Genomic DNA, 57671 nt, shown 5'->3' on the forward strand with positions numbered 1-57671 from the left:
CAAAGCGAAAATCGTATACAATACGCAATACACAAAGGTCTTGCTGATTATCACCCTAGCGATCCGGCCAAAGGATAATCCCTCGGAGGCGAAACGAACGATGGTACCCGAATCCCGCTCTTCCCCGCTTATCATACCGATCACCATCAACAAGGTCTGGAACATAATGACGATCAATACCGCCGGGATCAAATAGGTTCCATATCCTTCCGTAAAATTATACAACGCCGTCCCGACCACTGATATGGGTTGCGCCGAAACGATCTTGGAAGCGTCTTGCTGGGGCAAGAACACCAACATCTCCGGACGATACCGATCGTTCAACGCCAACATGGCACCGCTGGAAGCCTCCTGCATCGCCATATAATATAGGAAAGCGCTTGTCGTCTGGTACATGATAAACAGGGACTCATTCCCTCGTGCCACCCGGGTCTCGAAATCAGAGGGAAGATACAAGATTCCTACGGCATCCCCCTCCTTCATCCACTCCTGCGCCTCAGCGTAATCCAAACCATCGGCGATTACCGAGACTTGCGGAGTAGCGTTCAGCAAACGGATGTACTCCCGGCTCAAGTCGGTCTTTGAGTCATCGACGACTACCACCGGGGCGTTACGCACCAGATCCGGGGCATACATATAATTATACAGCAGGCCATAGAGAAATATACCTCCTACCAAGACGAGCAAGATAGCGTAGCTCGTGGAGATCGTCTTAAACTCGTCCTTGACCAAGGAAGCGATATCCGCCAAGGTTCCTTTCATATTATCGGATGTTCTCATATTTATGACTTAAAATAGCGGTTTTCAAATGTGGCAACAGCACCAATGCCAATAACATAAACGCAAACAACGAACTTACGTTTACCCATGTATAAGGGAATCCGTAATCGCCATACAATAAGTTCTGGTTGATCTCCACGAAATGCCGTACCGGAAATAGGTACGAGGCGTAATGTACGGGAGCGTACATGGAATCGACCGGGAAAGTAACGCCGCATAAAGTAGCCCCCAGCGAACCGACCATCGACACCACGCTAATCACGATCGCTATAGCGGGAAACAACGAGAACAGGAATACCGCCAACGCTTGCGTAGCGACCACGAATAAGATCGCCGTCAAGTTCAATGGCCAGAAACCGCAAGCGAAAGGAATATGCATGACCCCGAACATGATATAGTTAGCGAAGACGCTCATGATACAAAAGATAATCGTATAAGGGAGCAGTTTGCCCACCACCGCCACGAACATGTTCATCCGTGCCGCCTCCAGCCACTCATCGCCTGTCCGGAACTTGATCTCGCTACCGATAGCGTACACCGTAACCAGCAAAATGATCACTTGGAAAAAGACAAAGAAAAAAGGATTGCTCAGATAAACGGAATAATCCAGATCCGGGTTGAACAGCGGGTGGCTACTGGATCGTACCGGTAATAGGAAGGTGGTTATCTGATTCTCCCCCAGCCCCATCGCCGTAGCTTGCACAACCACCGGGGCGAGGGAAAGCGTACGCAGCAGGGTCTCGAAGGCACCACGTACCTCACCGCCCACGCTCAACAAGGCATAGTGGTAATAATACGATAAAGTAGCGTCACGCCCCGCCGTGGCATCCGCCTCAAACTGACTGGGGATCACTAAATAACCGTAGATTTCTTTTGCTTGGGTAGCATGGCGAGCGGTCTCTTGGTCCGTATAATGCCGGGTTACCCGGAAAGTCGGTACCGCCTCTACCTGCCGGATGACCTCCCGAGACATGGAGGTGTTGTCTTGGTCCACTACCGCTATCGGTATGTTCTCCATCTGCCCGCTTCCGAAAATCGTAGACATGAAGAATATACAGAACAAAGGCAACACGATACACACCCCGAAATATAATCTCCGGGAAACCATGCGATCCAGTTCCCGACGTAAAACCATATAAAAAGGACTCTTCTTTAGCATAGCGACAATAAATTATTTAGTTGTAGAGACGGGGCGTGCCCCGTCTCCCACCGTCCGACAGTAACTTTAAATACTATTTCGAGGGGATGAGACGGAGCACGCTCCGTCTCTACAACTGGATAGTATCAAGGGAGTTGATAGAGTACGGACATACCGGGACGCAATCCCTCCACCTTCTCCACCGGTAAGGCATGTATCTCGAAGGTCCGCAAGTCATAGCTACCTGTCTGCTTGGTAGATTTCCAAGTAGCGAAACTGCCCAACGGACTGATATAATTGATCTTGAACTCAATATCCTTCTTATCGATCGCCGGTACATCGGCGACAAACGTTCCTCCCATCTTAAATAAAGGCAAACGATCCTCACGTACGTTCAATACCACATGCACGTCATCTAATACGACTAAGTTCATGATTGGCATCCCGGCCCCAACCAACTCTCCCCGTTTCGGGAAAATAGCTGAGATTTGTCCGGATTCCGGAGCCGTCAACCGAGCGTCCTGTAAGAGAGCCGCCACCTCCTCCACGGTTCCTTGCGCCGCCGTCACCAACGAGCGGGCGCTCTCCTTATCTTGTATCTGCGCCCCGTCTACCGCCATTTGATATTGGCTATAAGCGGCACGTTCGGCGGCCTCAGCCGCTTTATACATGGCCTCCACCTCATCTTTACGCTGTGAGGTTACCACGCTATCTTTATACAAGGCATTGACCCGATCATAGGTAATCTTCGCCAATTGTAAATCCGATTTGGATTTATTCCACAATTGTTGCAAGGAAGCGATGATTTGCTTTCGTGTACCCTCATCCACTTTCTGGTGCTGATACTTCGCTATGTTCTCCATGGCGTTCACCTGTTGATATTTAGCCAATGCCTCCGGACTATTGATGACTACCAAGGTATCGCCTTGGCGTACATTCTGTCCCTCTTTTACCAGAAAGGTATCGATACGCCCCGGTAACTTACCGGAGATACGTATTTCCGTTGCCTCGATCTGCCCTTGCAAGATCACCGGCTTCTTTTTCAACAAGATCATCCCGATCAACGAGACAACTATAACAATCGCCAAGACTGCGACGAAGGCCACACTCAAATATCTCTTAGTTTTATCCATAACTCCTAAATTTTCAATTTTCAATTCTCAATTTTCAATTCCCCAAAAGCTCCTCGGTCTTTCCCTCCATCTTGTATTGGTGGAACTGCTCCGGCGTACCGCAGACAGACAGCAGATTAATCAAGGCTACATCATACTGATAATAAGCCAAAAGAAAAGCGGTCTTCACCTTCGCCAGCATAACCTCAGCATCGACTACCTCCGTAGAAGTAGCCATTCCCTCTTGGAAAGATTTCTTCCGCACCCGGACCAGTTCCCGGCTCATCTCGATCGTCGTATCCAAAGCTTTTACATTGTCCAAGGCATTTTGTAGCTGGCTGTAGAATTTATCGATACCGACCTCCAGATCCGTAATCGCCTTCTCCTTACCCAAACGAAGCGACTGACTAGCGATCTTTGCCTGCCGGATGGTTTTCTCCCGGTTCAAGCCATCAAAAATATTCCACGTAAAACCAACTCCTACCATCGTACGAGGCAACAAATATTTATCCAGTCCATCAGCGTACAAAGTCTGTTTGCCGAATAAAGCGATATTCGGGACATAAGCGGACCGGCCGATCTTTAGTTGATTATCGGCTACAACCTGCTGCAATTTCAATTGATTGACTATATAATTATTCATCGGAACCAGATCCTTGAAGTATTGGGCCGGAGGAAGCGCCTCATTAATAAATAAAGGAGTCGTGGTACGTACGTCGCTCCCCTCCTCCATATTAATCAAGCTTTTAAACGCCTGTTGGGCGACCGCTAAATCCTTACGGGCCGATTCCAGTTCTCGTTTCGCCTCGTCCATACTCACCTGAGCGAACAGACGCTCGGCCCGATTGATCATCCCGTTTTGCTCTAATTTAAGGGCTTGGTCATAATGGGTTTTCAAAGAATTGTACACTTCTGTTTTTACGTCCACCACGCTTTGTCCCAAACGAAGCCCGAAATAAGCCTCGATCAATAAGGATTGTTGGTTAGCATCCACTTGGCTCCTATTCACCTCCGCTATAGAGACCATCGTCTTTCCGATCTTGTTCGCATAGATACGTTTTCCTCCCGTGAAAACAGGCCACGTCACCGTAGCGTCTATAGAAGTGATGTTTTGGGAGATCAGCGGAAGCGAGAAAGTACCTTGCCCGATCTTATCCAATACCGACATGATCAACTCATTATCCGGGATATAATTATGGACAAACTCCTTCGCCGGTTCCGTATATTTACTCAGCGACTGCCGTACCTCTATCGGATTCGACATATGTACGAAAGCACCCGCGGCGTTCACCGACGGATACCAAAAAGCGTTTAGCTTTTGATGCTCATTCCGAGCCCATTCCACTTCTTTCCCGGCTATTTTCAAGCTTTTATTTTCCTTATGAAGCAGGTCGAGAGATTGTTCCAAGCTTAAATCCACATCGTTCCCTTGGCTCCATGAAGCGCATGGAAGAAGATACAGCAAAAGAATACTGTAAGATACTATATTACTCACCATAAACTCATTTAGTAATTGACGTTCAGTTGGAGTAATAACAGCGAAAAAGGGAGGATTGTTTTTACTTCTTTTTCAAGTTGGGAAGGAACCAAGTAACCAGTCCTAAAAGAGGCATGAAGCCACATACGTTGTAGACAGCCTCTATTCCATAATGATCCGCCATATTTCCTAATACGGCCGAGGCTATACCCGCCACACCGAAAGCAAATCCAAAGAAAAGTCCCGAGATAAGACCTAATTTATAAGGAAGCAACTCTTGCGCATACAACAAAATAGCCGGGAACGCCGATGATAAGACCAAACCCACGCAAAAACTAAGCACGATCGTCCAAGCGAATCCCACATGCGGCATCAACAAGCTAAATGGGGCTGCCCCTAGAATCGATCCCCAAATCACATATTTCCGTCCTATCTTATCACCGATAGGACCACCCGCCAAGGTTCCCATGGCCGTAGCGATCAGGAAGACGAACAAACAGATCTGCGAAGTCTGTACACTCACCCCGAATTTATGGATCAAGTAAAAGGTATAGTAGCTATTCAAACTAGCCATATAGATATATTTAGAGAAAATCAAGGTCAGCAATATCGAGATCGAAAAGACTGTTTTTCCCAAAGAAAGAGGCATCTCCACATGCGTCTCACCCGACTTCTTCTGCCATTTCACCCGACTCAAATACGCCTTATACCAACGGCAGATAGGAATCATCACCAAAATAGCGACGAATGCCAGTATAGAAAACAAAGCGATATGAGTCCGTCCATAAGGCGCCACCAATAAAGCAACCAGTAGCGGACCTAACGATCCGCCCAAATTACCACCCACTTGAAAAAGCGATTGTGCCAATCCCCTACGCCCTCCCGACGCTAGCGAGGTAATCCGGGACGCTTCCGGATGCAAAACCGAAGACCCGATACCTATCAAGAATACGGAGATCAAGACCCAATGGAGCGTAGAGGAAAAAGCGAGATTCAACAAGCCGACCAACGTAAAACTCATACCAATAGGTAACGACCAAGCCACGGGACGCTTATCAAAAACCAAACCGGTTATAGGCTGGAAAACAGAAGCGGATAATTGATAAACAAGCGTAATCAACCCGATTTGGGCGAAGCTCAACGCTAAATCATCCTTGAAAAGTGGATAAACCGCCGAGATAACGGATTGCAACGAATCATTCAAACAATGCGTAACGCTTAACGCCACCAATACCCGGAATGCTGTTTTATTTACCGGCTGCTGTTTAGGAACCTGCTCCATGACTGTCCATATTTCTATTTAACCTCATGCTCATTAACATTTTAAAAACCACACAAAAAGTTAGCTAATTTCTAGAAAAACAAACCCTAAGAGCCTATTTTAACCATAGTTAATACAACTATTCTTTCGGTTCTTTTCATTTCTTTATGTTAATCGGCTTAATCTTAATACCTATGAGCCTTGTTTTCTCAGTGATACTTCAGAGCTGTATCCCGGAATGAGCATATATCTTATAACTCACTCCCAAAACAAACGCCAAAATCCCTTATCTGCCATCATTCCGACCCGAAGTTAAAGATCGAGATCATAAACGGGAACAGCCTCTGAAGTTTTTTATATTTATTCCTCTTCTTCTCCCTCGTTCGCCGAATGTAAGATAAAAGTAGTAGCGCCAATCGTTACGATCGAACCTTCCCCGATACGTACTTGTTCTTTTTTACCGACCAATACATTTTTCACAAAAGTCCCGGTCAAGCTAGGAAAGTCACGCACCATATAAACGAACTTGCCATTAGTGTCTTTCTTTACATTAATCACACAATGCTTACGCCCCATACTTGGATCGCTCGTGATAATAGGGACATCTACACCTTCCGTATCCTTATTACGGCGACCAATCACATTATCTCCCATCACTAATGGTAGATCTTGCTTAAAAGCAAAACCATTCTCGATAATGGTAATATAACCACAAGAGAAATCCGGTTCCTTCACCTCTTTTTCCTCACCGGTAGCCGTCTTCACCACCTTTCGGCCCAATTTAATCTTAAATTGCGCTCCACACTGCGGACAGACGAAGGCTAATACCTTCCCTTCCGGATATTTGGTCTCATCAAAAGACAACTGATTATCACATTTTGGACAGAATACTCTTTTCATACACTTAAATACAGGATCTAGTATTACAAACGGAGCGCAAATTTACGAAAAAACCTTCAGCTACACTCCTAAAATCTCATGGTTATGATTTTTTGAAACAAAAAAGGCCATCCGTCACGGACAGCCAATCTCAATTGTTAACCTTAAATCTAATACCATGAAAAACACAGTGCAAATATAGAGGTTTTATGTTATGTAGCATAATATTTTATTTGCAAATCTCATTTACTTAACCAGATTTAACAAAACTATGCTTTAAAACATATCCGTAAACAATATATATCCCCTTAGAACTTAGGTTCATTCTCTTTAATCTCCTTCAAAGGCAAGGTAAACCAAAAAGTGGAACCTACTCCCAATGTAGATTCTACCCCGATTCGTCCCCCTAGTTTCTCGATAATATTTTTGCAAATCGCCAATCCTAATCCGGTACCTTGTTTGCAAGCGTTCAACTTAACAAAGCGATCGAATATAGTTCTACAATCTTCCTCCGAGATTCCCATTCCCGTATCCGAGACCGAAACTCGTATTTCATCTTTCGATACCTTATAGGCTAATTTGATCTCACCTTCCGAAGTAAACTTAATCGCATTTGTCAAGAAATTAGAAATAACCTGCACGACTCGTTTCGGATCTGAGAAAACAGTCACGGGTTGTGAGCCCCGATCGAAAACAAATCGAACGTTTTTCGGAATCTTCAAGGCATGTACCGCATAGGTTTCCTCACAGATCTCCTTAAAATCGAAATTTCTCTTCGTAATGTCAAAGGTTCCCGCCTCAATCTTTGAGAAATCAAGGATATCCTCAATCAATTGCAGAAGCAATTCACTATTCTTGTCAATGATATCCACATAAAACTCTCGTTCCTCCTCCTCTATCTCCTTGGTCTCTGCCAGTATATTCGCGAAACCAACAATAGCATTTAAAGGCGTGCGGATCTCATGACTCATATTCGCCAAGAACATAGACTTAAGCCGATTCGCCTCTTTAGCCTTAACTAACTCATATTCTTTCCGTTGACGCTCTCGTTCCGCCCAGCGCAATTTATCTTGCATGGCGATCTCATCCGTTATGTCCATCAAGTAATAAAGGATTTTCGCAGGTCTTCCCGCCTCATCATATTTATAAGGGTACGCATACGCTCTCACCCAAACATATTGCCCCTCAAAAAGCTGTCGGTATTGAATACTATATTCACCGATCTCACCCATAACAATCTTTTCAAAGCCTTGTACAAGTACCCTTTCCCGATCTTCCGGATGTACGATCTCACAAAAATCTTTTTTCGTTGTCAAGTTACTTGCTCTCAATCTGGATTTATTACCTAAAACACGTAAATCCAGATCGATATGCATCTTATCGGTTTTAACATCATATTCCCACAGCAAGGAATCACTGCAACGCATAACCGTTTTCAACTTCGTGAACAGTTCCTCTACTTTCTCCGACTTTTGATATTCTTCCGTCTCATCCGTAAACATTAGTACATATCCACAGATCTCTCCAGCCTCTCCTTTCAACGGCACACATTTAATAGACAGACGTAAATTTGTACCTTCCTTTTTTGGGTCTATGTTATAGTACTCATTCGTTTGTATATTATCAAATTCATAATTACAATCGAACACAACCATTTCTCCCTGTTTCAGACGAGCGATCTTGTCCTCTGGAAAATTAGGATTCTCGAAAAGATTTATTCCCATAATATCCTTCCGGCTTATAGCGAACAAATTCTCGTCCGTCCTATTGAGATCCACTAGCTGCCCCCTCTCGTCATAAACTTCAATTCCAACAGGTAATTTCTGGAATAGGGCATTAAAGCTCATTTCCTCTAGCATTTTATTACATTGTCCCATCGTCATATTAAATTATAACCACTAATTCCCAACTTTAAATCAATCAAGCAATCTCCTCTATTATTTATACAACAAATGAACTATAATAACGATTGCAGCAGAAGTTTAAAGTTATAGAAATAATATGAAAATCAAACATAATTATGTTGAAAATATATGTTTTCGATATTGAGAAAGAGTCATTCCCGTCCGTTGACGAAAAAAGCGATTCAATGTCGATTGAGACGGAAAATTAGTCAATATAGCGATCTCCTGTATATTTAATCGAGAGTCACGTAGCAACGACTTTACCTCTAACACTATATAGATAGATAAAAACTCCTTGGCTGAAATGCCACACCTTTCATTCATGATCGCACTTAAATAAGTTGTCGTTATATTCAATTTATCCGCATAAAATCCGACATTCTTGTGATTCTTGAAATTCTCTGCCACGAGACTACAGAAATCATAGATCAATTGCTCTTTTCTCAAACTAGTCCTGAAAGGGATTTTCTTACGCACTTTCACATAATAGTCGTAAACATCCATGTAAAAAATCCCCAAGTAACATATAATCCGCTCCCTCAGAAGCCCATTACCCCGATACCGCTCAAGCTCATTCTCTATCAATTTGCAAAATGATTGAAAACGCTCAATACCATTATTATCCTCTATATTATAGTAAAAATGATCCTTCACGAAAAAATGAAATCCCGGATCAAAATGACGTAAGGAACTTAATACATCCCCATGTAGTACATGTGGTATGATGATAAACTTCGCCGAGAAGTCCTCACTCACGTTCCGCATTGAGCATAACTGTCTCGGAAATAAGAAAATCAATTCATTCTTATTCCATACATGCTTATTATCAAGCAAATGAATGATCGCACTACCTCTATTACATACTGCTATTATCCCGTAATCCAAAAAAGAAGGTTCTGAAGTCAATGGACTATCTTCAATCTGTTCCGTAATAATAAAGTCTTTTTCTAATCCGCCTAAAAAACGATCACATGTATTATACCTATTCTCTTGCATATACTCTTATAAATTAAGGGAATACGAAATCTTACCTCCAACAACAATCAACAGAATAATATTATATTTTGTTCTGTCCGTTAAGGTCCCAAGTATATTCGTTTGATATTTTTCTTTCCTTACCCCCTCTTCTATTAGCCATCAAACCTTATATATCAATTGGTGCTAACAGCTAACCAAGGAAATCATAAAAAAACACAAGACAAAATTATATAATAAAAAATTGACTATTAAATGCATAACTAAACTAAAAGCGTACAAAAACACATCAATTGTATACAAAATCGAAACAGACAAAGAATAACCGAAAAAGATCATAAAAATACAGTTAGCTTCATTGACAAAGTAAGTTAACTGAAATACCAAAGCAAGTTAACTTACTTTGCCGATGAAATTAGCTTACTTTGAAAGTATGGATGTTACCCTCGGAAAGGGGCGCTTAAGCAGTGTTCTCAAAAATTCGTGTATTCATGCCTCTATACAAAAAAAGGCTATCCGTCACGGACAGCCAATCTCAATTGTTAACCTTAAATCTAATACCATGAAAAACACAGTACAAATATAGGTGGTTTTATGTTATGTAGCATACTGAATTATTTGCAAAATTCATTCGCTTAACTCGATTTAACGAAATCATGCCCTAAAACATAGTTATTAACAAGAAAACTATTCGTTCAGATCTAATAGCTTCCCAAGAAATCGTCGAGGGAACGAGTATCATCATCTGGCATCAATTCTTTTTTCAAACGAAATTTGCGTTTATAGATAGCATCCTTCGTCACATTCAAGACTGACATCAGCTCCGCCGAAGTTAGCCGCAATTTGATCAAGCAACAAAAACGAATGGCATCCTCCGTCAAATCCGGATAAGCGACACGTAAACGACTTATAAAATCATCATAAAGAGTATTTACGATCTCGATCAAGTTTCTCCAATCTGAATCCGGCAATATCGTTTCCGATTTAGAAAGTATCTTCAGCTTCTTGAACGTATCCAACTGTTCCAGCAAACACTTCGCCAAACGCTCCTTTTCCTTGATCAAGGATTCCACGTCACGATGCGCTTTCCACTGAGCCGCATGCTGGTATTCCTTCAAACATTTCTCCTTCGCTTCCAATTGCTCCTTGATGTGCGACATCTCACGACTATAACGTTGTATCAAGATTTCATTTTTATCCACAAGACTCGCTATTTCTCTCAGTTCTTTCTCCTTTTTTGTCTTATAAAGGTGATAACGCAAAAAAGATAACAGAAGCAGGGTAAAAGCGACGATGATTAAAATGATCAGATAATAAATATCTACATAGAAATGCTCCGGCTCCTTTAGAACCGAGCTTATGGCAGTAGATGTGTGCAGCGCAAACTTCATATAAATAGTATTTATTATCTTAATACTTCTTTCTTAGAATTCCCTCTCTCCAAATCGCTTCCAAAAAGCCTGTCCCATATCCGATCAATTGGACAAAAGCCGCTATGATAGATAACAACGCAACGATTCCGTTCTTATTTCTCACTAAAGCGTCAAAAAAGATCAGCGAAATATAAAATAACAATAGCCCCCATACCTTTGGAACGAAAAAAGCGGAAATACATACCCCCAGCAGACCTACCACAAATAAGGCCGGCAGGCAATGTACCCATTTCAATGATTCCGGGTACTTCTGGTACAAGATAATCCTAGCGTACCCCGAATGCCATACTTGCCGGAAAAACTGGACGAAATTTGTTCTTCGCTTATGATAGACCCAAGCGCCCGGAAAATAACGGCATTTATAGCCTGCCGCAAAAATCCGGATACTAAAATCTATATCCTCTCCATAACGCATATCAGAGAAACCACCCAAGGCTTCATACACCTCTTTCCGCATTCCCATATTAAAACTCCGGGGATAGAATGCATCTAAATGCCTCCGGCTTCCTCGGATCCCTCCTGTCGTAAAAAAAGAAGTCATCGAGTAATTGACCGCTTTCTGTATAGCGGAAAAAGAAGAATGCGCCCTGTCAGCACCACCAAAGGCATCCACCTTATAACGCATTAAGGACTCGTGTACTTGTTCCAGATAGCTGGCCGGAACGATACAATCCGAATCCAAGACAATCACGATCTCTCCTTCCGCATAACGTACCCCTTGATTGCGAGCCAAGCCTGGACCTGAATTCTCTATATAGAAATAGCGAATCCTCAAGCGGTTATTATAGGCATTGACTATGGGCTCACAAGGTATAGAAGAACCGTCGTCCACTACGATAACCTCAAAATGTACATATGTCTGCCGGGTAAGGCTGTTTAATAAATCGTCTATCTCCTCCGGACGATTGTAGACAGGAATAATAATTGAAAATACTTCCATTAAGCTAGATTTAATCTGCCGACAAAAGTAAAGAGTTAAAAAGCGTGTGTCAAAAAAGGGCACTGGACAAATAGAGGACATAGCTGGACATCGAATACCCCCTATTTTTTACCCCATAATAGAAAAACTGGACAAAATCCATAAGATACGCTCAGTTTATCCATACGGAAAAGTCTATTTATCAACAGCTTACAAAATACAATACTATCCGCTACTATTTGGACAAAGACTGGACGCACACAATATTATTTCATTCGCACATCTGCCCCCCACATTAATTTTTCCCGAAGCGTCTGATAAAAAGTATGGTTATAGCGCTTGATGACTTTCGTCGTATAATCGGCCTTGCTCATCTTTAATTCGATACCTGCCGGGAATATTTCCGAACGTCCATCCAAAGAGATCAGAAAATATTTATTCCGGCTCTCTACCCGAAGCGTTATTATATCTGAATCCGGAATCACCAACGGACGCACGTTCAAGGAATGCGGAGCGACCGGACTCAAGACAATGCTATTACTTTGCGGGACGATAATCGGCCCATTTACGCTCATCGAATAGGCCGTGGAACCGGTAGGTGTAGCCACTACCAAACCATCCGCCTGATAAGAAGTCAGATATTCCCCATTCAAGAATGTATGAATCGTAATCATCGAGGAACTATCACGCTTCAGCACGGCGATCTCATTCAAGGCGTAATTATATCCGCGAAACGCACGGTCTTCCGTATATAAACGCAAGAGGGTTCGTTCCTCTACCTTATAGTAATTCTTAAAAATCTCATCCAGCGTATCCTCAACCTCATTACTGCTGACATCCGCAAGGAAGCCTAGCCGTCCGGTATTAATACCTAAAATAGGAATATCCTGTTTATTTACCCGGGCCGCCGTACGAAGGAACGTACCATCTCCTCCCACGCTAAGCGCTATATCCAGATCAAACTCATCACCCACTAATAGCCCGCTCACCACTGGCTCAAAACCAAAAGCATCGGTAAGGAATGTATAAAAAGGGCTGTCCACATAAATATCAGCCTCTTGTTCACGAAGCTTCTCAAACAAGCGTTTAATCAGATTCTGTCTCTCGATCTGATATTCACTTCCAAATATTCCAACTTTCATTCTACGCTCCTTACTTTACATATTCATATAATGTAATAACTCATTCATCCGCTGCTGCAACATATCATCCACCATCCCCTTCTCCATAAAATGATAAAGCACCGTATAATTGAAACGCTCGAAACTACGGATCACGGGAGAGGCATCTTCCAAATCAATCTTAAGGGTTATAAGCAGACGGCCCGTATCTTTATCTTGATGGGATAACAAATTAAGGACATGGGCATTATTCGCCTCTACCAAACGGGCGATATCCGTTAATGAATAATCCTGTGGCATCATTTCCAATACGATCACGCTTCCAGCCGCCTCCGCATTACATAGCTCGGATAAAGCATCTACCAAACGATCCCGGGTAATCGCCCCCAAATAAGTTCCGTCCACGGAAACCACAGGCAACAGGCTCAATCCATATCGGGTTATCATTGCCAACGCTTCATGTAAATGTCCATTTTCCGAAATCGCCGGAGCGAATAAAACCGGCTCACCGATCGTAGCCGAAGGATCCGGCAGCGCCAATAAGTCTTTTTCCGACACTAAACACTGGTATGCGTTATCACTCAATAACGGAAGATGCTTGAGTTTAAAATCCTCCATTAACGCCAACGCATATTCCGCTGTGTCAAAACTTTTTAACACCGGAATTTCCTTTGTTATGAAATCTTTCACCAACATTATTCTGTTAATTCCCTAAATCCTGCTAAATTTGCCGATACTTTTGTGCAAATGTAATGAAAGAAAAAAGATATACGATATACAATGACAAATTTAAGTGTAAACATTAACAAGGTTGCTACTATTCGTAACGCGAGAGGTGGCAATATGCCAAACGTGCTGAAAGTAGCGCAAGACTGTGAATTATTCGGGGCACAAGGAATTACGGTTCATCCCCGTCCGGATGAACGACACATACGCTATAGCGATGTTTATGGACTAAAACCTCTTATCCGGACAGAATTTAACATAGAAGGTTATCCTTGTGATAAATTCATCGACTTGGTATTGAAGGTAAAACCGACCCAAGTCACACTGGTTCCGGACGCTCCGGATGCCATCACGTCGAACTCAGGTTGGAACGTAAAGGACAATTTCGATTACTTAAGCGAATTGGTAGACACCTTTACCTCACAAGGAATCCGTACATCCATCTTCGTCGGAACAGACTTGGCGAATATCGAACTAGCGGCGAAAACAGGTACAGACCGTATTGAGCTATATACGGAACCTTATGCGACCTTTTATCCGGAAGATCGTGACAAAGCGATCGCTCCTTTTGTAGAGGCCGCTCAATTAGCTAAAAACTTAGGATTAGGCGTAAATGCCGGACACGACTTGAGCTTAGAAAATCTGGCTTTCTTCAACAAGAATATCCCTTGGCTGGAGGAGGTTTCTATCGGCCATGCCTTGATTTGTGATGCGCTCTATTATGGTTTGCAAGAGACGATCGCTTTATACAAGGCATGCTTGAATAATTGAGAATGGAGAAGAATTGAATATTGAAAATTATAACCTATAATTCAAAACGATGAGTATTTTACTTTCACTACAGGCCGTAGGCTCTCAAACGGCAGATCAAATGCCGGATTTAACGGCTGTAACCCTTCCTACGGAAGCGGAAATCAATGTGATAGACCTTGCCTTTAAGGGAGGTTGGATTATGGTGGTATTGTTACTGCTCTCTCTGATGGCTATTTATATTTTTGTTCAACGTCTGATCATCATTCGCCGTGCGGGAAAAGAAGACGAGACGTTCATGAATCGTATCAAAGACTATATTCACGAGGGAAAAGTGGACTCGGCTCTCAATTTATGCAGGAGCACCAACACGCCTTCCGCCCGTATGATCGAGAAAGGTATTACCCGTTTGGGCCGTCCGATGAACGATGTACTCGTAGCGATCGAGAATGTCGGAAATTTGGAGATCGCTAAACTGGAAAAAGGTTTCCCCTTGATCGCGACGACCGCCGCCGGAGCTCCCATGCTTGGTTTCCTTGGGACGGTAACCGGTATGGTACGTGCTTTCTTCGATATGGCAAACGCAGGCACCAATGTTGATGTCTCCCTATTATCCGGCGGTATCTATGAGGCCTTGGTAACAACCGTTGGCGGTCTGGTAGTTGGTATCATTACATTGTTCGCATACAACTATCTGGTATCTCAAGTAGATAACGTCGTGAACAAGATGGAGGCTCGTACGATGGAATTCATGGATTTATTAAATGAACCGGCTAATTAATTGATAATGGAGAATTGAAAATTGAAGATGAGCCAACTCTCCTCTATTTAATTTTCAATTCTCCATTTTCAATTTTCAATTATAAAAAATTATGGCTCTAAAAAGAAGAACAAAGGTAAACGAAGCGTTCAGCATGGCCTCTATGACCGACGTCATATTCCTCTTGCTGATCTTCTTCATGGTTACCTCTACCGTAGTAATCCCGAACGCCATCAAGGTTACCTTGCCGCAAGCGCAAAAGCAAACAGCGGCGAAACCTCTTACGAGGGTAACGATAGACGCGAACTTGAATTACTACGTGGCATTTGGAAAGCAAAAAGAGGTACAGGTCTCATTTGATGAGATCACTCCTTTCTTGCAAGATAGTTACGCAAAGGAACCGGAGATGTTCGTCGCCTTATATGCCGACGAGACCGTGCCTTACAAAGAGATTGTAAAGATACTGAATATAGCGAACGAGAATAAATTCAAGATGGTGCTTGCCACCCGTCCGCAGAAATAACAGATATGAGACTGAATAAGGATGACATATACAGTTTAATCGGTACCGTTGCTTTTCACGGTGTCATTCTACTGATACTTTGGTTTACCGTATTGAAAACCGAGGTACCGGATGAAGACGGGGGTGTACTCGTTAATTTCGGGAATGTAGATGCCGCCGCCGGAATGTTCGAGCCCAAGTATACCGGGCAAGAACCGCCTCAGGAAACGACCACTCCCCCTCCTCCCGTACCGGAGCCGCAAGTGGAAACGCCCAAGCAGGAACTCATCACTCAAGATATCGAGGAAAGCGTAGCCCTTGAGGACGCTAAAAAGAAGAATGAGGAAGAGAAACGCAAGAAACAAGAGGCTGAGAAGAAACGGAAAGAAGAGGAGGAGAAAGAACGTATCCGCCGGGAAGAAGCCGAGAAGAAACGTCTGGCCGAGGAACGCCGCAAGAAGGAACAAGCCATTAGCAACAAGGTGGCCGGAGCTTTTGGTATGGGAAACGCCGAGGGTAACAGCCAAGGCGACGCTGAAAGCGGAACCGGTAACCAAGGAAGTCCGTTCGGTAACTCTGATCACGGGGCGAATGAAGGCGTAGGCGGTTACGGATCATTTAATTTGAACGGCCGTTCCATTGGTGCCGGAGGTCTCCCCCGTCCCGCTTATACGATCCAAGAGGAGGGGCGTATTGTTATCAATATAACCGTAGATCCGAAAGGCAACGTTATATTTGCCGAGGTAGGCCGGGGAACTAATATCGACAACGCCTCCATGCGTAAAAGCGCTTTGGACGCGGCTCGAAAGGCGAAGTTCAACAGTATCAGCGGCGCTAATAACCAGAGTGGTACTATTACTTACGTGTACAAATTTAAATAATTGAATCTTATGAAGAAAGCGATCGTATTCTTAGCGAATGGCTTCGAGGAAATGGAAGCCACGGGAACCGTAGACATTTTGCGTCGCGGAGGTATAGACACGAAAACAGTCTCCATCACCGACGACCGTAAAGTGATTGGTGCTCACAATATGGAATATACGGCTGACGCCACATTTACCGAAATCGATCTTTCGGATGCTGATGCCTTGATCTTACCCGGAGGCATGCCCGGAGCATCCAACTTAAACAATTCGGAACCGGTGAAAGAAGCCTTATTACAACAATACCGTGAAGGACGTATCGTAGCGGCTATCTGCGCAGCTCCGATGGTATTAGGCGGTCTAGGTTTGTTAAAAGGTCGCAAAGCCACTTGTTATCCCGGGTTCGAACCGAAATTGATTGGTGCCACCGTAACAGGCGAGGCTGTCGAGGTAGATGGAAATGTAGTAACCGGTAGAGGACCGGGCTTGGTATTCAATTTTGGCCTAGCTTTAGTATCTGTACTAAAAGGTGATGCGGTTGCGGAGGAAGTTGCGGCCGGATTACTATTATAAGATTTAGATCATCAATCGAAACCCAATAGAATAGGGAACGTAATCCATTGAGTTATGTTTCCTATTCCATTGAGTTTTATCACCTATCCTATTGACTTACGAGATATCCCCCAAAGAGCTCACTGCCCTATTCTATTTTGATCGTTTCAACCGCTTGTCGCTTCGTCCCATCCATGGATACCGCACGATAACGAACCGTGGAGAAATCAATGGAACGTAAATCTATATTCCGAATAACGCTATTGTACATCGTACGGTAATAAATCACATGGTTTCGCATATCCGTAACCGAAGTCCATTGAGTAGCGCTCGGTATATCGCAAGGTACTTGCCCTAATGGGAATTCGATCCCTACGGGAATATCAAAATTATTCAATATCTGGAAACACTGGAAGACCGTTTCCAATGCGGTTTCTTGTTGTGGGGCCGAAGCTTGGTAAAAAGCCGCACGAACGAAACGTGACGGTGGAGTTACGTCGCCCGGAATCCCAAGGAAACCGCTTCCCGCACCCAATGAAGACAACTCGATATTTCCTAATTGTTGATTGGGGGCCGTACCCGGGAAAAGATTAACATAATTATTCAGGTTCGTCAGATGCCACTCGAAACTGGGAGAATTAGTCAGAACTCCTAACGTATTCTCATAGAAGTGTAGCTCACCCTTAATAATCTCAAGAACCAGTTGACGCCCCGACGGCTCGGCAAACCGCCAATGAACGGTAGACGCACGGGGATCTATATTGATAACATGCACTTTCTTAACAGCCTCTTTCACCTCCTCTACATTTGAACATTCCCCCAACAGCCAAGACACTAATTGCAGATCAGAGATACTTTTATCCCGAACTGCGGCATTATATTTCTCATATTCACCGTACTTTGGAAAATAAAACAATCCAGCCGATAACCCAACCTCATTGAGTCCTTCAGCGATAAATTCCTTTTGCTCCACTGCCAAGCCCACATATCCATAACGTGCCGTGAAAGTCATTCCATCAACCCCATTCGGAGTATACGATCGTTCGGTGTATCCTCTTGGAACCACGACATACTGGCTGTTCAAATTACTTCCACCCCATTCTATCGTACGTGCTACAATAGTCGTACTGTCCTTGCTTTTTAAGGTAATACCGGTGCAAGCCTCTGCAGCGGAAGGATTAATAAGCAAGCCGGCAATCGCAAATAAAATAAAGAAATATCTCATAAACATCATTTTTGATAAAAACAAGCGACAGGAGAAGGTTGTTTTCAAGATTTCAAGACTTTTTCGTATGTTTGCGGTCATTTTATCAAAAAGTATAATATGAATAATAATCTAAAAGGTTTCGCTTATGGAATAGCGACTTCTGTTACATTCGGTTTAATCCCTTTGTTTACATTGCCTCTTATGGAGAAGGGTATGAGGTTTGATTCGATATTGTTCTATCGTTTCTTATTCGCGGCCATCGCCTTATCGGGTATGCTTCTAGCAAAAAAGGAATCTTTCAGAACAGAGATGCGAAACCTACCGATATTGATTTTATTGGGTGCTTTTTATACAGGCTCGGCAATGTTCCTGTTTTGGGGCTATAATTTTATGGCGGCGGGAATCGCCACGACTCTACATTTCACCTATCCGATATTCGTAACCCTATTCATGCTGTTTGTATTCAAAGAAAAAACATCATGGATTACGCTCTTGGCGATCGGGCTCGCTATTTGTGGAGTAGCCCGTCTATCCATTGATGGAGGAGAGATGCGATTAAACGGGCTAGGCGTAATCATCGTATTACTTTCCGCCGTCGCTTATGCCCTCTATATCGTCACCGTCAATAAATCGAGGGTACATGATATGCCGGGACGAAAACTTACGTTCTATGTATTTATCGTCAGTACCTCTTTATTTTTCATAAAAGCACAGGCAGGAACAGGAATCCAACCCATTCCAGACCTGCCCTCTTTTATTAACCTCGTCTTATTAGCCTTCTTGCCAACCGTAGTATCTAACATTACATTGGTACAAGCCGTACACCATATCGGTTCCACCCTAACTTCCGTACTGGGAGCAACAGAACCCGTGACAGCCGTCTGCGTAGGTGTTTTAGTCTTTGGAGAGCCTTTCACCCCTCACCTCGCTTTAGGAATCTTACTGATTATCGTAGCGGTTACATTGATTATCCTGTCCAAATACATACAGAAAAGTCTCCATGAGGCCAAGCGATTGTTCAAAGCACGGCACATCTTAAGAACCAAATAATAATACAATCGAAAGCAATACGGCATAGATAAATACATTCCGTGCCGTATGCCCTAAAGTTCTATTAAGCTCACGGCCTTGATAGTGTTTCATCTCCAGCCATGTGGCGGCAAACAGCACGCTAAAAGCCGCGAATAAACAAACAAGCCAAGGTGAGGCATCCATCAATAAAGGCAGCGTGATCAAGACAGCCAATATACCGTTCAGCAAATAAGCTAACAACCCGAACGTACGCCCGAATAGCACAATCGTAGTCCGTTTACGAGCCGCCTTATCTTGCTCATAATCCCGGTAATTATTCACGATCAAAATATTAGCGGACAACAGCCCCAATGACAACGAAAGCAAGAATGACAATAAGGAAAACGATAAAGCTTGTACATAATACGTAAAACAAACCGGAATAATCCCATAAAACAATACGACACACACATCCCCCAGCCCGTTATAAGCCAAAGGAAACGGCCCTGCTGAATAAGCCAAGACACAAATCGCGATAGCAATTCCTACACCGATGAGCTCCCAGCCGGCAAAGAACAACAAGAAACAGCCACATAGACAAAAAAGCCCCAACGTGATAAAAGTCCCCCATAGCATTGCCTTAGGAGTTATCCAACCGGAAGCCACCGCTCGCTCCGGGCCTAACCGGTCCTCCTTATCCGCCCCCTTCTTAAAATCAAAATAATCATTGGCAAAATTACTGGCTATCTGGGCGAGTAAAGCCACCAAAACACAAAGGATCGCCGGAGCCAATTTAAATACTCCATCCCTGTAAGCCAGCGCACACCCAACTAATACCGGACTAAATGATGCCGGCAACGTTTTCGGACGTGCCGCCTCTAACCAAGCTTGAATTCTCGATCTGTTATTCTCCATTCTATTGTTTTATTCTTAAAATAACTACAAAAATAAAAAACAAATAACATATACTGTTGTTATTATCTAAAGAAATACTTGTATATTTGCGCCATGAAGAATTTTCTATTCATATTAGGTCTGTTGATTAGCTTCATGCTGTTTGCTCCCGAAGAAGGAACAAAGAGTATGGATGAGGTTATGTCTGCGACTAAAGAGGCCGTTATGAAAGAAAAAAACACGGCGGATGCCCAACGTCGTTTCGAAGTATTAAGTAACGAGCTGAAAAGCAGCAACTGCTTAACTCCCCGCAGGATTTCACAAACGACAAACAACACTATCGAAATACGGATATGGAAAAATATGGAGAAATCCCTTCAAGACATGCGTTTGAGAGGAGTAAATCAACTTCATAGAGTATCTCAACATATATCCACTTATCAGATCATAAATTTATCCACACTTCTGTGTCGTATGGGAGAGCATGTCTTTGCCCTACGAAAACTCATTATTTAGTTTTTAATTGTTTCATATTTGTATCTTTCGGTAAGTCATTGATATGTCTTATCGGCAGGAATATTGCATTTATTAAATCAATATTTCCGGGGAGTTATTGCCCATTTACATTATTATAAACAATTAAAAATTACAATTATGACAACTAATAAATCAGGTAAAATACGTATATATCTTTATGTTCTTCTAACAATCGCAGGTTGTGTATTCGCATGCAGTTCTATCATCCCTAACGACTATATTAAATTAGTAGTAGTTATGGGCACTCTATGTGTTGGTCTATATGGCATAATGAAAGGACTGAGTAGTACCGGGACGTCATCGGAAGAGGAAGTCTTGGAAAAAGAATAATAAAATACAACAATTATCGAATCCTAAAAAAATAAGAAGATCATGAGAATAAATAAAGATTTGGCTGATGCAATCATGATGGTTTCATTTATCGTATTGGTATTAGTCGGAACTACAACATTTGACAATGAGGTTACTAAAAACGTAACCATGGGATCCCTCGGTGTGATTACGGTAGCGATGTTAGTTCTTCGCGTCATAGGATCACGCCAAAAGGAAGAGGAAGAAGCCTTTTAGTAGTTAGTCCATTGGTTTCCTGTTGTTGTCCCGGGGTGACCCGGGATTATCTGAGATACGTTTTTCTACCTACATTATAATAACTTGCTGTTTGACTTGGGTATAGCGTTTTTACGCTTGACAACAGGAAACCGGACTTATATACCTTACACTTTTCGACTGAACTTTTTCTCTTTGACAAGACTAACTGCGGCAGCGGCGAAAAACAAGAAAACACCTCCCGTTAACAAAGCGAACACGGCATGCCCATGATAAACATTACGTACAATCCATCCATGAATGATTCCATTCGTGATCTGAGGTATCGTTATAAAGAAATTAAATATACCCATATAAGTACCCATCTTATCAGCGGGAAGACTATCGGAAAGAATAGCATAAGGCATCGCCAATATACTTGCCCACGCTATACCGATGCCAATCATCGAAAAGACCATCATTCCTGTGTTATTCAACAAATAGAGAGAAACCAACCCTGCCCCTCCTAGGCATAAACAGAGGGCATGAGTCATTTTCCGACCTAAATGACGGGCAATCGGGATCAATAATAAAGCGAATAACATCGCCACAAAATTATAGATACTGAATAACTCACCTACCTTATCGCCAGCCATCGCATATTCGGCGGAAGCAGGATCTGTTGCCCCATATACATGTTCAGCGATAGCAGGCGTAGAATAAACCCACATGGAATACAAGGCAAACCAAGCGAAAAACTGGCATAAACCTAACTGTAACATTATTTTAGGCATATGATAGATATCATGCATGATCTCCATAAAACCATTGCTATCCCGCCTTTTTTCAATGACCTCACCACCGGAAAGCCGAAACTCAGCCATCTCTTCTGGGGAATATTCCTTTGTCTTAAAAATTGTCCATAATACGCTCGCTAATAAAATCGCCGCACCGGCATAAAAGGCAAATTTAACATTATCGGCAACCTCACCAGCAACCGCCGTATTAGATAAACCAAACACCTTATTCATAATACTCGGCAACAAGGAACCAACGACAGCACCGATGCCGATCAAGAAAGTCTGGATCGAGAAGCCAGTCGTATGCTGCTCATCGGGTAGCATATCCCCTACCAAGGCACGGAAAGGCTCCATCGTTACATTGATGGAAGCATCCATGATCATCAACATACCCGCACCAATCAATACGGGAGATAAAATAGCCGTCTCTGTACCGGGTGACAAGAACAATCCCGCATTCGGCATCAATATCAAGGCAATCGTCGTAAAGATAGCTCCTACCAGAAAAAACGGACGCCGACGTCCTAAACGGCACCAAGTTTGGTCGGAATAATGACCAATGATAGGTTGTATGATCATACCTGTCAGCGGAGCCGCTAACCAAAATAAGGATAGTTGCTCTACATCCGCTCCATAGGTTTGAAGTATTCTACTTGAATTTGCGTTCTGAAGGGCGAAACCGAATTGAATGCCCAAGAAACCGAAAGTTAGATTCCAAATTTGCCAAAAACTCAAAAATGGTTTTGTTTTCATGAGAATTATGTTTTTTAAGGTATTTATTTGTTTGGTGACAAACATACGGAATTATTCCGAAACAGGACGTCGTCCCTATTCAAATTCATGCAAAGAAGTAAAGCAAACGTTTTCGGAAGCCACTTTTTTAACGGGTAGACTGTCTCACCACCAGATTTGTCTTGATAATCTTGCTCACGATACGATCCCCGTCACGCACGCCATTCAAACGTTCTATCAGCAAACGCATAGCGATAGCTCCCAACTCATAACCATGTTGATCCACGGAGGTCAGCAGGGGATCGCTAACTTCCGCTAAGCTATTATTCGTAAACCCACAAATCGAAACCTCATCGGGTATCCTCAACCCCTTGGCCTTGACAACATTCAGCACCCCTATAGCAGTCTCATCATTTACGGCGAAGAACGCATCCGGACGATTGGGTAACGACAATAATTCCGGGGTCAACCGAAGCGCCTCGGTATAATTATCACAAATCTTGATTAACTCTTTATCTACCGGTAATCCATTTTTACGCAAAGCATCCTCATATCCCATCCTACGATTATTAGAGATCGCTAAATGAGAAGGAGATCCGAAAAAGGCGATTCGCCGGCAACCGCTACGAATCAAGTATTCAACAGCGGAGCAAACCCCGGCATAATCATCAACGACCACCCGGTCTGTCAAGATCCCCGTGCATATACGATCGAAAAACACCATGGGTATATCGCTATCGATTAGTTCTTGAAAATGATTGTAGATCGTCGTCGTTTTAGCGACAGAAGCCAAGACACCGCAAACACGTGCTTCCAATAAAGCTTGCGCACCTTTTACTTCTTTCTCATAATTCTCATTACTTTGACAAATAATAACACGATACCCTCCCTTTTCCGCCTCATCTTCTATACCGGATAAAACAGAAGAAAAGAAATAATGTACGATCTGCGGTAAAATAACACCGATTGTTTTCGTATTATTTGTCCGTAAACTCAAGGCTAAGGCATTGGGCTTATATTTATGTTCACGAGCGTAAGCATTCACTATATTCTTGGTTTCTTGGCTGATATCCGGATGATCAGCCAAGGACCGAGAGACTGTTGACGGGGAAATATGCAAGGCTTTCGCTATATCCTTTATCGTGATTTGACGCTTTTTCATGGTTCTCTTTTTTATAAAATCAAAGATATGTATTTAGGTCATACAATGCAAACGTTTGCGAGAACGTTTGCGTAAATTTATAGGGGTATCGACAAACATTTTAACAACATGAGAGGTTTGATAAACATACATTTGCATTCATATACTATGGCTAAAATTCAATAAATATAATAGAGTATTAATCTTAAACTGTCTAATGCATGAAACAAAAAATGTATTCTTGCGACGCAAGAGTAATCTTATCTATCTTGATAGGATTGTTTCTCTCCTGCAATGTTTTCGCACAAGACGTCACGATCAAAGGCAACGTGAAAGATGCGAAAGGTGAACCCATCATTGGGGCTAGTATCCTTGAAAAAGGAACTACGAATGGAACTGTTACCGATTTCGACGGTAACTTTATGCTCTCGGCGCCTAAAGGAAGTACGATCGGTATTTCTTACATAGGCTACAAATCACAAGACATTATCAACCAAGGACAAAGTAATTTAATTGTCGTATTACAAGAAGATACGGAAGTATTGGACGAGATTGTCGTAATCGGTTATGGTACGGTGAAGAAAGATGACGCTACCGGTTCCGTGACGGCCATTAAGCCAGATAAGATGAACCGGGGTTTGACCACTACCGCAACCGATATGATCAACGGTAAAATCGCCGGTGTAAATATCACGACTGACGGTGGAGCTCCGGGTTCGGGAGCCAGTATCCGCATCCGTGGTGGTTCTTCCTTATCGGCCAGCAACAACCCGCTGATCGTTATCGATGGACTTCCGATCGACAATGACGGTATCAAAGGGGTATCCAACCCGTTGAGTACGATCAACCCGAACGATATCGCAACATTCACCGTATTAAAAGACGCATCCGCCACAGCGATCTATGGTTCGCGTGCCTCTAACGGTGTGATTCTTATCACCACTAAGAAAGGTGAAAAAGGCTCCCGCCCACGGGTTACGTACGATGGAAACGTTTCTATCAGCACGAAGACCAAATCAATCGATGTTATGGGAGCTGACGAATATCGTAATTTCGTAACGGATCGTTTTGGGGCGGAATCAAGCGCCGTTAAGTTATTAGGAAAAGAAAATACGGATTGGCAGAAAGAGATCTTCCGTACAGCAGTGGGAACCGATCATAATATCACGGTATCCGGAGGCTTGAATAATATGCCTTATCGTGTATCCGTCGGATATACAAACCAAAATGGTATATTGAAAACCTCTAAGTTCGAACGTTATACTGGATCTGTAAACCTAGCTCCCAGTTTCTTCGAAGATCATTTAAATATTAACTTCAACGCCAAGGGAATGATCTCAAATAATCGTTTCGCCGATACGGGAGCTATCGGAGCGGCAATCGCATTCGACCCGACTCAACCAGTCATGAACGGCAACAGTAAATACGGAGGTTATTTCGCTTGGGAAAATGCCGGTGAATTTATCTCAATCGCTACAAAAAACCCGGTAGCGATGCTTCAACAGAAAAAAGAAGAGGCTAATTCTAAAAACTTGGTCGGTAATATCCAAGTTGATTATAAATTCCATTTCCTTCCCGAATTACGTGCAAACTTGAATTTAGGTATGGATATGGCTACCGGTACGCAAGACATTTACTATCCGAAAGAATCTCCATTAGGTTACGTGGATAACGGCAAAACAGGTTATGAGACAATCGACAAATACAATCACCTATTGGATTTTTATTTGCAATACGCTAAGGATTTCAATGAAAAGCATCATTTTGATATCATGGCTGGTTACTCTTGGCAACATTTCCATCGTTCCACAGAGAACGCATACAATAACTTGAACGGAGATAACCCGACTTCTTATATTTTCAAGACAGAAAGTTATTTGATCTCTTTCTTCGGACGTGTCAATTATTCATTCATGAATCGCTATCTTATCACCGCTACCTTACGTAACGATGGCACTTCCCGCTTCTCTAAAGACAACCGTTGGGGATTGTTCCCTTCCGTGGCTTTAGGATGGAAGATCAAGGAAGAGGGCTTTATGAAAGACGTGGACGCTGTATCGGATTTAAAACTACGCTTGGGTTATGGTATTACTGGTCAACAGGATATCTCGCAAGGAGACTACCCGTATATGGCGACTTATTTCGCAGGACAAGACGGAGCCTACTATCAATTTGGCGACCAATTTGTTCCTATCGCCCGTCCCGACGGTTACAACCCGAACTTGAAATGGGAGGAGACTACTACTTGGAACGCCGGATTCGACTTCGGATTCTTAGATAACCGTATCACTTCATCCTTGGATTATTATTACAGGGAAACTAAGGACTTGATCAATGTGATCGACGTACCTGCCGGAACAAACTTCAAGAACCGTATCGTCAGCAATATCGGTTCTTTGAGAAATCAAGGTGTTGAGTTCTCCATCAACGCTAAAGCGATCTCAACCTCTGATTGGAAATGGGACCTAGGCTTTAATGTCGCTTGGAACAACAACGAGATTACGAAGCTAACCGCACAGGATGACGCCTCATCCATCGTATTGACAGGAACCGTAGAAGGTGGTACCGGGACCATGATACAGGCACAAGGCGTGAATCACCCGGCGAACTCATTCTATGTATACGAGCAGGTATATGATCAACAGGGAAATCCGATCGAAGGATTATACGTGGACCGCAACGGAGATGGCGTGATCAATGACGAGGACCGTTATTTCTGCCATAAACCGGCGGCCGATGTAACGATGGGCTTTACTTCTAAATTGGTATGGAAAGCATGGGATTTCAGTTTCTCACTTCGTTCCAACCTCGGGAACTATGTATATAATAATGTAGCCTCATCCAATGCGGCATTAAGTGAAGGTAGTATTAACAATAAAGGCTATCTATCCAACCGTCCGCTATCCGCTTTCGATACGAATTTCCAGAACATGAACGTATTGTCCGATTATTATGTACAAAACGCATCCTTCTTACGCTGCGATAATATCACGTTGGGTTACTCTTTCAACAAATTATTCGGCGTATTGGGCGGACGTATCTACGGAACCGTACAGAATCCTTTTGTTATCACGAAATATAAAGGATTGGATCCGGAGGTAGCGAACGCAGCTGATAAGACCTTCGGTATCGATAAGAACGTATATCCTCGCCCATTGGTAGGTATACTCGGTGTAAGTCTTAACTTCTAATTTTAAATCAGGATATCTATATGAATACGAAATTCTTTAAATATATAATACCGGCCTTATCGCTGGTTTTTAGCGTAAACTTCACCTCTTGCCTAGGTGATCTCGATGTTACGCCTATCGATCCGAACCTAAACGTAGAGTTCGATCAGAACGCCAATTTCGCCAAGATCTATGCGGGATTAGCCATCACAGGAAATAAAGGTCCTGACGGACAAGGAGATATCGCCGACACGGATGAGGGAGCGTCGGGTTTGATGCGTATGCTATTCAACCTAAATGAGCTTCCTACGGACGAGGCGATTTGCGCTTGGTCTGGCGACGTGGATGTATATCCCTTGAACTTCGCTAAGTTTACCGCCTCGAACGGTGTGGTATTGAATATGTTCAACCGTCTGTACATCCAAATCGCTCAGTGTAATAACTTCTTAATACAGACAGAGGGCAAGGATGACGAGGAAAGTCTTACACAGCGTGCTGAAGTTCGTTTTATCCGTGCCTTGGATTATTATTATTTGATTGATTTATATGGCAATGTCCCGTTCGTTGATGAGAACACGGGTATCGGTACCTATGTCCCCGAACGGATTACCCGGGCGAATCTCTATACCTATATAGAGAAAGAGTTGAAAGAAATCGAGCCACAAATGAAGGCCCCCCGTGCAAATGTATATGGACGAGCCGATCAAGCCGCCGTATGGATGCTACTTTCCCGCTTATATCTGAACGCAGAAGTATATACAGGTACCCCTCAATGGTCTGCCGCCGCTGAATACTCAAAGAAAGTCATGGACGCCGGTTTCTCTCTGGCTCCTAATTATGGAGATAATTTCCTTGCAGATAACAACACCTCTCCCGAGATGATCCTGCCGATTTGTTATGATGGCGTACAGACCCGCTCTTGGTCCGGATTGTTCTTTATCGCCAGCTTTATCAGTGGTGACATGAACGCACTGGTTGATTTCGGGACTAAAGAAGCATGGGGTGGTAACCGTGCCCGCATGGCATTGGTGAAAAAGTTCGCTTCTGACGGAGACTTATCGAAAACAACTGATACACGTGCCTCTTTCTGGACTACAGACCGTACATTCGAGATCAATAAGCCGACCGAGTTTACAGAAGGTTATTCTGTAACTAAATTCAAGAATATCACGAAATCCGGACAAATCGGTCATGATCCGAATCAGCAGTTCCCGGATATGGATTTCCCATTGTTCCGTTTAGCCGAGGCTAATCTGACCTTCGCCGAAGCCACATTACGGGCAGGAGGCGATAAACAAGCCGCTTTAAGCGCTATTAACCAACTACGGAAAAGAGCGAAAGCCACGGAAATTACGGCAACCGATCTTACTTTGGATTTTGTGCTTGATGAGAAGGCCCGTGAGTTCTATTTTGAGGCGCAACGCCGTACGGATTTGATCCGCTACAATAAGTTCACCTCCAATTATACTTGGGATTGGAAAGGCGAGACAGCGGGAGGTACTTCAATCTCCAGTCACTTCTCATTGTTACCGATTCCTTCGACCCAACTCGTGGCAAACAGTAACTTGAAACAAAATCCGGGTTATTAATCGTAAAACCTATTAATAAGTAACAATTATGAATAAAGTCAATATATTATCCATCGTGTTTGCGGGCATCTGTGCTTTTTCTGCCTGCACGGACGATAAAGATCCGGTTATCAATGACCTAAAGGACTCAGAAGGTAATAATATATCTTTTACCCTCAATGCTCCGAATAACAGTTCATATACTTTAATGCCGGAAAATGCCAGTAGTATCATCGATATTTTTACCTGTGAACAACCGGATTACGGTTTCGCGGCAGGTGTAACGTATACCGTACAAGTCTGTGAAGGAGGAACTGAATTCGAGAAATTCGAGTCGCTGCCGACTACCGGTTCCGGCGAAAAAGTCTTGATCAAGACATTCGAGCTGAATGATGCCATGAACAATCTGGGAATGGTTAATCCCACCGTAGCTTATAATGTGGACTTCCGTCTTAAAGCATTTATTAACGACAGTGTTCCCGAACTTTATTCGAACACGGTAAACATGGCGATCACTCCATATAGTGGCGCCCGTACCCAAGTTTATTTCGTGGGTGACATATTCGACAACGGATGGAACAATAACGACCCATCGATGCGTATATTCGCCGACGACGATGTTAATAATATGTTATTCACTTACACGGGTTTCGTAAAAGCCGGTAGCGCATTCAAGATCATTCAAACCCCGGGTGATTGGGGCATTCAATGGGGTTACGACAGCGACGGAGCATTAAGCAATGACGGCGGTAGCGGTAATATCGAAGGCTTCACGCAGGATGGCTATTATACGATCACGTTAGACTTGGCTGGTAACAAATACAGCATCGAACCTTATACCGGAGCGACAACCGAATACAAACAAATCTCCCTGATTGGAGACTTCAATGATTGGGGTGGTGATCTAGATTTACAACAGGCTAGTTACGACAAGCACATCTGGATCGGCGAGAAAATAGAGATTCCGTCCGATGGCGGTTTGAAATTACGTGCGGATCATGACTGGGCCGTAAGCTTCGGTGGCAGCAATAGTTTGTGGAACGATAAACAAGGACAATTCGCCAAATTTGACGGAGGTGATAATGTAAAGGTTTCCGCCGGTACCTATTTTATCAAGTTTAATGACTTAACGAAACATATCATTCTACTAGCCGAATAAGGCATTACTTAAATTACCATCCTTTACTTGATTTAAAAGTCAAGTAAAGGTGGTAATAGATAAAAGTAACGCTTGTGTTTATGAATTATGTCTCAAAAGATATGTTTTAGAACATGATTTTGTTAAATCACGTTAAGCAAATGAGATTTCCAAACTATTCGTTATGCTACATAACATAAAACCTCTATATTTGCACTGTGTTTTTCATGGTATTAGATTTAAGGTTAACAATGAAGATTGGCTGTCCGTGATGGATAGCCTTTTTTTGTTTCCTTCTAATAGTACATATTGGATTTGATGCCATTGCTGACATACAACAAACCATTCTTTCTTGTGATATAAATATTGTTTTCTCTAGCCAACCAGCCAATAGCCAAGGCTAGGTCCTCAATACTTAAAGACAATTTACGGCTTAACTCTTGCGTAGATATTTCATTTACCTCGTTTAGCGCATGCCACACTTTTCCTGCGTTTAGTCCAATTCTTCCTTTTTCCATAATCAAAATACTTTTCTAGTAAACGAACTATATTCTTTTTGTTTCCTCTTTCCTACGATTAGTAGTCATTTGTAAAGTTCGCCCTTAAATTTTAGGGAATCAATATCCATTCTTTCGTTTCTATGTTCTATTTTTATTATCTTGAATAATAAGTATTTATTAATTCCTATATTTGAGACGAATTACCGATTAGATATGGAAAAGGAAATGCTCACATTCGATATCACGAACGATTTTATCGTCGGAGATCGTATCACAAAAGAGACGCTAAACAAATACAGCAAGCTGCCTCATAAGATAAAGGCAGGTTTGTTTCTCCTTTGTGTAGAAGGTTCCGTGCAGGCTTCTATCAATCTAGCGAAGTATACGATTAACAAATATGATTTCGTGACCTTAGTGCCCAGCAATTTTATCCAGTTCCATGAAATATCGGACGACGCTCGTTTCTATTTCGCCGGATTCTCTTCGGAGTTTATGACAAACATCAATTTTATTAAATCAACCATGAGCTTTCTTCCCGTTATCACGGAACATCCGATCATGCCGCTGGAAGAATCTGTAGCTCAATTATATATTGACGGATACCGTTTATTGATACGTGCGCAATCCTTATCCCCGTCTTATTCTATGGTAAATAAAAACCTAGTCATCGCTTATCTCACGATATTCATGCAAGGAACGGCTGAGTTATATAAAAATCATAGCCATTGGACAAATGGAATCCGTACGCGCACCAATGAGATTTACCGTAAGTTTATCCAACTTGTCGTAGAGCATTATACCACCGAGCACAGCGTTTCTTTTTACGCCGCTCAATTAAATTTGTCGTTACCTCATTTCTGCACGACTATTAAGAAAGCGATCGGACTTACTCCCTTGGAAATCATTTCCTCCATTATCACGATGGATGCCAAGGCACAATTAAGATCGACAGACTTAACCGTAAAAGAGATCGCTTTCTCTTTAGGCTTTAACAACCTGTCTTTTTTCAACAAATATTTCAGGCAGCATACGGGAATGACACCTCAAGAATATAGAAGAATGAAAATTCCCTCAAGCACGTAGCCATCACTTCTTTTGTAAAACCATACGATCGATATCGGGCATCCATGAGTTTCCATTCGATAAGCGTATGCGATTCATCCCGGGTTTCAAACGGATCTCTATTTGCTCGCTAGCGACCTCATGCGCAGGATGAGCCTCTACATTTTTTACGACAACTCCATTAACTTGACAAATTAATTCTCGATTCTCCGCACACTGATAATCCACGGACATCAAGTATAAACCTCCCTCACGACTGTATACATTATGCCATTCCAGATAATTGCTATCACGATTACCTAATCCCGTAACCTTCGCACCTCCAGAGCAATTCCCGTCATCCTCATAAATCGCCGTTCCAAACGCTTTGTGATTTTTTATTTCTTGATAGTCTTGCAACCAAGCACATTCCGCCTCATAAACCGTCCGTTCTCCCCTTTCCGGTCCATCCAGACGGAAAATACGTGTCCCATGCGCAGGTATGGTTACGGAAAAATCCCGATCCTTGTACTTTCCAAGATCTCTCCTTTCAAATAAGTCCCGTACACTCACGTCGCCCCGCAAATAGAAATCGGCAAAATCCAGATGAATAGTCCGTTCCTCATCCGTAGAATTATAGACGGCAACAGCGCATGTATTCCCATTCACTTCTTCCAGATCCTTTGTCAAGATATACACTCCATCCATTTGCTTAACGACATAAGCTTGCAAGCCTAGTACGTCTTGATTTAACGCTATCAGTTCCTCGTTTTTCAGTAGCCGCAAAGATTTCTCAGAGATGGTAGTCAGATCACAGCCAATCAATAAAGGGGAACTCATGATACACCACATTCCAAAATGAGTTTTATCTTCTTCCTCACTCATTCCACGGCCGATCTCAAGCATATCCATATCATTATATTTTCCTTCGCTCGCATAAGCGGACAAATATAGATTCTGCCGGATAATATTCTTCACGGACTCCCAGCTAGGATTTATATCTTGCGAGATACGCCATGAGAAGGCAACGTCATGCACCCACGTACCGGGAAAATCCCAACGACATACATTCATACGCACATCTTTACGGCTGGTAGCTAGTATCGCATTATGGATCGCCGTGTATCGCTCTTGCTCATCCAGACCTAATTGATCGAAATTCTGTTTGGCATCGCCGCCACAAAAGTCGATCTTAATAAAATCGAATCCTATTTCCTTAAAGAAGTAGTCTGCGTCCTGACGATCGTGCCCATAAAAGCCGACATTGATCCCTAAAGAATCCTTATCCCAAAAGGAGCCGCAAGTATTCCGGCCCGCATCGGAATAAATACCCGCCTTAAACCCTAACGCATGGATATGATCTACCGTCTGCCTCAAGCCATTCGGAAAACGGACCGGATGAGTGATTAACTCCCCGCTCGCATCCCGTCCCCCAAAATACCCGTCATCAATATTGATATATTTATATCCAACCTCTTTCAAGCCATTCCGCGACATCGCATCAGCTTGTTTCATTATCAGTTTGTCGCTGATATTCACTCGATAGGTATTCCATGAGCTCCATCCCATCGTGGGAGGATCATACGCAAAAACAGAAGATGCCAAGAGAAGTAAGGCGATTGATATATAGTTTCGCATGGTATAAAATTTTCATGTATAACGTTCTTAATCAAACAAAAATAAGAAAAGTGCATCAGACCGCCAAATCGGGATAAACGAAAAAAGGGAAGTATGCCTTTTTGACGTGACATACTTCCCTCACTTATATAAACTCTGTATTTGGATTACCAGATAACCACCCGATCAGCCGGAGCCATAAACATCGGATCGCCCTCTTTAATGTCAAAAGCGGCATAGAACGGGGCGATATTACGCAAGGCAGCGTTCACACGCCATTTTCCCAATGAATGCGGGTCGATCTTGGTACGACGACGGATCTCCTCGGGACGGATATTTTGTCCCCACAACGTCGCATACCCCAAGAAGAAACGTTGCTCATTCGTGAAGCCATCGATCGGGGCCGGAGTCTCTTTGCCCTTCAAGCTATTCAAATAAGCTTGGTGAGCGACCAACAAACCTCCGTGGTCGGCGATATTCTCACCCAACGTAAAACGTCCGTTGGCATGAAGCGTATCTATTACGATAATCTGGTCATATTGATCAACCAATTTATCAGCACGCTCCGTGAAACGGACAGCATCCTCGGCAGTCCACCAATCGATCAAATTACCATCCTTATCGTAGTTACGTCCCTGATCATCGAATCCATGCGTCATCTCATGGCCGATTACCACGCCGATAGCGCCATAGTTCACCGCGTCGTCGGCATCCGGATTAAAGAATGGAGGCTGAAGGATCGCGGCCGGGAAACAGATCTCATTCGTAGTCGGATTGTAATAAGCGTTCACGGTCTGCGGATTCATATGCCAACGAGACTTATCGACCGGCTTATCCACGTCCGCCAATTGATAGGCCATATCGAAGATGTTAGAACGGCGAACATTCGCCCAATAAGAATCGTCCTTGATCTCCAAACCACTATAATCACGCCATTTGTCCGGATAACCTATTTTCACCGTAAAAGCGGCCAATTTCTCTTGCGCTTTCGCCTTAGTCGTATCGCTCATCCATTCCAAGCCGTTGATCCGCTCGCTCAAAGCGGTCTGCAAATTACCCACCAGCGTTAACATCTTTTCCTTGGAAGAAGCCGGGAAGTATTTCTCTACATACATCTCGCCGACAGCCTCGCCCAACGCACCGTTTACTGTATTCAACGAACGCTTCCAACGAGGTTGTTGTTCCTGCTTTCCGGACATTACCTTTCCATAGAACTCAAAATCAGCGTCTACAAAATCATCACTTAGGTACGGAGCCGCCGCGCTCAATAAATTAAACGCCAAATAATATTTTTGCTCATCGACCGTCGTATTCCGCAAAGCCTCACTCATATCCTTATAGAAGTTGATTTGCTTCGCGTCCAACTCTTTCAGCCCGGCTAATCCCATGGATTCAAAATATACATCCCAATCCAACGGAGACTCTATTTTCTTGAAATCCTCGTAAGGCAATTTATTATAGTTTTTCTGGGAGTCACGCAAATCCTCACGGCCATAAGAGATCTCGGCGATAGCCTTCTCTATTTTCATCACGGCATCCACCGCCGCATCCGCTTGCTCCGGACTTGAGCCGGCCAATGTAAATAATTTATTTATATAAGCCCTGTAAGCATCACGCATCTTGGCGGAGCCTTCATCTTCCAACAAATAATAATCCCGATCGCCCATTCCGATACCAGCCTGATACAGCTGGACGATATTCATGGCACTATTCTTCTCGTCAGCGTCCACGAACAAAGCGAAGAACGGAGCCATGCCTTCCTTATGAAGCGTAGCCACCATCTTAGAGACATCCGATTTCGTTGCCAGCGCATTGATAGCGGCCAGTTCCTCTTTGATAGGAGCCACTCCATCGGCATTCAACTTCGTGCTATCCAATCCCATCGCATACAAAGCGCCGATCTTCCCGGCGACACTGCCCGCCTCATGGGGCGTAGCGCTAAGTTCCTCGATCAACACCCGGAGTTGCTCTTGGTTATTCTCTAGTAATTGGTCGAAAGTTCCGAAACGAGCGTATTCCGGTTTCAATGGATTATTCTTTATCCATCCACCACAAGCGTATTCATAAAAATCCGTGCCTGCGGCAACCGTGGTATCCATATTCGCAGGATTAATAGCAGCGATCTTCACTACCTCTTTCTGAGGAGTGTTACAACTCGCTAAAGCGACTATCCCAGCCGCTAAAAACGGAAACATTTTTCTCTTTCTCATTTTGTTTAGTCTTTTGCCTTAAAACCTTACAAAGATACGATAAATACACAAAAGAAAAACATGTACGTGTTTCTTTTAAAACATGTACGACTTTTTCCGAAAACACGTACGTGTTTTTCGAACGATAAAAGGATTCATGTATTCAAGAATAAGTGTATCTTTGCCAACAAATCATTTATATCATGAAGAAACTAATAATCAGCGTTTGGGCATTTATCGCCCTTCCCTTATTCGCTCAGCGAGACGCGAATATCCGTATTTATCCGGAGCAAGGTAACCAACAGATCAGTAAACATATTTACGGGCAATTCGCCGAACATCTAGGGAGTTGTATCTACGGTGGCTTATGGGTGGGGCCGGAGTCCGACATCCCTAATACCCAAGGATACCGTACGGATGTCTTGAACGCGTTGAAGAAACTACAAATCCCGAACTTACGTTGGCCGGGCGGTTGCTTCGCCGACGAATATCATTGGATGGATGGAATCGGCCCCAAGGAGAATCGCCCGAAAATGGTGAATAATAACTGGGGAGGGACGATTGAGGATAATAGTTTCGGAACCCATGAGTTCTTGAATCTATGTGAGTTATTAGGTTGTGAGCCTTACATCAGCGGAAACGTGGGAAGCGGTACGGTTGAGGAAATGGCTAAATGGGTGGAATACATGACCTCGGAAGGAGACAGCCCAATGGCCAACCTACGCCGGAAAAATGGCCGGGATAAGGCATGGAAAGTCAAGTTTTTCGGCGTTGGGAACGAGAGTTGGGGATGCGGGGGCAGTATGCGACCGGAATATTATTCCGACCTTTACCGTCGTTACTCTACGTATTGCCGTAACTATGATAGCAATGTCTTGTTCAAGATCGCCAGCGGTGCCAGCGATTATGATTACAACTGGACCGAGACGCTGATGAAACAAATCGGCGGACGCATGGATGGTATCTCTTTACATTATTATACAGTAGGAGATTGGAACAATAAAGGCTCCGCTACCGATTTCAACACGGAGGATTATTACTGGACCTTAGGAAAATGCCTTGAGATAGAGGATGTCGTTAAAAAGCATATCGCTATCATGGATAAATACGACCCGAAGAAAAATATAGCCCTCATGGTAGACGAATGGGGCACTTGGTGGGATGTGGAACCCGGTACGATCCCCGGCCATCTGTTCCAGCAAAACACGATGCGCGACGCTTTCGTGGCCGCTCTTACCCTACATGTCTTCCACAAATATACGGACCGGGTGAAAATGACCAACATCGCACAGATTGTCAATGTATTGCAGTCCATGATCCTCACGAAAGGCAAGGACATGGTGCTTACGCCTACTTACCATGTGTTCGAGATGTACAAGGTTCATCAAGACGCTACCTTTTTGCCGATGGATCTAATCTGCGACAAGGAGAAAGTAAGAGACAACCGGGAAGTGCCGGTCGTAAGCGCCTCCGCATCCCGGGACTCGCAGGGTAAAATCCATATCTCGTTGGCAAACGTAGATCCCCGGCAAAGCGAGAACATCCATATCGACCTGCAAAACGTAACGATAAAGAGCGTGAACGGGCGTATCCTGACAGCGTCCTCCATAAACGACTATAACACATTCGATTCGCCGGAGAAGGTCAAGCCGGAAGTTTTCAAGGGAGCCAAGGTGGAAAAGGGAAAGTTAAGCGTCAGCCTTCCTCCCATGTCGATCGTCGTATTAGAAGTTTTATAAAAAGACGGACAATAACATGGCAATGTTTCTATAATTATTAACTTTGCCCGAAGAATTAAAAAACACATTAAAGAAACGCATTATGAAACCTACATTATTTGTATTGGCAGCCGGAATGGGTAGTCGTTATGGAGGATTAAAACAATTGGACGGCCTAGGTCCCAATGGCGAGACCATCATGGACTATTCTATTTTCGATGCTATTCGTGGCGGGTTCGGTAAACTTGTATTCGTTATCCGCAAATCTTTCGAGAAAGACTTCCGTGAGAAAATCATCTCCAAATATGAGAACCATATCCCGGTTGAAGTCGTATTCCAAGACTTGAACGATCTTCCGGAGGGCTTCACTTGCCCGGAGGGACGTGAGAAACCGTGGGGAACCAACCATGCCGTATTGATGGGCAAGAAGGTTATCAATGAGCCTTTCGCCGTAATCAACGCCGATGATTTCTACGGACGTGACAGCTTCGCCGTATTAGGCAAGCAATTGTCTGAGATGGATGGCAAGAAGAATGATTATTGCATGGTAGGCTACCGTGTAGGTAATACGTTGAGCGAGAGCGGTTCCGTGGCACGTGGTGTTTGCGCCACGAACGAGGAAGGTTATCTGACAGGCGTCGTGGAGCGTACCGCTATCGAACGTATCGACGGAGATATCCAGTTTGTAGACGAGAACGGAAAGAAGGTCGTATTGGAAGAAAACACGCCGGTATCCATGAATATGTGGGGTTTCACTCCCGATTATTTCGAGTATTCCGAGGAATATTTCAAGGAGTTCCTAAAAGCCAATATGGGTAATTTAAAGAGTGAATATTTCATCCCGTTGATGGTAAATAAATTGATCACGGAAGGAACAGCCCGTGTGAAAGTATTGGATACAACCTCCAAATGGTTCGGCGTAACTTACGCGGCGGATCGTCAAGGTGTTGTGGATAAGATCCAAGCCTTGGTAGACGCAGGCGAGTATCCAAGCAAATTATTCTGATTATAAGGCTTTTATGGCTGATTCCTCAGCAGGAAGTAACAGCCGTGGCCTAAGACTTTTATCGTATCACCCTTGTGAAGCGATCTTTTCACCTCTGTGAAACGATCTTTTCACGGGGGTGATACGATCTTTTCACCTCTGTGAAAAGATCAATACCTCCTAATGAAAACGATACTATATATATTTCCATTACCCAAAAGACCTAGTCCAAAGCTTTTGTATGTAACCATTCAGAAAGCAAATCCGCGACCTCTATATTATTTAAATCCGACATAGGGAAATGGGTATTGCCATGTAATCCTACCTCCGGTAAATGAATAACGGTGACATCCCCACCCAGATCATTCAGCATTTTTGCCCATATCTTCATCAAGTACAAACGGCGTGTCCATTCATATAACTCCGGACGCTCATCAGTCTCGGGTAAATTATCTCCATAATAAATGACGATAGGGACCTTGGTATATTCCATGAATACGGACATAGGTACTTCAATGCCTTCCATTTTCTTGGAAAGCGTAATAAACTTAGCCTCCTCCGGCAATTGCCCTTCCGGAAAAGGAACCGCTCCACCCGGTTCGTATGACGCGATAGCCTTAATGTTTCTCGTCTTAAGCAATGTATTCCATCCAACGGGCCCGCCTTGCGAATGGGTAATAAATACGCCCGGGCCTATCTTGTCGAACAAAGCGGCGTAGGCATCCGAATAGACCTCAAAATCCGTCGTGCCAATAGTCGGCGTCATTTGACGAAAATATTGGTCCAAGGTTTCCTTATCCCGCTTAAACTGTACTCCTTCAAAATAATCCGGCCAGATACCTACACGAAAACGGTTAAACCAAACCTCCTCGTCAAACGCCGGGGAAATTGTCACGCTCTCCGTACCTCTACCGGCGTTCCCTCTACGAGGCTGATCGACAAGATAGACACTAAACCCGCAACGTAAGAAAATATTCTGGAAGCCCTCACGCCCGTCGGGTGTGGTTTCCCATGTCTTAGAAAACTGCCCTACACCATGGGCGAATACCAATGGGTATTTCCTCGCTCCGACCGGCTTTTGATAAAATACGTACGCATGGTCGCCATGATAAGTATGCCCTAATGAGTCAACCAAGACCGTACCTCCAATAGCGAAGCTGCCTTGCTCATCCACCATCAGGACACGCTCATCTCGCTGTTTACATCCAACAAGCAAAAGAATGATACTAAGTATAAAAACAGGTCTCATATTTCCGATAGCTAAATCTATTTCTGTACTTTTGATTCTTGTAACGCGTTATAACGGCTTCCCACTACAGGGATAGCGGAAACCGCATCCTCCAATTCCCTCATCTCACCGGCGGTGAAAATGATATCCGCAGCACGTAAATTCTCCTCCAGATGAGACAGCTTCGTAGTCCCCGGTATAGCTACAATCCAAGGTTTCTTATTCATTAACCATGCCAAGGCAACTTGCGCGGGCGTGATCCCCCGTGTCCTCCCAAAAGCATTCAGCACTTCCACGATCCGCATATTGGCACGGATAGCTTCCGGTTGGAAACGAGGTAAATCTTGACGATTGTCGTTTTCCGGATCAAACCGAGTATACTCGTTAATCAAGCCTCCCAAAAAGCCTCGATTTATCGGACTATAAGGAACAAAGCCAATACCCAGTTCCTCACACAACGGCAATATGCTATCCTCCACGGCACGATGCATCAAATGGTATTCACTCTGTATAGCCGTAACAGGGCAGATCCTATGGGCACGGCGGATGGTATCGGCATTCACCTCACAAAGCCCGAAATGTAATACCTTGCCTTCTCTGATCAATTCGTTCACAGTCTCAGCGACGACCTCAATCGGAGTGTTCGGGTCCGCACGATGCTGGTAAAACATACCGAGAGTTTCTACTCCAAGGTTGCGAAGCGAATTCTCACATACCTTACGTATATTGTTGGGAGAACTATCTTCCTCTGTCTTGATTTGTACGCCATCCACAAACTTATGCCCAAATTTAGTAGTTACAAATACCCGGTCCGAATAACCTTTCAACGCTTCGCCAACTAATCGTTCATTCGTTTGATAACCATAGCTCTCTGCCGTGTCGAACAAAGTAACGCCACGATCGATGGCCTCATGTACCAAAGCGATTACTTGCTTCTTGCCGGGATGCTGGCTGCGATGATAATTCAATCCCATACAACCGAAGCCAATAGCCGATACGACCATGGAAGCCGTACCGCTTCCCAAGGTTCGTTTTGCGCTAATTCCAGCCGCGACCTTACTACCTAAAGCCAAGGGCTCTTGCTTATCCCGGCTCTCATTAGCTACCATTTCATTGGATATAGAAGAAACACACATCGCGGCTCCCGACAGCATCGCCGACCTTAAAAATCCCCGACGATTTATTCCATTGTACTTTCTCATAACTTATGATCTTTTAATAAATAATCTATTTGTCGCAAAAATACCATGTTCCGACATCCGGACATGTACCAAAAATACGGATAGATATACCAATTTCATCGCTCGGAAGACAAAAACATAGGAAAAGAAGTACATTTGCGAAAACTAAAGAGATTAAGCCATGAATGAGATAATGAATATCAACACAGTACAACAATACAACGATTATTTCGGCATAGAAACCAGACATCCATTAGTCAGCGTTATCGACGGACGTGAAGCAAAGCCCCTGCGCTTTTGCAGAAAGCTATATAACCTTTATGCTATATTGCTGAAAGACACGGACTGCGGGCAACTGAAATATGGACGAAGTATATACGACTATCAAAAGGGAGCGATGCTCTTTCTTGCCCCGGGCCAAGTATTGGGTTCGGAAGACGATGGATTATTACACCAACCGGAAGGATGGGTATTGGTATTCCACCCCGAGCTTTTACGAGGAACGCCATTGGCCCATATCATGAGGGACTACTCCTACTTCTCTTACTATGCGAATGAGGCCCTTCACCTTTCGGGACAAGAGCGCAAAACGGTGATCGAATGCATGGAAAGGATAAAGGAAGAACTGCAATACCCTATTGATAAGCACAGTAAATCATTGATAACAGATAATATAAAGCTATTCTTGGATTATTGCACACGTTTCTATGACCGCCAGTTCATCACACGTGAGAATACGAACCAAGACACATTTGCCCGATTCGAGGCATTATTAAACGAATACTTCAATTCAGGAAAACCAGCCCTATATGGGATACCGTCCGTACCCTATTGCGCGGAGAAACTCTGTTTGTCCCCTAACTATTTGAGCGATTTGCTGAAAAAGGAAACTGGCTTATCGGCATTGAAACACATCCAGCAAAAAACACTGGAGATTGCCAAGGAACGAGTGTACAATACTAAAAAGACAATCAGCGAGATCTCCTGCGAGTTAGGATTTCCTTATCCGCAGCACTTCAGTCGATGGTTTAAAAAAATGGCAGGCTGTACGCCTAATGAATATAGAGCGGCCAATTAATAGGTTTCCACCAGCCTGTCATCCGAACCTGTCAATTATACTCCTTATCCGTCACAGCCCGAAGTTGTACGGCATGATTCTCGATCGCATGTTCCGTAATGGTCATACATACGATAGAGCTACCCGGTGTCGCCCCATTCCAATGGCGTACATTAGGAGGTGTCACGATCACATCGCCTTTCCGGATCACACGTTTCTCTCCTCCTTCCTCTTGATAATATCCTTCTCCATCAAGTACTAACAAGGTTTGCTCGGCATCCGGATGGTAATGCCAGAAATTACGACTGTAAGGTTTGAATATAAAATGTGCGATCATCGTATTACCTGACTCCTTCAACAAGGAGACATAGACATCCCCCGTATTATACTCCGACGAAGCCTTTGCGTCGGCAGGGAAAATCAAGGTTTCGGCACATTGTTCACCCTCGCTAGAGCTGAGAGCTACAAGGTCAAAAGCTTCTCCCGGGGCTAAGACATGAACACGTTCCGGATTACGGATACGCCCTTCTAGCATTTTAGGGTCAGCATTAAATGGTTTCATATTGGGAGCATCCACCGTTCCCCAATGAGACAGGAGAAGCTGCGCTTTAGGATAAGCATTTGCGATCTTTATGGCTCCCTCCAATCCTATATGCCATGAATCATCCGAGAAATCAAAGAAAATCACGTCCGGGGCAGGTAATTCCAAGAACTCAGGAAGAAAGCGGGAATCTCCCGGTGCCCAAATTAAGCCATCCGGTGTTTTCATGAGGAAACCACAATAATCTTCAACCTTAAATTCACGCGTATATCCCGGATACTCATTTTGCCACGTATGGTAAGCCGGGGTTAACTTGATAGAAATCGGACCGACATTAAAAGTCTCCCCGATACGATGTCCGAAAGAGTTCAAACCCTGTGTTTCCATCAAAGAATCCACGTAGAATGTAGAATGATATTCCCGGCATACAGAAGACATTTCCGTACAAGTAGGAACACTGTAATGATCATTGTCGCAATGAGTAATCAATACCGCATCCAAATGGGGAACATCTTTAGGGGCGATCGGCATATTTATTAACAAAGGCATATCAAATCCCCTCAACATAGGATCGACCATCAAACACGTACCACGGCTATTAATCAGAAAGCCAGCGTTCCCCAACCAGCGTATAACCGTATGCCCGGTTGGCTCAAAAGCCTCTTTGCCGAAAGGTTGTGATGCAGGAGGGATGGCTTGACCCTTTTCATTATAAGAAAACTGAGCCTTTATGTTTAAGACAATCCCCCCTAAAATTAAAATAGCTAAGATACTTGCTCTCATAGTATATTGAATTTAGAGTTTTAAATTTCTATGACAAAATTACCTAGATTCAACATAAAACGATGTGCATATATTACAGATGTTTGTAACGCTATTACGGTTTCCTACCAAAGAAATCATGTTTAGACCTATTCCTTTGATCATAGATATCGATATTTATTCTTATTTTTGTCCATCTAAAACTAATAGAAATAAATATGAGACGGATTCTTACGATGTTGTTTGTTTCGGTATTTATGCTTTCGCTATGCCCGCTGCATGCGCAAGAGACTGAGACATTGGTGCTGATTGATACGGATATGGGTAAGATCAAGGTGAAACTGTTCAACGACACGCCGTTGCACAGGGATAATTTTATCAAGAACGTAAAAGAACACCGTTACGATGGATTATTGTTCCATCGGGTTATCAAGCAATTCATGATACAAGGAGGCGATATCAACTCGAAAGACGCTCCTTTGGATGCGCATCTGGGCGACGGAGATTTAGATTATACCATCCCCGCCGAGTTCGTGTATCCGAAATATTTCCATAAGCGGGGAATGCTCTGTGCCGCACGTACCCCGGATGAGGAAAATCCTGAGAAGGCCTCATCTGCGACTCAATTCTATATCGTGACCGGAAAGTTCTTTACGGAGATGGAGTTAGATAAGATGACCAAGGAGAAAGGCATCGAGTTTACTCCGGAGCAAAAAGAAGCCTATATGCTGGAAGGCGGAACGCCTCATCTGGACGGGAACTATACGGTGTTCGGAGAGGTTATACAGGGTATGAAAGTCGTGGATAAGATACAGTTCGTCGAGACGAACGCCGATGACAGACCCACGAAGAACATAAAGATCAAGTCAATGAAACTCATAGAAAAATAAGTATAAAATGGAAAATCAAGCAACTGAGACAAGGGTGCTTATGCACACCAACAAAGGAGATATAAAGCTGAAATTATATAACGACACGCCATTACATCGTGATAACTTTATCAAGTTGGTAAAAGAAGGGCAATATAACGGCTTGTTGTTCCACCGTGTGATCAAGGATTTCATGATACAAGGAGGTGACGTAACTTCCAAGGATGCCCCGATGAACAAGCAACTGGGAGCGGGCGATCTGGGCTATACCGTTCCCGCCGAATTCCGTTACCCGAAATATTTCCATAAGAAAGGAGCCCTTTGCGCCGCACGTACCGGAGACGAAGTGAACCCGGAAAAGGCCTCTTCCGCCTCCCAATTCTATATCGTAACGGGGAAAAAGTATTCGGAACAAGAGTTGAACCAGATGGAAAAGCAACTGGAAGGCCGTCTGAAACAAGAGATATTCGCCCGCCTGCAAAACGAGAACAAGCCTAAGATCATGGAATTCTATCGCAGTGGCAACAAGGAAGAACTGGCGATCCTTCGTGATACCTTGATTGGCAAGACCGAGCTGGAGGCCGAGAAGCGGAAAGACGAGGTAAAGTTAAACCCGGAACTCCGTGAGGCTTACAAGAACGAAGGTGGCGTACCGTTCCTCGACAATCAATACACGGTTTACGGCGAAGTGGTAGAAGGCATGGATGTCGTAGACGCCATACAGTCCTCCAAGACCAACAAGCAAGATCGTCCGACCGAGAATATCGTCATTAACTCCGTAGAGATCTTATAATGCGGTTATCGGCTTCATAAACAGACGAAGGGTTATCGTAAATACCAGTAATAAAAGAGCTATCTTGAGAAAGATCATACATATCGATATGGATGCCTTTTATGCCTCGGTGGAACAACGAGACAATCCGGAGTTGCGAGGAAAACCCCTAGCGGTCGGGCATGCGGAGCAGCGAGGCGTAGTAGCTGCCGCTAGCTACGAAGCCCGGAAATATGGGGTACGTTCCGCCATGGCGTCTCAAAAAGCCAAACGTTTATGCCCGGACCTGATATTCGTACATGGAAGGATGGACGTATATAAATCCGTCTCACGCCAGATCCACGAGATCTTCCATGATTATACGGATATCATAGAACCGCTTTCCTTGGATGAAGCCTTTTTGGATGTCACTGATAATAAACGAGGCATCTCTCTCGCTGTAGATATCGCCAAGGAGATCAAGAAACGGATCTGGGATAATTTGAACCTGATAGCGTCAGCGGGAGTCTCCTACAACAAATTTCTAGCGAAAATAGCCTCGGATTATCGGAAGCCCAATGGATTATGCACCATCCATCCAAGCCAAGCCCTCGATTTCATAGCACATCTTCCCATTGAGTCCTTTTGGGGAGTAGGCCCCGTAACAGCCCGGAAAATGCATACACTCGGTATCCACAACGGGCTGCAATTACGGGAATGTTCGGGGGAGATGCTTACCCGCCAGTTCGGAAAGGCGGGAATACTTTATTATGAGTTTGCCAGAGGTATAGACAACCGTCCCGTAGAAGCGGTACGAATCCGGAAGTCGGTAGGTTGCGAGCATACGCTAGAAAAAGATATCTCCCGCAAATCCTCTGTTATCATCGAGCTTTATCACGTAGCGACCGAACTTATCGGCAGGCTGGAACGTTCCGGATTCAAGGGAAACACACTGACCTTAAAGGTCAAGTTCCACGATTTCAACCAAATCACGAGAAGCCTCAGCCGTCCGGAAGAGTTAACAACCTTAGATAAGATCCTTCCCTTGGCCAAGGAATTACTGAAAGAAGTGGAATATACCGAGCATCCCATCCGACTGATCGGCCTATCCGTATCCAATCCCGTAAAAGAGGAGCCTCATACGAAAGACCGTTGGGAACAATTAAGTTTTGAGTTCAGCGACTGGAAATAACACTTGCCCTAGAAGGATAGCTTCATCATAAAACGTATACCCTTTGTCTGGATGCCCGGATGATCCTTATAGGTCAGACGCCATACATAATCCAAACGCAAGAACTTAAAGATATTCTCGATACCGACACCCGCCTCCATATAAGGAGTAGACGGGTCCATCAGGTAAGAGCCCTGCGGGAATAAGAACAAGCCCTCATTCTGCTCACCGATATACGGATTATTCTTATCCGTCAAGTGGCCGAACATACCCCGGAAGGAAAAGACCTCCCTCCATTTTAACTTCTTGATAAGCGGAATACGGTTCAATAAGGCTCCGTTCATAAAATAAGTAATATCCCACGAAGCGTACTCATCGTTGATGAACTCCATCGCATTCATATTCGTATAAGATTCCGGTTGCACCAAATACGACAAGTTTGCGTTCGGCAAGATCAACAAAGGATAAGGGGCCTTTGTCCAAACTTTACCTGCTTTAGCGAGAATATCCACATAACCGAAAGCAGAGAACCAGAAACGTTTCTGAATACCGAGCTCCGTCTTCTGATAATCATACGAACTACCTAATACATCTTGGAAAGCCATCGTATGGTTCAAGGTGAATACCGGTGCGTCAAGCGTAATCGGATAACGGTAATTACGAGTCTGGTAGAATTTCTCATTCGGGGCGAAACGGAACTTAAACTCCACTTCCGACATCCGGTAGGAATCGGTAGCCGTGATCTGGCCATCCGGACCGATACGGTCGAACGCAGCGTAACCGGTTGAGTATTCCTTAAAATTCCGAAGTACCGCCCCATAAGCCCAGCCGTTATAATGCTCACGGTAATACGTCAGTTCCATATTCCTTAAATAGGTGGCACGTGTATCTTTCTGCCGCTTCAAGGCCAAAAACATATTATCCTTGTTGGTATACATATACTGCTGACCTAACTGGTTGATATCATATAGGTACTCGAAGCGAATAGAATGCACGGGAAATTCTTTCCGATAATCCTTCTTATCGATAAAAGAATATTCTACGATACCATCATATTTCAACTTGCGGTCTTTCGATCCATAAGCCAAATAACCATCCAAGAAAAGACGTTTACTGAACGCCGTTGTCGTGGTTCCACCGACACGGAAGCGGGCCCCCTCAATCGCGTTACCACTGATATAGGTGTTCATCGGACCAAACTCGAACTTGCTCTTCTCCGGAATCTTATTCGTCGCGATATAACCGGAGGTAAGGATCGAAACAACCTTCTCCGTCACATAGAAAATAGGAACGGAACGAAGTTTCGCCATTAGCAACTCCACGTTATTCTGCTTGCGAGTTCCCGCCTCAGTAGGACGATTCTCCTCCCAGAAATCCGCCGAACGGCGATAAGCTTCCATCGGTATAATAATAGGTGCGCTCTCCTCAAAAACTTTAGGATCATCTGGTCCCTCAAACGCTTGATTCGAATAGATATTCAAACGGCGGGCATACATTCCTTTCGATTTCTCCGTCAATTTGAAATCCACGTTGATATCATCTTTCGTAATGATACGAGTCCCATCCGGAGCACGGTCGAAAGTCTGCTCGATCGTCATTCCACCGACAAAATTCAAGTTGATCTTCTTCGGGACATTCAACTTAACCTTCTGCACGAAATAAGTAGAATCCAACGTGATAAAAAGATGTCCCGTAAAACCGAACGTCTCCGGAGTAAACGGAGCGAAACCCAAATCCACGCACTTCTGTCCGGCGACCTCCACCGTGTCTAGCAAATAATATTTATAGAAGTTAGGCCCCATCGTAGACATAGGACTAACGAAACGGTTCAAGAACAAAGGAATATCATTCTGGAAGATATTCACTTCCCGGAATACCTCATTCAAGAACTGTTGCATACCGTCTCGTGAGAAGACCTCATCCACACCAGCCGCTTTCGTAGCCAGAACGACCCTCCTTTCCGTCTTCGGGTCTTTACGGTAATAAACGGTCTGGATTTTCTCACGTTCGGATACCGGCAAGATCGTCTTTCCCACCTCCAACGTATCGATAAACTCAGTCAAGAAGTCAAACTTTCCCGCCTTTCCATCCTTTTTCGGTTTCGGTTGGTAATCGTTCATAGCGAAGACCATCTTCTCGTATTGATCATACCGAAAATAATCATGATTATGAGGATCGTTGCTCTCCCGACGTGCGATAGCGTTTTTGATAAAGGTAACCGCAGGATTATCCTTCTTCCGATATCTTTCCTTTCCCGGCTTGATAATCACCTCCGACAAATTAATACTTGTCGGAGCTAACTGAATCTTCAAATGTTCCGCTTTACCCGGAACGAATTTCAATTCTTTCTCCGTATAACCCAGATAAGAGACCTGTAAAGTACGTACCTTAGATGAAGAGGAGAGCGTAAAAGCCCCATCCAGATCTGTCGTAGCACCTATCGTAGTTCCCTTCAAAATCACAGCCACATAAGGCAAAGGTTCTCCCGTAATAGAATCAGTCACGATTCCTTTTATCATGTAGTTCTGGCTCTTCGCTACCCAAGCGAACGCCAATAAAAGCCATATAAAAACAATTCTCTTCCCCATCAGATCTGACACCTCATTAAACTCCGCAAAAGTACAACAGGATCATTTATATAAATGTTCCAAAACACATGCAATATATTCCAATTAGCAACAAAACAGGCAAAAATACACACGTATATACGCAACGCCCCTCAGCAGTATAGGCATAGGCCTGTATCTATACCAGCGTAAGCCAACACCTATACTGGCGTGTGCCCTCGCCTATACCGGCGTGGCACGAACCTACGAACGACTAATCTGAAGCCCCTTATTCGACAAGCTCATCTCCACGAACCGGGCGTTCGAATTGGGTGGAGAAAGAGTCAATATCTTTCGGATTTGCAGGGCCGCACCCGGGTCTTTCGCTACGATATATAAGTAACCACCACCGCCTGCTCCCGGAAGTTTATATCCCAAGGCATAAGCCTGTATCTTGGAGATAATAGCTTCCACCGCCACCGGATTCGTTCCGGAATCGAGTGCCTTATTTTGCTCCCAAGTCTTTCCGACCAATTTACCATAAGTCACGAAGTCTCCGCATTGGATCGCCTCGTACATATCAAGCGCATGAGCTTTCATCTCGGACAAAAGACCTAAATGCGCCTCGCTATTCAAGAACATACCTCGTACGATTTCCGATAAAATATCTTTTGCCGTACGAGTAATTCCCGTATAATAAAGAAGATGACAAGGCCGGTATTCCGGATCAGTAAACAAGTATTCCGGCAGCCAACGTACCAAAGGATTCTGATTAAAACCCTCGTTCGTTTGCAAGAGTTTCAAACCGTGCAATACGCCACCGTATTGATCTTGCCATCCCCCGCCGGTAGTCAGTAATTGTTCTAAAATCAAGGTGCGGTTTCCGATCTCATTCTTATCCCAAGCCAAGCCACAAAAGTCAGAGATAGCGCCCAGCACAGTAGCCGCGAGGATCGAGCTAGTGCCTAAACCGGAACCCGCCGGTATCGCCGCCAACAAGGTAATCTCCAGCCCGCTACCAAAAGCTTCCAACTGGACATCCAAAGAAGCATAAGCCTCCGCCGAGAATTCCGGGATAAATCCCGCCAAGGCCAAAGCCGCTTTCGGAATGGAAAACGGCGACCCTACCTTATTATAATCACGAAGCTCATCCCATGAGGAGATAACCTCCATCGCTCCCAGATCGATCGAGCGAAGGATAATCTTATGGGTATCGGAAGGCTTGATATAGACTTGTAGCGGTGGTTGCCCGTTTAACTCGATCGCCACGTTCACCACGTTTCCACCCGCATATAAGCAATAGGGCGGCGTATCTGTCCACCCACCTGCCAAATCGATACGTACCGGACTACGTCCCCATACGATCTGGTCCCGATAGACATTCAAACACGGCTGCTGCTTACTTCCGAGGACGGAACCGACCAGCCCCTCCCGCAACAAAGCGAAAGCCTTTTGCTCCTCCTCCTTATACGCTACCCCCGAGATCTTCATCACCTGAGAACGGAACATATGATTATGTATCCTTTTCATCAACGGATTATCCTCGGGAAGGGCTTTCGGTAAGACAATCTTGTCTTTGGCGAAGCTTTCCGCCGCATCCGAAAGATCCAATTGATAGAATACACTTTTCTCATGATTAGCGGCCAATAATAACCAGTCTTTTTTACGGAAAACTTCTCGCTGAGCTACTAAACGGCGTAAATTCGCTTGATCGGACAAATCATTCGCCGATAATTTTCGGGCGGAAAGCCAAATATGCTTTCCCTCTTCCCTATCCGGCTTCGTAATCATCCAGCGCAGCACTTTTCCCAGCTCATCCACGGTTTGGCAAACAGGAAACAAAGGTGCGTTTTGTATATCCTCATTCCCTCTCAAGGTGATCCCTCGCTCCATCGCCCAAGTCAAGATAGGTTTCCCCATAAACAAGGTAGACACATCAGACAAGGCCCCTTTAAACAAGTCATTAAAACCATAGGGCCTTGCCGCCCAATTAGCTTCCCCTACCGGGACAACATCTACACAGACACCTTCCGGAAGAGATAAGTTCCAATTATTCTCCGGAACACCCGTTATAATTTGCTGGCCACGTAACGTCCAATTCTCACCGATATAACTATTCTCTATCCATAATTCCGAATTCTCAGCGGTCAATTTCTGGTGTAACACCGCATTCTGCACAAACATGGCGGGATGTGGTTTCACCTTACGCTGCATGATCGCACGTTGATCCCTAACTAAGTTCTGTACCGCCAATGTAGAGGAAATCAACTCACGGCTAGTTCCATAATGATAGAACTCTCCACCCGGAAGCGGCAGAATCGCTACTGAAAGCTGATTCAACTCCGAGTCCGTGATACGTGGATTCTTCCCCAAGGCCAACCCGAACTCAGCATATAAATCATACGCCTTCATCGCCTTGCCATCCTCGGTATAGGAATGTTTCATTAATAACCGCACCGCCTTGTCGCTTAGCAGCCAGATACCGATATCCATCAAGAATAAATGACTACCCGCCAATTCCCCCAAAGTTTCCAACGAAGGCTTCTGTAGCATGAAGTCCAGAGTGTCCGGAGACTTACGGCTCGATACAAAAACCCCGTGATTCTTGGCCAACGAAGGCTCGACCCATAAACCGTAACAAACCACATCTACCTCAGGAATCTCCTGCAAAGGCTGGTTAGCACGGATATATACGTCACCGCTAGCAATCAAGGTATGAAGCGATTCCGGTGCCTTTTTCATGATCCGTTCATAAAGAGGTAATTGCAAGGACAATAAGTTCTGGGATAACCTCTGCCCTCTTGCCCAGCGAAACACAGGGATCGGAGTCAATATTTTCCCGGATGGCGCATATCCGGGCAAACGGCGGCTTTGCCCTCCGGCATGCAACAAGATACGCTTCTCCTGTCCCAACCACTCTTCCGTCGGTACATCCGGAGCCTCTTTTTGCCGGGAGGCCTCCAACAACCAAGTTGTTCCTCCCCCGGACCCTAAGCGGGCGCCTACCGGATCCGAGGTGCAAAACCATTCCTCTGTACTTACATGCTCTACCGCATGGAAACAATCTACCAAATTTGGAGGTAAAGACAATAACTTTTTCATACCCATGATCATTCTAAGACTCCATCTTATTTTTCGAAAGCAAAAGTAACTTAAATTTTCTATACGGATATCCATTAACCCTTTTTATTACAATTTGTATGGAGTTCAAGCCCACTCAACTTCTTTAACACACCCATAAAAAAGTTTGTTTTTACTAAAACGCACTATCAATCAATCCGTTTCCAGTATCTTGGTTGTTGTTTAATTAAATATAGGACATATGGTATACGGTTATGTAAGAGTCAGTACAGACAAACAAACTACTGAAAACCAGCGATTCGAGATTGAGAAATTCACAAAATCGAGGAACATGAGAATCGACAGGTGGGTAGATGAGACGATCAGCGGGACAAAAGTAATCGCCGATCGCCAACTTGGTAAATTATTAAAGCAAATACGTAAAGGCGACATCCTGATCACGACGGAACTGTCACGTCTCGGACGTAATCTTATGCAAGTTATGAGCTTCCTTCATCAATGTATGGAAAGAGACATCATTGTATTTACGGTAAAGGAAGGTTACGAACTCGGAAATAACATTAACAGTAAAATCTTGGCATTCGCATTTAGCCTAAGCGCCGAAATTGAACGCAACCTGATTTCGCAACGAACGAAAGAAGCGTTGGCTCGGAAAAAAGTGCAAGGTGCCAAACTGGGCCGTCCGAAAGGAGAGCGACCGGAAACCTGTAAGCTAAAAGGTAAGGAAGAGATGATCTTGCAGTATATTAAAGAACATAAGACTAAAGTATATATCAGCAAGAAACTGGGAGTAAACCGGCAAACCTTGAGGGAATTTCTCAAGACTCATCCGGAAATTCCACGAAAATGGAAAAGAATACAGAAGGATTAACAACTCAAGCAACAATTAACGTATGTTAAATTAGTTTAGTTTAGCAGACTTATCGCTCGTTTATTTGTTTATTCCCATTAACTTGCGGAGGAATAAGATAGAAATATACTTGAAATATCCTAAAAAACATTTCATCCTTTATTCCTCTATCATTCATAAAACGCCGCAAGGTTAACATGTATTCAAGACATCAAACATTTGTTTAATCTTTTAATATAAATCTTATGGAAAAAACATTGGTTATTTTAAAGCCTTGTACCGTTCAGCGAGGGCTGATCGGTGAAATCGTAACCCGTTTCGAAAAGAAGGGACTCCGTCTGGCCGGCATGAAGATGGTTTGGCTGACTGACGAGATCTTGAGTGAGCATTACGCCCACCTAAAAGAAAAGCCTTTCTTCCAACGGATCAAGGACGCGATGAGTGTATGCCCGGTAATTGTATGTTGCTGGGAAGGGGTAGATGCCATACATGTAGTAAGAACCTTGGCCGGCGCTACCAATGGTAGAAACGCCGCTCCCGGTACGATACGGGGAGATTATAGTATGAGCGTACAAGAGAATATCGTACACGCATCAGACTCACCGGAGACAGCCGAGATCGAATTGAAACGCTTCTTCAAGGATGACGAGATATTCGATTATGAGCTGAAAAACCTATTGAGTCTTTACGCCAATGACGAGTTTTAAATAAAAAAGAATAGCCGGAAACGAGAGAAATCATTCTCACCTTTCCGGCTCTCATATTTAGAAACCAACATCCTATTCTCCCGAACTGAATGAACAACCTAATTACTAATCTAAAAATCTAATACCATGAAAAACACACTACTATATCTATAACAGGGCATCCCCGCAAAATGTTTAAGGGATTTCATCCTGAAATTAGAAAGCCGATAAAAAACGTTTGTACGCCTCCAGTTGCCTTTCAAAACAGAAAGTTGTCTGGGATAATCTTAAGCAGTTCGCTTTTAGCTGTCGATACTCCTCATCCGGCAAGTGGCTCATGGCCCGTATATTTTTAGAAAGTCGCTCATAATCTCCGGGGGCCGAGACAAGGCCCAACTGATTCTCCTTTACAATCTCCTCGCCCTCGCCGCCTCCACAAAACAAGATAGGAACGCCTAACGGCAGCAAATCAAATAATTTAGAAGGTACCGCCCCCCTTATACGAACCGTCAAGGGGATAATGGAGGCATGGTAACGTGTAAGCTCCTCACGCATCCGTTCCTTGGGCAGAGAGCCATGATAAAAGACCCCTTTATCATGTGTCCTCACATAATCCTCTATCTCCAAGGCTTGATTGCCCCCTCCAAATAAATGAAGCTCCGCTCCCATCCCTTTAAAATCGATACGCTCTATCAACTCCAATATATTCTGCGCCACGCCCAGCAAACCGGCATAGACGATCCTGAAAGGCTTTCGAGAAGAAGGGGGTTGATTCGGTAAAACAAAACGATGCTGCAAATTCCGATACAAGAACGAGGCCTTGCCCGGCTCATACCGTTTTATATAATCCACGATCTCCTTACTCTGCCCTTGACAGGCCGTGGCCTTACGATAAAGGAAACGCTCGATACGCCCCATCACCCCATGATAAACGCCCCCCTCTTTCATGGCCCCCAGCTCCACGGCCGACAATGGCCAAAGGTCTGAGACGTTCAGTACCACCTTTTTCCGGTAGCAACAACGAAAAAGCAACATGGCCGAGGCCGCCGCCAAAACAGGAGGGGTCTGGATGATCACCTTATCATAAGATTTTATACGCTTACGCTTGAGAGCGAAACACCAAAGGGTCGTGGCGAAAGCGCACATACTGGCAAGACGGACCAACGGCCTCCTCGAGATCGAGGCATACGTCCAGTACCTGAAGACCGTTATCCCGTTTACATCCTCTGTCTTGGAAAAAGCCCCCCTATATCCATCAAAGATACGTCCCTTGGGATAATTGGGTAGGCAAGTCAACACATCCACCTTTATCCCTAAGCCGGACAGTCCCTCCGCCATGTTCGTAATGCGTGAGGGTGCCGCACCGATCTCCGGAAGATAAGAGGGAGAAACGATCAAGACCCTCATTCCTTCCGGTTCAAAAATTCCACGATCCTTCCGCAAGCCAATCCATCGCCATAGGGATTGACCGCCTTGCTCATCGCATCGTAATAAGCCGTATCATCAAGCAACGCCGAGACCTCGCTCACGATCTTGTCATAGTCCGTACCGACCAGTTTCACCGTACCTGCCGCGAGAGCCTCCGGACGCTCGGTCGTATCACGCATCACCAACACGGGCTTGCCCAAGCCGGGAGCCTCCTCTTGAATACCGCCGCTATCGGTCAGCACTATCGTTGATTTCTCCATCAGATAGACAAACGACAGATATTCCAATGGCTCAATGAAGAACATATTCTCCAAATGAGAAAGATCCTCGCCGAATACCTCGTGAATCGGCTTGCGCACATTGGGATTCAAGTGCATAGGATAGACAAAATCCACCTCCGGATACTTCCGGGTCAAGTCCTTGATAGCGGTACACATATGGATGAATCCATCACCGAAGTTCTCCCGGCGATGACCCGTGATCAACACCAATCTCTTACCCTCAACCAGACGGTTCACGTCATACCCAGAACGTAAAAGCACGCCTTCCAGCTCCTTGTCCAGCTCAGCGTCCGTCTTTATCTTAGTCACCACTTGCCGTAAGGCATCTATCACCGTATTGCCGGTAACCAAGATTGAGTCCGGATTCACGTCCTCTCGCATCAAGTTTTGCTTGCTCAACCGCGTGGGTGCGAAATTATACGTGGCGATACGCCCCGTGACCTGCCGGTTCATCTCCTCCGGCCATGGGCTATAGATATTGTGGGTACGAAGGCCGGCCTCTATATGACCTACAGGTATCTGTTGGTAGAATGCGGCCAAGGCGGCCGCCGTGCTCGTGGTGGTATCCCCATGCACCAGCACGACATCGGGTGTCGCCTCACGTAATACGTCACGCATACCCACAAGGACACGGGCGGTCACGTCATATAAGTCCTGACCCTGCCTCATGATATTCAAATCATAATCCGGCGTGATCTCGAACAATTTTAACACTTGATCCAACATTTCCCGATGCTGTCCGGTAACGCACACGATGGTCTCGAACGACTCCGGATGTTTTTGGAACTCCTTCACCAGCGGAGCCATCTTGATCGCCTCGGGACGGGTCCCGAATACTAACATTATTTTTCTCATTACTGCGTATTTTTCTATATTAGCGAACGATTATTTCTTGAATGTCCCGCAAAAGTCCAGCACCTCCACGTCATCCCGATAATTCAACCCCGCAAACTCCCTATGATTCACCAAGAAAACCACTATATCCGCCTTCTCGTATGCCTCCTTATAAGGGGTCAGCTTAAACAGCTTATGCTCCGACACGTTCGGCTCCACCACCATGATGTCAGCGTTGTTACACGATTGCAGCACCTTCGTCGTTATTCCCTTGGCCGGCGATTCACGTAAGTCATCGATATCAGGCTTGAAAGCCAAGCCCATCATTGCCACCGCCGGCTTGCGCCCGTGTTTCAACTCAAACCGTAGCATGGCGTTTCTCACTTTCTCCGCGCACCAAAATGCCTTGTAGTTATTCGTCTCACGAGCCGTAGAGATCATACGGCTCTCCATCGGAAACTCCGCCGTGATGAAGTAAGGGTCCACCGCTATGCAATGACCGCCAACTCCGCAACCCGGCTGTAAGATATTCACACGGGGATGCCTGTTCGCCAAATCGATCAGCTCCCACACATTGATTCCCGCTTTATCGCAGATAAACGACAGCTCATTGGCGAAAGCGATCTGTACGTCCCGGCTTGAGTTCTCGGTCAATTTACACATCTCGGCCGTCTTGCTATTCGTTGGGTGAAGCGTACCCTTCACGAACTGGCCGTAGAACTCCATCGCCTTACGGGTGGAGGCCTCGTCCATACCGCCGATGACCCGGTCGTTATGCACCAACTCATAGATCACGTTACCCGGAAGCACCCGCTCCGGACAATAAGCGATATAGATCCTGCCCTCCAGCTCCGGCCGTTCCGAGAAAATCAAACTAGCCATCCGTTCGGTCGTCCCCACCGGCGAGGTAGACTCGATCACGTACAAATCCCCCTCCTTCAACAAAGGAAGCACCATACGGGTAGCCGACTCCACGAACGATACGTCCGGCTCATGATCCCCCTTGAAGGGAGTGGGTACCACCATGAAATAAGCGTCGCTCACCTGAGGCTCGGTGTAAGCCTTGAAATGCCCGGAGGCCAGTACCTCCCGCAACATCTCCTCCATACCCGGCTCGATGATATGCAATTTTCCTCGGTTGGTAACCTCCACCACCTGAGCGTTAATATCCACGCCGGCGATCTCCACCCCGTGCTTTGCGGCAATAATAGCCGTGGGCAGGCCAATATAGCCCAAACCCATGAAACATGCTTTCATAAGAATTATGTATTATTTTTTTAAGTAAGATATTAGGCAGATCAAGAATGGTCCAACAACGATCAACCTATTGTATAAGAAAGTTTCTTCATGAAATAAAATCAGCACCCTATTAAATCTGAACCCATCAAATGATAGTAATCCATCACCGCTCGAATTTGAGGATCATTCTGAGACTCCTTGCAATTCGTAGCCGACAGGCTTGCTTCTTTATGAATATACTGATAAAAAACGTCCAACGGAATATAGACATATCCTTTATCCGGTAACACTACACACTCCGTTCCATGCAAAACTTCCATGAAATAAAACCACACATCATCGGCCTTTGGAGCCAAACGCATGAACAGGTCCTCCCTACAAATATCCTTATGCAACAAGGAGCGTTTGTATAAACAACCACCGCACCCCGTTGGAAACACAAAACGGCCGCCGACCCCGGAAATTTCCATCTCCCAATCATTATAAGGTCTCAAAATTCCATCATTATTAAATGATACCCGATGAGCTCGATACGTGTAAACATGAGAGGGATCTTTATGATATTCAGCAACTAAACGTTCAACCATATTCCGCCGATAAAAGAAATCATCATCGCAAGTAATAATCAAATCATCCGGATACACCTCTAACGTGGGTATCAACTTCTTATAAGATTTAATATCCTTACAATAGCGGATAGTAAGCCCTTTCTTTTTCAAACGCTTCAAAATAAAAGGCAAATTACCATCATTCCAATGTTCATCATCCAACCATAACAATACCAAGTCTGGTTTATAAGTTTGACGAAGCAATGAAATAACCGTAAACGGGAGTATCTCTCCCACCCTTCGTCCATAACTGGTAAGAGAAACTATTACCTTTTCTTTACGCACCTTCTCCTGATTGATTCCATATGGGATTGTACCTAACCCTACCTTATAGTACAGTTTAAGTAGCTCACCACAAATCGCGGCAAGTAATATTTTAAGTTTATGCATATTTCATTTACTTGTTTAATTGATTAATAAAAGAAACATAATCAAATTGATCAATATATCTCCGTCCATCGAGATATTGCGTAGCATAAATATTTTTCACGCCTTTCACCTTCGAAAACCCACTCAAATAACAAGTAGATTTAAACTGAGGATAAATTTTATCAACAAACGCTACTTTATTTTTAAACGGAAGTTTATCAAAACGCTCTAGCACAGAGACATCACCCCCCCAATTTGTCAGCA

At 44.3% G+C, this 57671-nt stretch carries 49 protein-coding genes (2 of these 49 cut by a window edge); 20 read left to right on the forward strand and 29 right to left on the reverse strand.

Going from position 1 to position 57671, the window contains the following annotated elements:
• The 12 genes from NBH16_RS00815 to NBH16_RS00870 all read right to left on the reverse strand — a co-directional run.
• Positions 1-780, reverse strand: partial view of an ABC transporter permease gene (locus NBH16_RS00815; protein WP_122144625.1) — the 5' portion only. Its footprint begins 429 nt before the window's first position; 780 of the gene's 1209 nt are visible here — the first part of the coding sequence; the start codon lies at positions 778-780; its stop codon lies off the left edge, out of view.
• The gene (locus tag NBH16_RS00820) at positions 764-1939 is read right to left on the reverse strand and encodes an ABC transporter permease (RefSeq protein ID WP_250787960.1); all 1176 of its coding nucleotides are present in this window, start codon (positions 1937-1939) and stop codon (positions 764-766) included. Before NBH16_RS00820 ends, NBH16_RS00815 begins: the two co-directional genes overlap by 17 nt.
• Before the next feature lie 125 nt (positions 1940-2064).
• Entirely contained in the window at positions 2065-3051 is a 987-nt protein-coding gene (locus NBH16_RS00825; protein WP_005868022.1) for an HlyD family secretion protein, read from the reverse strand.
• Between the two features lie 34 nt (positions 3052-3085).
• Positions 3086-4528: a TolC family protein gene (locus NBH16_RS00830; RefSeq protein WP_034531167.1), complete on the reverse strand. Its 1443-nt coding sequence runs from the start codon at positions 4526-4528 to the stop codon at positions 3086-3088.
• A gap of 61 nt (positions 4529-4589) precedes the next feature.
• Positions 4590-5789, reverse strand: coding sequence for an MFS transporter (locus tag NBH16_RS00835; RefSeq protein ID WP_057318860.1), 1200 nt, complete (start codon positions 5787-5789; stop codon positions 4590-4592).
• Between the two features lie 339 nt (positions 5790-6128).
• The gene (locus NBH16_RS00840; protein WP_005868017.1) at positions 6129-6668 is read right to left on the reverse strand and encodes an FHA domain-containing protein; all 540 of its coding nucleotides are present in this window, start codon (positions 6666-6668) and stop codon (positions 6129-6131) included.
• Positions 6669-6955: 287 nt separating this feature from the next.
• Positions 6956-8524 (reverse strand): PAS domain-containing sensor histidine kinase, encoded by a 1569-nt coding sequence (locus NBH16_RS00845; RefSeq protein WP_250787962.1) that lies wholly within the window; start codon positions 8522-8524, stop codon positions 6956-6958.
• Positions 8525-8665: 141 nt separating this feature from the next.
• Positions 8666-9316, reverse strand: coding sequence for an AraC family transcriptional regulator (locus NBH16_RS00850; protein WP_226769897.1), 651 nt, complete (start codon positions 9314-9316; stop codon positions 8666-8668).
• Positions 9317-10227: 911 nt separating this feature from the next.
• A complete protein-coding gene (locus NBH16_RS00855; RefSeq protein WP_005868012.1) occupies positions 10228-10917 on the reverse strand; it encodes a hypothetical protein in 690 nt (229 codons plus the stop codon).
• 19 nt (positions 10918-10936) lie between these two features.
• The gene (locus NBH16_RS00860; protein WP_005868009.1) at positions 10937-11899 is read right to left on the reverse strand and encodes a glycosyltransferase family 2 protein; all 963 of its coding nucleotides are present in this window, start codon (positions 11897-11899) and stop codon (positions 10937-10939) included.
• Between the two features lie 245 nt (positions 11900-12144).
• A complete protein-coding gene (locus NBH16_RS00865) occupies positions 12145-13020 on the reverse strand; it encodes an NAD kinase (protein ID WP_005855867.1) in 876 nt (291 codons plus the stop codon).
• Between the two features lie 15 nt (positions 13021-13035).
• A complete protein-coding gene (locus NBH16_RS00870; protein ID WP_008771767.1) occupies positions 13036-13695 on the reverse strand; it encodes a CBS domain-containing protein in 660 nt (219 codons plus the stop codon).
• Positions 13696-13779: 84 nt separating this feature from the next.
• Here NBH16_RS00870 and NBH16_RS00875 point away from each other — a divergent pair, with 84 nt between their 5' ends.
• The 5 genes from NBH16_RS00875 to NBH16_RS00895 all read left to right on the forward strand — a co-directional run bounded on the left by NBH16_RS00875 (position 13780) and on the right by NBH16_RS00895 (position 17173).
• A complete protein-coding gene (locus tag NBH16_RS00875) occupies positions 13780-14496 on the forward strand; it encodes a pyridoxine 5'-phosphate synthase (RefSeq protein WP_121962342.1) in 717 nt (238 codons plus the stop codon).
• Positions 14497-14545: 49 nt separating this feature from the next.
• On the forward strand, positions 14546-15256 hold the full coding sequence (locus NBH16_RS00880; protein ID WP_057329418.1) for a MotA/TolQ/ExbB proton channel family protein: 711 nt from the start codon (positions 14546-14548) through the stop codon (positions 15254-15256).
• A 91-nt stretch (positions 15257-15347) separates the two neighbouring features.
• A complete protein-coding gene (locus tag NBH16_RS00885) occupies positions 15348-15758 on the forward strand; it encodes an ExbD/TolR family protein (RefSeq protein WP_005855860.1) in 411 nt (136 codons plus the stop codon).
• A 5-nt stretch (positions 15759-15763) separates the two neighbouring features.
• Positions 15764-16618 carry an energy transducer TonB family protein gene (locus NBH16_RS00890; protein WP_005855858.1) on the forward strand — a complete coding sequence of 285 codons (855 nt, stop codon included), beginning with the start codon at positions 15764-15766 and terminating at the stop codon, positions 16616-16618.
• A gap of 9 nt (positions 16619-16627) precedes the next feature.
• Positions 16628-17173 carry a DJ-1 family glyoxalase III gene (locus NBH16_RS00895; protein WP_005855842.1) on the forward strand — a complete coding sequence of 182 codons (546 nt, stop codon included), beginning with the start codon at positions 16628-16630 and terminating at the stop codon, positions 17171-17173.
• Positions 17174-17300: 127 nt separating this feature from the next.
• Here NBH16_RS00895 and NBH16_RS00900 read toward each other — a convergent pair whose 3' ends face one another.
• Positions 17301-18377, reverse strand: coding sequence for a linear amide C-N hydrolase (locus tag NBH16_RS00900; RefSeq protein ID WP_083790429.1), 1077 nt, complete (start codon positions 18375-18377; stop codon positions 17301-17303).
• A gap of 99 nt (positions 18378-18476) precedes the next feature.
• On the opposite strand from NBH16_RS00900, the gene NBH16_RS00905 reads away from it, so the two are divergent.
• On the forward strand, positions 18477-19409 hold the full coding sequence (locus NBH16_RS00905) for a DMT family transporter (RefSeq protein WP_122144622.1): 933 nt from the start codon (positions 18477-18479) through the stop codon (positions 19407-19409).
• Here NBH16_RS00905 and NBH16_RS00910 read toward each other — a convergent pair.
• On the reverse strand, positions 19395-20285 hold the full coding sequence (locus NBH16_RS00910; RefSeq protein WP_250787964.1) for a 1,4-dihydroxy-2-naphthoate polyprenyltransferase: 891 nt from the start codon (positions 20283-20285) through the stop codon (positions 19395-19397). The genes NBH16_RS00905 and NBH16_RS00910 overlap by 15 nt on opposite strands.
• Before the next feature lie 93 nt (positions 20286-20378).
• Here NBH16_RS00910 and NBH16_RS00915 point away from each other — a divergent pair, with 93 nt between their 5' ends.
• A complete protein-coding gene (locus tag NBH16_RS00915) occupies positions 20379-20780 on the forward strand; it encodes a hypothetical protein (RefSeq protein WP_005867997.1) in 402 nt (133 codons plus the stop codon).
• Between the two features lie 393 nt (positions 20781-21173).
• A complete protein-coding gene (locus NBH16_RS00920; RefSeq protein WP_005855829.1) occupies positions 21174-21368 on the forward strand; it encodes a hypothetical protein in 195 nt (64 codons plus the stop codon).
• 146 nt (positions 21369-21514) lie between these two features.
• On the opposite strand, the gene NBH16_RS00925 is transcribed toward NBH16_RS00920, so the two are convergent.
• Both NBH16_RS00925 and NBH16_RS00930 read right to left on the reverse strand, forming a co-directional pair.
• Entirely contained in the window at positions 21515-22879 is a 1365-nt protein-coding gene (locus NBH16_RS00925) for an MFS transporter (protein ID WP_122369172.1), read from the reverse strand.
• Positions 22880-23006: 127 nt separating this feature from the next.
• Positions 23007-24020 carry a LacI family DNA-binding transcriptional regulator gene (locus tag NBH16_RS00930; RefSeq protein WP_005855821.1) on the reverse strand — a complete coding sequence of 338 codons (1014 nt, stop codon included), beginning with the start codon at positions 24018-24020 and terminating at the stop codon, positions 23007-23009.
• Positions 24021-24220: 200 nt separating this feature from the next.
• Between NBH16_RS00930 and NBH16_RS00935 the strand changes: the two genes are divergently transcribed.
• From NBH16_RS00935 to NBH16_RS00945, 3 genes are read left to right on the forward strand one after another with little or no spacing between them, the layout of a single operon-like run.
• Positions 24221-27190: a SusC/RagA family TonB-linked outer membrane protein gene (locus tag NBH16_RS00935; RefSeq protein WP_011966504.1), complete on the forward strand. Its 2970-nt coding sequence runs from the start codon at positions 24221-24223 to the stop codon at positions 27188-27190.
• A gap of 20 nt (positions 27191-27210) precedes the next feature.
• Positions 27211-28758: a RagB/SusD family nutrient uptake outer membrane protein gene (locus NBH16_RS00940; RefSeq protein ID WP_121772569.1), complete on the forward strand. Its 1548-nt coding sequence runs from the start codon at positions 27211-27213 to the stop codon at positions 28756-28758.
• Positions 28759-28786: 28 nt separating this feature from the next.
• The gene (locus NBH16_RS00945) at positions 28787-29896 is read left to right on the forward strand and encodes a SusE domain-containing protein (protein WP_005855818.1); all 1110 of its coding nucleotides are present in this window, start codon (positions 28787-28789) and stop codon (positions 29894-29896) included.
• A gap of 275 nt (positions 29897-30171) precedes the next feature.
• Here NBH16_RS00945 and NBH16_RS00950 read toward each other — a convergent pair whose 3' ends face one another.
• Complete coding sequence (locus NBH16_RS00950; protein WP_005855817.1) at positions 30172-30393, reverse strand: winged helix-turn-helix domain-containing protein; 222 nt, start codon at positions 30391-30393, stop codon at positions 30172-30174.
• A gap of 195 nt (positions 30394-30588) precedes the next feature.
• Here NBH16_RS00950 and NBH16_RS00955 point away from each other — a divergent pair, with 195 nt between their 5' ends.
• Complete coding sequence (locus NBH16_RS00955) at positions 30589-31458, forward strand: helix-turn-helix domain-containing protein (RefSeq protein WP_008778253.1); 870 nt, start codon at positions 30589-30591, stop codon at positions 31456-31458.
• Positions 31459-31461: 3 nt separating this feature from the next.
• On the opposite strand, the gene NBH16_RS00960 is transcribed toward NBH16_RS00955, so the two are convergent.
• Both NBH16_RS00960 and NBH16_RS00965 read right to left on the reverse strand, forming a co-directional pair.
• Entirely contained in the window at positions 31462-33054 is a 1593-nt protein-coding gene (locus tag NBH16_RS00960; RefSeq protein WP_250787966.1) for an alpha-galactosidase D, read from the reverse strand.
• Positions 33055-33200: 146 nt separating this feature from the next.
• A complete protein-coding gene (locus tag NBH16_RS00965; RefSeq protein ID WP_195320027.1) occupies positions 33201-35243 on the reverse strand; it encodes a M13 family metallopeptidase in 2043 nt (680 codons plus the stop codon).
• A gap of 182 nt (positions 35244-35425) precedes the next feature.
• On the opposite strand from NBH16_RS00965, the gene NBH16_RS00970 reads away from it, so the two are divergent.
• Together NBH16_RS00970 and NBH16_RS00975 are read left to right on the forward strand one after the other, a co-directional pair.
• Positions 35426-36961 carry an alpha-N-arabinofuranosidase gene (locus NBH16_RS00970; RefSeq protein ID WP_005855809.1) on the forward strand — a complete coding sequence of 512 codons (1536 nt, stop codon included), beginning with the start codon at positions 35426-35428 and terminating at the stop codon, positions 36959-36961.
• Between the two features lie 82 nt (positions 36962-37043).
• Positions 37044-37946, forward strand: a complete 903-nt coding sequence (locus tag NBH16_RS00975) for a glycosyltransferase family protein (protein ID WP_005855808.1) — start codon at positions 37044-37046, stop codon at positions 37944-37946.
• Between the two features lie 202 nt (positions 37947-38148).
• On the opposite strand, the gene NBH16_RS00980 is transcribed toward NBH16_RS00975, so the two are convergent.
• Positions 38149-39174: an alpha/beta hydrolase gene (locus tag NBH16_RS00980; protein ID WP_005867989.1), complete on the reverse strand. Its 1026-nt coding sequence runs from the start codon at positions 39172-39174 to the stop codon at positions 38149-38151.
• 17 nt (positions 39175-39191) lie between these two features.
• Positions 39192-40355, reverse strand: coding sequence for an aldo/keto reductase (locus tag NBH16_RS00985; protein WP_005867987.1), 1164 nt, complete (start codon positions 40353-40355; stop codon positions 39192-39194).
• 160 nt (positions 40356-40515) lie between these two features.
• On the opposite strand from NBH16_RS00985, the gene NBH16_RS00990 reads away from it, so the two are divergent.
• Complete coding sequence (locus NBH16_RS00990) at positions 40516-41412, forward strand: helix-turn-helix domain-containing protein (protein ID WP_005867986.1); 897 nt, start codon at positions 40516-40518, stop codon at positions 41410-41412.
• 31 nt (positions 41413-41443) lie between these two features.
• Here NBH16_RS00990 and NBH16_RS00995 read toward each other — a convergent pair whose 3' ends face one another.
• Positions 41444-42715, reverse strand: a complete 1272-nt coding sequence (locus NBH16_RS00995; RefSeq protein ID WP_122369175.1) for an MBL fold metallo-hydrolase — start codon at positions 42713-42715, stop codon at positions 41444-41446.
• Between the two features lie 197 nt (positions 42716-42912).
• Here NBH16_RS00995 and NBH16_RS01000 point away from each other — a divergent pair, with 197 nt between their 5' ends.
• The 3 genes from NBH16_RS01000 to dinB all read left to right on the forward strand — a co-directional run bounded on the left by NBH16_RS01000 (position 42913) and on the right by dinB (position 45506).
• A complete protein-coding gene (locus NBH16_RS01000; RefSeq protein ID WP_005867983.1) occupies positions 42913-43584 on the forward strand; it encodes a peptidylprolyl isomerase in 672 nt (223 codons plus the stop codon).
• A gap of 7 nt (positions 43585-43591) precedes the next feature.
• On the forward strand, positions 43592-44356 hold the full coding sequence (locus NBH16_RS01005) for a peptidylprolyl isomerase (protein ID WP_005867982.1): 765 nt from the start codon (positions 43592-43594) through the stop codon (positions 44354-44356).
• A gap of 61 nt (positions 44357-44417) precedes the next feature.
• Complete coding sequence (gene dinB / locus NBH16_RS01010; protein WP_081033052.1) at positions 44418-45506, forward strand: DNA polymerase IV; 1089 nt, start codon at positions 44418-44420, stop codon at positions 45504-45506.
• An 8-nt stretch (positions 45507-45514) separates the two neighbouring features.
• Here dinB and NBH16_RS01015 read toward each other — a convergent pair whose 3' ends face one another.
• Both NBH16_RS01015 and NBH16_RS01020 read right to left on the reverse strand, forming a co-directional pair.
• On the reverse strand, positions 45515-48073 hold the full coding sequence (locus tag NBH16_RS01015) for a DUF5686 and carboxypeptidase-like regulatory domain-containing protein (protein WP_057326622.1): 2559 nt from the start codon (positions 48071-48073) through the stop codon (positions 45515-45517).
• A gap of 222 nt (positions 48074-48295) precedes the next feature.
• A complete protein-coding gene (locus tag NBH16_RS01020) occupies positions 48296-51208 on the reverse strand; it encodes a bifunctional fucokinase/fucose-1-phosphate guanylyltransferase (protein WP_083434141.1) in 2913 nt (970 codons plus the stop codon).
• A 145-nt stretch (positions 51209-51353) separates the two neighbouring features.
• Here NBH16_RS01020 and NBH16_RS01025 point away from each other — a divergent pair, with 145 nt between their 5' ends.
• Both NBH16_RS01025 and ndk read left to right on the forward strand, forming a co-directional pair.
• Positions 51354-51983 (forward strand): master DNA invertase Mpi family serine-type recombinase, encoded by a 630-nt coding sequence (locus NBH16_RS01025; RefSeq protein WP_005867974.1) that lies wholly within the window; start codon positions 51354-51356, stop codon positions 51981-51983.
• A 224-nt stretch (positions 51984-52207) separates the two neighbouring features.
• Positions 52208-52669 carry a nucleoside-diphosphate kinase gene (gene ndk / locus NBH16_RS01030; RefSeq protein ID WP_005867972.1) on the forward strand — a complete coding sequence of 154 codons (462 nt, stop codon included), beginning with the start codon at positions 52208-52210 and terminating at the stop codon, positions 52667-52669.
• A gap of 195 nt (positions 52670-52864) precedes the next feature.
• Here the strand turns inward: ndk and NBH16_RS01035 are convergent, their stop codons facing one another.
• The 5 genes from NBH16_RS01035 to NBH16_RS01055 all read right to left on the reverse strand — a co-directional run.
• The gene (locus NBH16_RS01035) at positions 52865-54055 is read right to left on the reverse strand and encodes a glycosyltransferase family 4 protein (protein WP_122144614.1); all 1191 of its coding nucleotides are present in this window, start codon (positions 54053-54055) and stop codon (positions 52865-52867) included.
• Positions 54052-55212, reverse strand: a complete 1161-nt coding sequence (gene wecB, locus NBH16_RS01040; protein ID WP_008778251.1) for a non-hydrolyzing UDP-N-acetylglucosamine 2-epimerase — start codon at positions 55210-55212, stop codon at positions 54052-54054. The genes NBH16_RS01035 and wecB overlap by 4 nt, the downstream gene beginning before the upstream one ends.
• Positions 55213-55242: 30 nt before the next feature.
• A complete protein-coding gene (wecC, locus tag NBH16_RS01045) occupies positions 55243-56448 on the reverse strand; it encodes a UDP-N-acetyl-D-mannosamine dehydrogenase (protein WP_005867969.1) in 1206 nt (401 codons plus the stop codon).
• A 101-nt stretch (positions 56449-56549) separates the two neighbouring features.
• Positions 56550-57428 carry a glycosyltransferase gene (locus NBH16_RS01050; RefSeq protein WP_008778250.1) on the reverse strand — a complete coding sequence of 293 codons (879 nt, stop codon included), beginning with the start codon at positions 57426-57428 and terminating at the stop codon, positions 56550-56552.
• A 7-nt stretch (positions 57429-57435) separates the two neighbouring features.
• Positions 57436-57671: the end of a DUF1919 domain-containing protein gene (locus tag NBH16_RS01055; RefSeq protein ID WP_005867967.1), read on the reverse strand. The gene runs 376 nt beyond the window's last position; only the last 236 of its 612 coding nucleotides appear in the window; the start codon falls outside the window, past its right edge; the stop codon is at positions 57436-57438.

The organism is Parabacteroides sp. Y3-G-102, from assembly GCF_023656845.1.
Taxonomy (GTDB): Bacteria; Bacteroidota; Bacteroidia; order Bacteroidales; family Tannerellaceae; genus Parabacteroides; species Parabacteroides distasonis.

Coding starts and splice junctions, on each gene's coding strand:
- NBH16_RS00820 (WP_250787960.1), bottom strand. CDS start 1,939: ATGCTAAAGAAGAGTCCTTTTTATATGGTTTTACGTCGGGAACTGGAT.
- NBH16_RS00825 (WP_005868022.1), bottom strand. CDS start 3,051: ATGGATAAAACTAAGAGATATTTGAGTGTGGCCTTCGTCGCAGTCTTG.
- NBH16_RS00830 (WP_034531167.1), bottom strand. CDS start 4,528: ATGGTGAGTAATATAGTATCTTACAGTATTCTTTTGCTGTATCTTCTT.
- NBH16_RS00835 (WP_057318860.1), bottom strand. CDS start 5,789: ATGGAGCAGGTTCCTAAACAGCAGCCGGTAAATAAAACAGCATTCCGG.
- NBH16_RS00840 (WP_005868017.1), bottom strand. CDS start 6,668: ATGAAAAGAGTATTCTGTCCAAAATGTGATAATCAGTTGTCTTTTGAT.
- NBH16_RS00845 (WP_250787962.1), bottom strand. CDS start 8,524: ATGGGACAATGTAATAAAATGCTAGAGGAAATGAGCTTTAATGCCCTA.
- NBH16_RS00850 (WP_226769897.1), bottom strand. CDS start 9,316: ATGCGGAACGTGAGTGAGGACTTCTCGGCGAAGTTTATCATCATACCA.
- NBH16_RS00855 (WP_005868012.1), bottom strand. CDS start 10,917: ATGAAGTTTGCGCTGCACACATCTACTGCCATAAGCTCGGTTCTAAAG.
- NBH16_RS00860 (WP_005868009.1), bottom strand. CDS start 11,899: ATGGAAGTATTTTCAATTATTATTCCTGTCTACAATCGTCCGGAGGAG.
- NBH16_RS00865 (WP_005855867.1), bottom strand. CDS start 13,020: ATGAAAGTTGGAATATTTGGAAGTGAATATCAGATCGAGAGACAGAAT.
- NBH16_RS00870 (WP_008771767.1), bottom strand. CDS start 13,695: ATGTTGGTGAAAGATTTCATAACAAAGGAAATTCCGGTGTTAAAAAGT.
- NBH16_RS00875 (WP_121962342.1), top strand. CDS start 13,780: ATGACAAATTTAAGTGTAAACATTAACAAGGTTGCTACTATTCGTAAC.
- NBH16_RS00880 (WP_057329418.1), top strand. CDS start 14,546: ATGAGTATTTTACTTTCACTACAGGCCGTAGGCTCTCAAACGGCAGAT.
- NBH16_RS00885 (WP_005855860.1), top strand. CDS start 15,348: ATGGCTCTAAAAAGAAGAACAAAGGTAAACGAAGCGTTCAGCATGGCC.
- NBH16_RS00890 (WP_005855858.1), top strand. CDS start 15,764: ATGAGACTGAATAAGGATGACATATACAGTTTAATCGGTACCGTTGCT.
- NBH16_RS00895 (WP_005855842.1), top strand. CDS start 16,628: ATGAAGAAAGCGATCGTATTCTTAGCGAATGGCTTCGAGGAAATGGAA.
- NBH16_RS00900 (WP_083790429.1), bottom strand. CDS start 18,377: ATGAGATATTTCTTTATTTTATTTGCGATTGCCGGCTTGCTTATTAAT.
- NBH16_RS00905 (WP_122144622.1), top strand. CDS start 18,477: ATGAATAATAATCTAAAAGGTTTCGCTTATGGAATAGCGACTTCTGTT.
- NBH16_RS00910 (WP_250787964.1), bottom strand. CDS start 20,285: ATGGAGAATAACAGATCGAGAATTCAAGCTTGGTTAGAGGCGGCACGT.
- NBH16_RS00915 (WP_005867997.1), top strand. CDS start 20,379: ATGAAGAATTTTCTATTCATATTAGGTCTGTTGATTAGCTTCATGCTG.
- NBH16_RS00920 (WP_005855829.1), top strand. CDS start 21,174: ATGAGAATAAATAAAGATTTGGCTGATGCAATCATGATGGTTTCATTT.
- NBH16_RS00925 (WP_122369172.1), bottom strand. CDS start 22,879: ATGAAAACAAAACCATTTTTGAGTTTTTGGCAAATTTGGAATCTAACT.
- NBH16_RS00930 (WP_005855821.1), bottom strand. CDS start 24,020: ATGAAAAAGCGTCAAATCACGATAAAGGATATAGCGAAAGCCTTGCAT.
- NBH16_RS00935 (WP_011966504.1), top strand. CDS start 24,221: ATGAAACAAAAAATGTATTCTTGCGACGCAAGAGTAATCTTATCTATC.
- NBH16_RS00940 (WP_121772569.1), top strand. CDS start 27,211: ATGAATACGAAATTCTTTAAATATATAATACCGGCCTTATCGCTGGTT.
- NBH16_RS00945 (WP_005855818.1), top strand. CDS start 28,787: ATGAATAAAGTCAATATATTATCCATCGTGTTTGCGGGCATCTGTGCT.
- NBH16_RS00950 (WP_005855817.1), bottom strand. CDS start 30,393: ATGGAAAAAGGAAGAATTGGACTAAACGCAGGAAAAGTGTGGCATGCG.
- NBH16_RS00955 (WP_008778253.1), top strand. CDS start 30,589: ATGGAAAAGGAAATGCTCACATTCGATATCACGAACGATTTTATCGTC.
- NBH16_RS00960 (WP_250787966.1), bottom strand. CDS start 33,054: ATGCGAAACTATATATCAATCGCCTTACTTCTCTTGGCATCTTCTGTT.
- NBH16_RS00965 (WP_195320027.1), bottom strand. CDS start 35,243: ATGAGAAAGAGAAAAATGTTTCCGTTTTTAGCGGCTGGGATAGTCGCT.
- NBH16_RS00970 (WP_005855809.1), top strand. CDS start 35,426: ATGAAGAAACTAATAATCAGCGTTTGGGCATTTATCGCCCTTCCCTTA.
- NBH16_RS00975 (WP_005855808.1), top strand. CDS start 37,044: ATGAAACCTACATTATTTGTATTGGCAGCCGGAATGGGTAGTCGTTAT.
- NBH16_RS00980 (WP_005867989.1), bottom strand. CDS start 39,174: ATGAGACCTGTTTTTATACTTAGTATCATTCTTTTGCTTGTTGGATGT.
- NBH16_RS00985 (WP_005867987.1), bottom strand. CDS start 40,355: ATGAGAAAGTACAATGGAATAAATCGTCGGGGATTTTTAAGGTCGGCG.
- NBH16_RS00990 (WP_005867986.1), top strand. CDS start 40,516: ATGAATGAGATAATGAATATCAACACAGTACAACAATACAACGATTAT.
- NBH16_RS00995 (WP_122369175.1), bottom strand. CDS start 42,715: ATGAGAGCAAGTATCTTAGCTATTTTAATTTTAGGGGGGATTGTCTTA.
- NBH16_RS01000 (WP_005867983.1), top strand. CDS start 42,913: ATGAGACGGATTCTTACGATGTTGTTTGTTTCGGTATTTATGCTTTCG.
- NBH16_RS01005 (WP_005867982.1), top strand. CDS start 43,592: ATGGAAAATCAAGCAACTGAGACAAGGGTGCTTATGCACACCAACAAA.
- NBH16_RS01015 (WP_057326622.1), bottom strand. CDS start 48,073: ATGGGGAAGAGAATTGTTTTTATATGGCTTTTATTGGCGTTCGCTTGG.
- NBH16_RS01020 (WP_083434141.1), bottom strand. CDS start 51,208: ATGGATATCCGTATAGAAAATTTAAGTTACTTTTGCTTTCGAAAAATA.
- NBH16_RS01025 (WP_005867974.1), top strand. CDS start 51,354: ATGGTATACGGTTATGTAAGAGTCAGTACAGACAAACAAACTACTGAA.
- ndk (WP_005867972.1), top strand. CDS start 52,208: ATGGAAAAAACATTGGTTATTTTAAAGCCTTGTACCGTTCAGCGAGGG.
- NBH16_RS01035 (WP_122144614.1), bottom strand. CDS start 54,055: ATGAGGGTCTTGATCGTTTCTCCCTCTTATCTTCCGGAGATCGGTGCG.
- wecB (WP_008778251.1), bottom strand. CDS start 55,212: ATGAGAAAAATAATGTTAGTATTCGGGACCCGTCCCGAGGCGATCAAG.
- wecC (WP_005867969.1), bottom strand. CDS start 56,448: ATGAAAGCATGTTTCATGGGTTTGGGCTATATTGGCCTGCCCACGGCT.
- NBH16_RS01050 (WP_008778250.1), bottom strand. CDS start 57,428: ATGCATAAACTTAAAATATTACTTGCCGCGATTTGTGGTGAGCTACTT.